The sequence below is a fragment of the Leptospira yasudae genome, from assembly GCF_003545925.1.
Classification (GTDB): domain Bacteria; phylum Spirochaetota; class Leptospiria; order Leptospirales; family Leptospiraceae; genus Leptospira; species Leptospira yasudae.
Window position 1 is genome coordinate 772028 of the sequence record NZ_QHCU01000001.1, and the last position, 57671, is coordinate 829698.

Here is a 57671-nt window from a genome sequence, read left to right on the forward strand (position 1 = left end):
ATTGTATTTTTCGATCAGATACAAAGCGAAGTCGGTCGCCATCGTTTCCGCTTCCGCCGGTCTTCTGTCTTCGTGGAATTTTTCGTCCTGATGTTTTTCGAGAATCTCCGGATCTTCGCAGTGAAAGCTGATATTCTGTCCCGCATAATTTCGGATCGTGTCTTCCAGAGTTTGATTGTTATGAAAGAACAATTCTCCGATGCTCGGTCCCATAAAAACTTTATATGGAACGGACTCGGAAAGGGGTTTCGTGTTCGGTCCGATCCCCGCATACAACGTGATGTGAATCGGAGAACGATCGGCTAACTTGCGTTTTTTTGAATATGAATCTTTATCCACCGGAGGAATCGGATTGTTCGGCATATCGGCGACGTGAACCACTCCCCCGTTGACCGCAGCCGCGCTCGCGGAAAGAAAATCCTCTTTATAAGTGTGTTTGCCGCTTTCGTCTTCTCTTGCGTGAATATGAATGTCGCCGAACCCCGGAAAGATCACGGTTTGGTTCGGATCAAACCAGACTTCTTCCTTCGTTTGTTCTTCGGTGACGTCGAATTCCAATCCTTCGCGAACGGACGAAATCCATCCCGTCGAAGGATCCCATTCCACCGTTCCGTCGAACTCGCGTTCGTGTGTTACGATTCTGCCAGAGATTTTACGGATCATGAAAGGCGCTGTTTCACTTAACGCAGATCACGTTGTATTTCATCGTTCCGAGGCTGCTCGTTTCCATCCCGTCCTTTAAGTTGACCGAAAAGTAATATCCGGTTTCACCGTCTTGACTGGAAGACCAAAACACTCCCGCGTTTTTCAGTTTCTGATCGGCGCGTTTGCTGAAGGTTTTGAGCTGATCTTTACCGGGAAGACGTTTCGCCTTTTCGTCGCAGATCTCTTTCGCTTCGGCCCAAGTCGCGGATCGATGGAACGTATCGTCCCAGCCGCGTTTGCCGTAAACAGGAGTTTTTGTGTGATAGTTTTCGCAGATGAAATAACTGAAAATTCCCAAGAGCAAAATACATCCCGTAAGGATGATGCGGATTACGAGTTTGCCTCCTTCGCGGGGAGGTCTGACTTTAGGCTCAGCGCTTTTTTCCATTGCAAGTTCTTGACTCTTGCGATGGAACTCTTGATTTCTTTGAAAATTCTTTCCGTGTTGTTGGCGTTGTTGGTGAGAATGTCTTCGATTTCCTTCTCTCTGTTCGTTGCCGCCGCGGTTGGATTCGGCGTTTTCCCGATTCCTCTCGTTTCCTCCCGAACCTTTTTGATTTGAATTATGTTTCTTTCGGGGAGGCCTTCTTTTGTTTGCCATTTGGACCTGTGTTGTTGAATTTAACGACTTATCTTTGATTCGTACCAGAGAAATCAAAAGTTGTAAATTAAAATTTCGATCCGTTAAGGAACAACGCTTTTCCTTTGAAAATGAAGTGAATCTTCCCCGCAAATTTCGAAGATGGTAAACCATGGAACGCATTCGCATTGGATTGATCGGAGCAGGAACCGTCGGATCGGGGGTTTTAGAAATTCTTAAACAGGAAAGCGCCTCGTATCGGGAGAAGTTCGGATTAGATTTGATCCTCTCTTCGATCTGCACTCGTTCACCGGAAAAAATCAAAAAGGAACTTCAAAATTTTCCGAATTGTAAATTAGAATCCGATTATCAAAAAATGATCACCGATCCGGAAATCGATGTGATTCTGGAACTCGTAGGCGGCACCGACATCGCATATTCCATCGTGAAAGAAGCGTTAAAGAACGGTAAAACGGTGATCACCGCAAACAAGGCACTTCTCTCTCAAAGAGGGGATGAGTTGTTCTCTTTGGCTTACGAACAAGGTTTGGAAATCGGAATGGAAGCATCGGTCGCGGGAGCGATTCCGGTGATCCGTTCCATCAAATCCGGACTCGGAAGCGATTCCTTTCTTTCCTTATACGGCATATTAAACGGAACTACGAATTTCATTCTTTCCAAGATGGAATTGGAACATCTGGATTATTCGGAAGCGTTGCGTATCGCGCAAGACTTGGGCTTTGCGGAAAAAGACCCCACCTTCGACGTGGAAGGAATCGATACGGCCCACAAAATCAGCATCTTAGGAAGTTTGGCATTCTCCGAAAAAATTCCTTTACAGAGCGTACAAATCGAAGGTATAACAAAGATTAGCGGATTGGACATTCAATTTGCGAGTGAACTCGGTTACAGAATTAAACTTCTGGGACTGGTGCGGAAGTTGTCGAATAAGATCGAAGCCCGAGTTCAACCTGTGATGATTCCCGTAAAACATCCGTTCGCGAACATCATGAACGAGATGAATGCGGTTTATTATCAGACCGCTTACGCAGGACCGGGAATGTTCGTGGGGAAAGGAGCGGGTTCGTTGCCGACGGCTTCTTCCGTTGTTTCCGATATTCTGTATTACGGAGCGAGAAGAAACAAGGGAATCGCGCCGGAAAAGAATCTTTTTCCGCAAGCGACGATCTCGGAAGCCAACGGTTCCCTGGTTCGTTACTATCTCCGATTTACCACCGTGGATTTGCCCGGAGTTCTTTCCGAAATTTCCAAGGTACTGGGAGATCATGGAGTTTCGATTTCTTCCGTGAGACAAAACGAAGTTGAAAAAGAACCTGTTGAAGTTGTTGTTATTACGCATCCGGCAACGGAGGAGAATATCAAGAAATCGTTGAAGATCATCGACGGACTTTCCTTGATTCGACACTCTTCGGTTGCGATCCGATTGGAAGATAAACTCTGAGAATTCCGTCCTGTGGAATGGAAAGAATTCACTTTGTCTTTGCATTCGGAGGAGAATGGGGAGCATCTGGACTTATTCCTGGATCCGGGCCAAGAGGAGAATCTTCTGACCTTCGGGACTTCCGATGTAAATCTGGACGATTTTCTGAAAGGGCGCGTAGTGGAATTTGAAAAAAAACGTTCTCATAGAAGGAACTACCTGGAATATGAAGGTGCGATTCCGGGAAAAGGAAGGATTCAAGTTGTTTTAAAAGGTCGGTACGATGCCGATACTTTCCAAGAAGGCGAGAAAGTCCGACTGAAATACAAAGACGGGAAACTTTACCCGGAACGATAAAAGGAATTTTCATGGCGAGAGTAGAATTCGATTCATTGTATATTGAGACTACAAAAACGAGTCTCCCCAATAAGGAGGTCCAACTCGTCGTGTTCAACGGCAAGGTGACGAACTCCAATTCGTTCGAGATTTCCCGTAAAATTCATTTTATTTTCGAGGAAGAAGTTTACAACATCATCCTCGATCTTTCGGCGCTCGAATACATCAACAGCGTCGGCGTGGCTACGATTCTTACCTTGATCAAAACCGTGGATCAGCATTCCGGCAAGATCGTGATCGGGGGATTGAATCACTTTTTGGAAAACGTGATTCGTTTGATGGAACTGCCTAAGAAGGTGGAGATCTATCACTCCGTGGACGAAGCTAAAAAAGCCTTCGCGTAGATTCTTTCTTCCAAAAGATCCAATAAAGTCTTTAAACCCCATCCCCTATATGCGGATACGAGAACCGTATCCGAGTACAGATCGATTCCCAGATCCTCTTTTAAATCGGCGATCGCTTCCAAGCCCGGTCCGTGATTGATCGAAGGACGGGAGGATTTTTTGTATCCGTTCGAATCTTCGTTTGCCCCGGCCCAAGTCTTGAACTTTTCGAGGTTATCGATCTTGTTGAAAACCTGAATCATCGGTATATGAGAAAGTTCTAATTCTTCCAGAATCTTTTCCACGGCTTCCATCTGAAGTTTGTAATCCGGATTGGAAACGTCGACGACGTGAATCAAAAGATCGGAATCGCCCAATTCCTCCAAGGTCGCTTTGAACGCGTTGGAAAGTTCGGGAGGAAGATCGTGGATGAATCCCACCGTGTCGGAAATGATGATTTCTCTTTCTTCCGGAAAACGGATTCTTCTCGTAGTCGGATCGAGAGTCGCGAACAACTTGTTTTCGGAAAGGACTTCGCTGTTGGTCAACGCGTTTAACAAAGTGGATTTTCCCGCGTTCGTATATCCCACGATGCCAACGACCGGAAGTTCGTTTTTCTTTCTTTGTCTCCGATTGATCTCCCTTCTTTTTTTAAGGGATTTGAGTTCCACTTCGAGTCTTGTGATCCGTTCCTCGACTCTCCGTTTTCCGATCTCGAGTTTCGTTTCCCCCGGCCCTCGTCCTCCGATTCCCCCGGTCAAGCGCGACATGTTGTCGTCCAACTCCGTTAGACGTCCTTTGAGATATTTCAACTGAGCCAATTCGACCTGCAGTTTACCGTCTCGGCTCTTCGCGTTTCTCGCAAAGATATCGAGAATCAACTGAGTGCGATCGATGACCTTGATGTCTGCGATGTCCGAAATCTTCTTCGCTTGGGAAGGAGTAAGTTCCAGATCGAACACGAGAAGTTCCACGTGTTTCTGAATCGCCTTCAGGATGATCTCTTCGAGTTTTCCCTTTCCGAGAACCGTGGAAGGATCGAGACGATTCTTTCTCTGCATAAACGTATCCACAACGTGAACCTCCGCGGTTCTACAGAGTTCCTTTAATTCTTCCATGGATAAGGACGGATGTCGGCCGGTCGTTCTTTCGGGATATACGCCGACCAAGAAGGCCCGGTTCTCTTTTTGCGCGTCCTTCAGATTTCTTCTCGAACGAGACAGCATGGACTCGATGTCCAGGATTTCTTCGATGATTCCTTCCTTGAGCTGACCCGGATATTGTTTGGGGAGAACGGTCCAAAGTTCGTCTTCCGATTCCGGATTTACGTGCGCCGAGTAATACCCGTTCGGATTTCCGGAAGAATCCATTACGATCGCGGTGATATAGTCCAAACGTAGCAAGGCCAAGTCGGTCAAATCTTCCTGGTTCAAAGATTCTCCCTTTAAATGCGTGTGAACGAGCCTTAGGCCGCGCAGCCTGGCTTCCGACGTACGAAGGCGGTCCAAAAACGGGATCTCGATGGAATTGTCGGATCCGACTAACACATGAGTAACGTAACCCGATCGATCGATTAGGATTCCGATTTGTTTGCTGATTTCTAAGGATAATTCGCAGAGAGTGCGTGAAATTTCTTGACTAACGATTACATCTTCCCGGATTCTTTTTTCGGAAATTTTTTTCAGTCTTTGGATTTGATTGGATTTGAGACCGTTGAGGTTGCCGCTGAGCTTGCTAATAAAGAATATTCTCCTTTTAGCTAAAACGTAGCAGGTTTGAAGGTTTCCGTCAAGCATTCATGTTCTCGGAAATCATGCTTGTCACGGAAAAAAGCGTGAAAAAGCTGAAAAATCGACCGAACTTATGAATAGACCCTTAAGAAAAATTTTTACCGTTTAAAGGCTGCCCATGTCCTCATTTTTTAAAATTCGAAACGTATCGTTTTACGTTGTCCTTCTTTCTTCATTGAGTCTTTCCGGTCTGAAAGCGGAATCGATTTCAATTTCGAAACAAAACGGCGGGCTTGCGAAACAAGTCGACGCTCCTGACGACTCCGCGGAAACTCCTGGTTCGGGAGAATCTTCGACGGACGGAAATTCTTCCGGCGGTTTGAACGTGGACGATCCGCGAAATCTTACGGAGGAATCGGACGGAATTTCTTCGTATGAAAAAAGAAAACGAAAGGATCTCACTCCGAAAGAAAGACAAGAGATCGATTACGATCTTTCCCTCAAAAAAGGAATTCTGACCGTCTTCCGCGCGGAAGCGGAAAAACGTTATAAGGTTTTGGATCGGATCGCGCTCACTCATTCGATTCCGAGAGTGCGCGCCGCCGCCGTTTTAGCCATCGGTAGAATGGGAAAAGGCGGAGTAAGGACACTGCATCACGTCATCGAACGGGACGGAGAAGCGGTGAGACAGGCCGCCTACAAGGCGTTAGCCGATATCGGTTCCCCCTCTTCCTTGGATTATTTTTTCAGAGGAATCAAGTCGAACGATCCGGATATTCAGTTTTCCTCCTGGAGAGGAATGGGTAAAACCAAGGATCCTTCCGCTCGAGATATTTTGATCCGTCAGGGAATCCGTTCTTCCAGAACCGAAATCGTCAAGGCCTCCATCTTGGGTTTGGCCGCGTTTCAGGTAAACGACGACCTCAAACTATTCAAAACCTATTTGGAATCGGAAGATCCCGAACTTCAAAAGACCGCGATCGAAGCGTTGGGAATTCATAGAACCCGCGCTTCGCTTAGAATTTTGGAACAAACCCTCGAAACAAAACCGGAACTCGTGCGAAACATCATCGAGGCGATCGGCCAGAACACGAGTCTTTACGGAACCTATTCGTTTATTAGAATATTAGAAAGTTCCACTTCGGACGAATTGACTCAAAGGGTTTTGGCGCAGCTTTATCTGAGAAAGGCGTTTTATCAATTCGGAACGATTCAAGTCGAAGGAGGTTCTTCCCAAGAGAATCCTTATCCTACTTCGCGCAAGATGCGGAACCTAACCGTGGGAGAAGTCGGTAAGATTTTGAAGAAGAGCGATCGTCGTTTTATCCAAAAGGTCGGCGATAAATACGTGGAAGATCATTATTACCTTCTTCTTTTGGAATCCAAAAATCCGGAAAGTTATTATGAAACCTTTCAATCCTGGGTGTTCGGTCCGTATTTGAAAATCAGAACGATCATTGCTCCTCCGAAAGAGAAAAAGAAAGGCAAAGGCAAATATCGGAGAAAGGAGAACAAGTTCACTCCCGCTTCGGAGATGGAAGAGACCGACCCTGCCGCCAATCCGTCCGAAACGGAAAATCAACCTTCCAACGAAGGCGGACAAACTCCGGAGAATTGAGTTTAGAACGTTTTCTTAAAGAACGGATTCGAAGTTCGTTTTTCTTTTTAACGCGGTAGGAAGGAACACGACCGTTCCTTCCTTGAGCGGAACCTTAGGAACCATCCAACCGATTCCAGCAAACCAAGGAAGAATCGAAGCCGAAAAAAACATCACGCCGGGAAAATCGAAACCGGTGGTCGCGATGATTTTGTTTCCCTGATATCCGTCCTTGTGAATCCTGCGGATCATCCAAAGACCGGAAGTTTGCGTTTCCATCGTGATGTCCGTCACGATCGTATGAAATCGGTTCTTATCCTTGGAATAAATCTCCCAACCTTGGGCCGCGTCGATCGCGCGCACGGTTTCAAATCCTTTTTTTTCAAACCATACCTTGAGGTTGTTCGCGTAGCGGTCGTTGTCGTCCACGATCAAGACGCTTTTTTTCATGGTAATACTCCGTTATTAGCCGCAAATTGATTGTCCGAAAGTTTTCGGTAGATTCCGTTTTGCTCATATAAGGAATTGTGATTTCCCTCTTCCACGATCTTGCCGTTGTCCATGACGATGATCCGGGGAATGTCCTTGATCGTGGAAAGTCTATGAGCGATTACGAATGTAGTTCTGTTGGCGTACAATCTTCGGAGAGCGTCGCTGACGAGTCTTTCCGATTCCACGTCGAGAGCGGAAGTCGCTTCGTCCAAGATCATGATTTCCGGGTCGCGCAACAAAGCGCGCGCGATCACGAGACGTTGTCTTTGTCCGCCGGAAAGATTCAAACCCCGAACTCCGAGAATACTGTCGTATCCTTTGTCCATCTGTTTGATAAAGTCGTGCGCGTGCGCAAGCCTGGCCGCGCGGATCACGTCCTTGCGGGTCGCCCCCGGTTTTCCATAGGCGATATTATCCGCAACCGTTCCGTGAAAGAGAAAAATATCCTGAGTTACGATTCCTATCTTTTTGCGAAGATCGCCGAGGCTGATGTCGCGCACATCGACTCCGTCAAACTCGATCGAACCGGAGGTCGGATCGAAAAACCGCGGAAGCAAGTCCATGAGCGTGGACTTGCCGCAACCGCTGGCGCCGATCAACGCAATCGTTTCACCCTTTTTCACTTTCAGATTGATGTCTTTTAAAACGGCCGCATTGGTTCCCGGATACGAGAAAAATAAATTCTTAAATTCGATGCTCTGCGACAAGGGAGAAGCCGCGACTTTGCTTTCTTCGCTGTGATCTTCCGTTTCCAAATCGATGATTTCGAAAATTCTTTTCCCGGAAGCGATGGACTGCGTGATCTTTCCGACCATCTGGGAAAGCTGCGTAAGAGGTCTGAGCAGAAAGAGAAGCGTCAACAAGAAGGCCATGAATTCCCCTTGCGTGAATCTTCCGTTGTAGATCAAACTCGCGCCCGCGGCAAAAAAACCGAGAACCACGATCGAAGAAGTCAACTCGACGAGAGAAGGAGCGATCTGAAGATAAAACTGCCCTTTGAAGTTTCTTCGGTAGACGTTGTGATTGATCTTACCGAACTTTTCCTGTTCGTACGTTTCCGAGTTAAAAACGCGGATCACCTTGATTCCGGAAATCATCTCTTGGATGTTCGCGTTGAGATCGGCCATCTTCTCCTGGGATCTCGCGGTGGACTTGGTGATCTTTCTCGTAAACAACGTCACGGGAAGAATGATGACCGGAACCGTGAGGCATGCGATCAACAGAAGTTCCGTATTCAAATATAATAATACCATCAAGTGCGTAACGACGTAAAAGAAGTTGATCGTAGCGTCCCGAAAGTTGCTGGAAATCACCGCTGCCACGACTTCGACGTCGTTGATGATTCTACTCATCATCAAACCGGTCTTCTCCTTAAAGAAATACGTCAAAGGAAGAAGCTGATTCTTTTCGAAAAGTTCCTGCCGAATGTCGCGCACTGCTTTGTAACCTGCGGTCGCGATGCAGAAAACGGATAATAAATACGTAATCAATTTGAGAAGATACAAAGGCATCACGATGATGCAGATCGCCCAAACGACTTCTTTCGGTTCGAGACCTTTGGTTCTTCCGTTGACCCATTCCTTCGCGTCGATCAAAAGAAGTTTGGTTCGTTCGAGACCGTCCAAGGATTCTTCCCCGAATACTTTTTGTTTCAGGAGAATTCTCTGTTCGGGCAGGGTCATCTGCAGTTGAAAGCGTGTTTGTTTGTCGTTGCCGAGAGAATCGAATAAGGGGATCAGAGCCGTTAAGGAAACCGCGTTTAAGATCGCGGTTAACAACGCGAAGACGATTCCGAGCGAGAATCGATACTTATAACGTACGGAATACGATAGAAGTCTGAAAAAAAACTTCATAGCTCCTGGACGATTGAGGAAAAGTTTCTGACCAGATCCAGTCCGGCGCTGGTCATGATGGATTCCGGATGAAATTGAACTCCGTAAAGATGCTTTTTGGTTTTGTGACGAACGCCCATGATCACGCCGTCGTGCGTTTTGGAAGCGACTTCCAATTCCTTCGGCATACTTTCGGGTTGAATCACGAGAGAATGATAACGCGTTGCGACGAACGGAGAAGGGACTCCTCTGTAGATGTCCTTACCGTCGTGTTCGATCAAAGAAACCTTACCGTGCATGATCGAAGGTGCGGAAACGATTTTACCGCCGTGAACGAGACCGATCGCCTGATGTCCGAGACAAACCCCGAAGATAGGAAGTTTGCCGCCGAGTTCGCGGATCACGTCCAGACAAACCTTGGAATCTTCGGGACGACCCGGTCCCGGAGAAAGAATGATTCCTTTCGGTTTGAGTTCGTTGATTTCGTTTAACGTGATTTTATCGTTTCGATAAACTTCGACGTCGTTTCCGATCTGACAGAAATACTGATAAAGATTGTATGTGAAAGAATCGTAATTGTCGATGAGGAGAAGCATTACTTCCATTCTCCTTTGAGTCCGTTTCTCGCGAACTCCACCGCTTTCAAAAGTGCGGCCATTTTATTTTTTGTTTCTTCCAGTTCCGACTCGGCGACGGAATCGTACACGACTCCTCCGCCCGCTTGTAAGAATGCGGTGTCTCCGTAGAACACGATCGTGCGGATGATGATCGCGAGATCGCTTTCTCCGGAAAAAGAGATATAACCGAGCGCTCCCGAATAGATCGCGCGGCGTGTGGTCTCCAATTCGTCGATGATTTCCATCGCGCGGATTTTCGGAGCGCCCGAAACAGTTCCGGCCGGAAGAGTCGCGCGGATCAGATCGTAAACGGTTTTTTCCTCGTCGAGTTCGCCCGAACATTGACTCACGATATGCATCACGTGAGAATATTTTTCGATGACTTTGAAGTCGTTCACGCGGACGCTTCCCGGCATACAAACTCTTCCGAGATCGTTGCGTCCTAGATCGACGAGCATGATATGTTCCGCGATTTCCTTCGGATCCGCGAGAAGATTCTCTTCGAGATATTGATCCTCGCTCGCGTTCTTGCCTCGGGGACGGGTTCCGGCGATCGGACGCAAATACGTCTGATTGCCCGCGTATTTCACCATGATTTCGGGAGAACTTCCCACGATCGTGATTTCCCCAAGTTTCAGATAATACATGTAAGGACTCGGATTGACCGTTCTCAAGCCGCGATAGATTTGAAACGGAGAAACCTCCGGTTTAAATTGGAGCTTTCTGGAAGGAACGACTTGAAAGATATCGCCCGCCTTGATGTATTCCTTGGCGCGCTCCACATTCTTCTTATATTCCTCATCCGGAATATTCGGATTTAGTTGTAAAGTTCCGTGGACGGCTTTCGGATTTTTGATTTCATCGGGGATGACTCCGTTTCGGATTTCCTCTTCGATAAAATCGATTTTTTTGAGAGCGGCGTCGTAACATTCTCTGAGAGAATCGAATTCTCCGATCCTTGCGTTGACCACGATTCTTAAAACGTGATCGATATGATCGACCACGAGAAGTTCGTCGCAAATCGCGAAGTAACAATCGGGGGCGTTTTCATCCTCGGGCTTCGTATCGGGAATGTTTTCATAATAACGAACCGCGGAGAAGGACAAAAATCCTACCGCGCCGCCCGCAAACGGAGGCAAACGATAATCCTGAACGTAAACGTCGTCTCCGAGAAGATTTTCCAGAAGCACCAAAGGATCGTATGTGATGATTTCGGTCGCAGGTTCGTCGCCTACGGTGATATAAAAAAGGCCGTTCTTCCCTTGCAGAATCCGGGAAGGCGTTTTTCCCAGAAAGGAATTTCTTCCCAGCTTTTCACCGCCTTCGACGGATTCGAGCAGGAAAGAATTTTTTGACGATTCACATCCCCATTTTGCAAACAGCGAGACCGGGGTCTCCATGTCCAAAAAGACCTGTTTGAAAACGGGGATTAAATTTCCGCGCTCGGCTTGCGCGGAGAATTCCTCGAATGTGAGAGAATAGTCTTTCAGAGGTTCGGTCCCTCGATTCCCTTTCCGTCGGCGAGGAAACGAGAAACGATCATTCTTTGAATTTGCGAAGTTCCTTCGTAGATTTGGAAGATCTTAGCGTCTCTCATTAATTTTTCAACCGGATATTCGGTGTTGAATCCGTATCCGCCAAGAACTTGAACCGCGTCCGTACAAACTCTCATAGCCATATCCGCGCAGAACATCTTCGCGATGGAGGCTTGATACGTGTTTCTGAATCCGTTGTCGATCATCCAAGCGGCTTGATAACAAAGAAGTCTTCCGGCTTCGATATCGCGCGCCATTTCCGCGATCATAAAGGAAATTCCCTGGTTGTCCATGATCGGACGACCGAAGGTATTGCGCGTGTTCGCATAATTGATGGAATGTTCCATCGCGGCTCTTGCGACGCCGACGGCTCCGATCGCAACTCCGGGACGTGTGTGGTCGAAAGCTCCCATCGCGATTTTAAAACCTTCTCCTTCGCGTCCTACCATTTGCCACGCGGGAACTTTCACGTCTTCGAATGTGATTCCGCGTGTGTCGGAACATTTCTGTCCCATGTTGATTTCTTTCTTTCCCATGATGATGCCGGGTGATTTGGCATCTACGATAAAGCCCGTGATTCCTTTGTGGCCCGCGGACGGATCGGTTTTGGTAAGAACGAAAAACCAATCCGCGTAACCCGCGTTGGTGATCCACATTTTGGATCCATTGATGATGTATTCGTCTCCGACTTTTTTTGCGGAGGTGCGGATCGCCGCAACGTCCGAACCCGCGCCCGGTTCGGTTACCGCATAAGCGGCGAGTTTGAATTCTTCCGTCATAGGTTGAACGAATTCTTTTTTGATTCGATCGCTCGCTCCTAAGAGAACCGGGGCTAACGCGAGATTGTTTGCAAGGATTGCGGTCGCCATCGCGGAACAACCCCAGAATAATTCTTCACCGATGATAACATCGTCGAGTTCCGCCATTCCCGAACCGTTGAACTGAGGTTCGATGTGAATGTTCATCAGCCCGATTTCCCAGGCTTTCTTTAAGACTTCAATGGGATATTCTCCCGTATGATCGTGATGTTCCGCGCGAGGACGCATTTCCTCTTTCGCGAATTTTCGGGCGAGTTCGCGTAATTCTTTCTGTTCGCTGGAAAGGGCAAATTCCATTTTAATAGCACACCTTGGTCGAAATTGAACTCGTCCGATGGTTCCGGGCATCCCGCCTGGATCGCCGATAGCCGGTGTCTCATTTCCGGTACAGCCTCGAATTCGGTATTGGAACCTGGATTGAAGAGCTCTGTATGCAGGATTCGAAGGGAATCCTTTACCGTCAAGAAGGTACGAAAGCCAAATGCCTCGTAGAACTTGAAAGAAGGCTTCTATTCGCTGTAGGAACTCCTCGGAATTCCATTCGAGATTGTAGGAACTACTACCTGCGGCCGGATGAATTCGAATTCTTTCCTTCTTCGATTCTAACCTGAAGTTATCCCCTTTTCGGGGGAAATCCAATCGTTTTCAACACCGAAGTTGAAAATGTAGGAACTCCAACTTTTACGAGCCAAACCAGACGACCTCGTCGTTCACCGAAATTTGTAGGAACTCCAACGTTTCCTGCTGAAGGCCGGTCAATTCATCGAAAGTTTTAATGATTTGCGATTCTTAAAATAGAATGGCAAATACAAGAAAAAGAAGAACGCGGTTCCGATCATCTGCATCTGAATCAAATAGTAGGGCCAATCGCCGAGAAGATCAAGAGCGGAGCCTCCATTCGGTTTTGCCATCATATACCCGTAGTTTCCATCAAGCAGATAATCTATGAAGAACGCGGAGACGAAGAAAACCTGGGAATACAAAAACGCCCGTAAAATCGCCCAAGGGCGGGGCTCCAATTTCAAACCGAATACGATATACAAGGAAGCAATAACCAGTCCCGAATGCGCGATAAAAAAGATAAAGAAATAGATATGGGGAAAAGTAACCTGCAGATCGGGCGTTACAACTCCGTTGATCGATCCGCTCATCACCCAAAAATACGAAAGTTCGGCGAACGTTCGATTGTGTGTGAACAACGCAATGGAAGTTACGATCATCGACCAGTTGCAGAATTCCATCGGAAGGTCGTAGCGGATTTCCCAATGACCGGAATCGATCCGATAAATTACGTAGACGATATAATTTACAATCAGAATCGAAGCGATCACGAAACCGATTCTTTTGGAAAGAATTCCGGTTTTGTCCTTCTTCGCGATCCAAATCAAAACGAAGACCAAGAGCGCTGTTAGAAAGAGCAATCCGTAATGAAGATCGGATCCTATTTGAAATCGTTGTTCCATGATTGCAAAGACTTGAAATTCAATTCTTTTTTTGTTTTGGAGAGATCTGTCAATGTAAACAACAAGCGTTTCCTAAAACTAAGCTTCATCCAGTAAAAAAGCCCGGGGAACCCGGGCTTTTCGGCATAAACGGTAAGGAAGAATTCTTCCCACCGTAACGTTCGATTCTCTTATGCTTCCGGATTTTCCAGAACGAGAGCGATCCCCTGACCGCCTCCGATACAAAGAGAAGCCACTCCGTATTTCGCCTTTCTTCTCTTGAGTTCGTATGCGAGAGTGATGGTAACTCTTGCACCCGAAGCTCCAAGCGGATGTCCGATCGCAACCGCACCGCCGTTCACGTTGGTGATCGCAGGATCCAAACCGAGTTCTTTTTGAACCGCGAGATACTGAGCCGCAAACGCTTCGTTGACTTCCACTAAACTCATATCGGAAAGTTTCAATCCCGCTTTTTTCAGAGCGGCAGGAATCGCAAGTGCAGGTCCGATTCCCATCTTCGCAGGATCACAACCCGCATGACCGTAACCGCGAATGATCGCGAGCGGTTTTTTACCGAGTTTCTTGGCGTACGAAGCGGATGCAACGATCGTCGCAGCGGCTCCGTCGTTCAACCCGGAAGCGTTTCCAGCGGTGACCGTTCCACCGTCGCGGAAAACCGCTTTTAAGGTTCCGAGTTTTTCCGCACCCGCAGCGCCTTTGATAAATTCATCTTTTTCTAATGTAACCGGTTTTTTACCGCCGATCGTAACGGGAAGAATCTCCTCTTTCAAACGGCCTTCGTTCGTAGCCTTTTCAGCACGAGTTTGAGAAGTCGCCGCCCACTCGTCTTGTTCTTGTCTGGAAATTTTATATTGGTCCGCAAGATTCTCCGCGGTTTGACCCATGATTAAACCGACAAACTGATCGGTAAGACCTTGTTCGAGAGTGTCTTCGAATTCGGCGGAACCGTAGCGAACTCCCCAACGGGCGTTTCTTACAACGTAAGGCGCGTTGCTCATCGACTCGACGCCGCCCGCGAGAACCGCGTCCGCATCGCCGAGATAAATCTTCTTAGCGGCTTGCACGATCGCTTCCATGCCGGAGCCGCAAAGACGGTTCAACGTCAACGCGGGAACCGCGAGGGGAAGACCGGTTTTCAAACCGATATGACGCGCGAGGTAAATCGCTTCCTTACCGGTCGGAATTACGTTTCCGAAAATCGATTCGCCGATCGCATCCGGAGAAACTCCGGTTTTTTCTAAGATTGCCTTCGAAGCCAAAACTCCCAAATCCACCGCACTGAGGTCCTTGAGAGTTCCTCCAAAATTACCGAACGGGGTTCTAATACCGTCCAGGATGACCGCTTCTTCCATGATTACTCCTAATAACTCTAATATTCTAAATATTGAATGCGCTTACTTCGAGTCGATTCCGTTCGGTTTCGACTCCTGCGTTCGTTTCGGGTCGCGAGCCGTTTCACTGTTTCATTTTCCGCTAATCCGACGTTTTTTACTTTTGATCGAGGCCGTTTCAATCGATACGATATTTCATTTCCTATTTCAGTCCACCTTGCCCGCAACGGGAAACACGAGCTCGAATGGGTTCGCGTGAATTCCCGTTTTGAACATACCGCCTTTGATCGCGTCCGGGAACACGGCTTCGTCGCTCCAAATTTCTTGGATGGTCGCAATTCTTCCCTTGCCCTTCCCGACAAACCGAGTTTGTAGATATCCTTCGGGTGATTTTTGCAATAAGGTGTACGGGAGAATTTTTGTCGAAACCGGAAAGGAAAAACCTTTTGTCGCGATCGTAACACGGAAGAATTCTTTTCCGTTTCGATAAGCGGAAATTTTCGTAAGATTTCCTTCCTTCATCCAAACGAAGTCCGCTCTTTCTTTAGGAATCGCCCAATTGAGAATTCCCTCTTCGACCGATTTTTGACTGGAAACGAAAATTCTCGTGATTCGTTTGTAGGACTCGTCCTTGTATTCGAAGTTTCCGGGGATATAAAGAAGTTCGTAATATGGCCCGACATCGCTCGTCTCGTAGTTCACGAGCATCAGAGAACCGAGGCCGCCTTTATATTGTTTGGAATCTTCGTCGGAAAAGAATCCCATTTCACGGTTGTAATCTTTTTTGGCCCAAAGTGGGAAAAGAAATCCTTCTCCCTTTAAATCCCAAGGCGCGGGAAAATGTTGTCCCTTGTTCGCTTTGGAAGAACCGATTTGTGATTTTTGAGAAAGGATGGCGTTGTTGCTTTTACCGTTCGTTTTGGAAGGAGGGCCGGATTTTGCGGAGGCCTTCGCGGATGCGCCGGAGTTCCGACTTTTGGATTGGGTTTTTCCGGACTTCGAGGCCGAACCGCGTTTCAAAGCGGATTTGGAAGTGGGAGTTCCCACAGATTTCTTTTTTACAGCCTTTTTTGCTACCACCGATGCCACCTAAAAATAGAAAGAAACCTTCGAAATAAGGCGATTCTACCCGTTTTGTCTTTTCTTCCAAATCCTCAAAAAAAGCCAATTTTGGAAAGTAGGAATTCTTTTCCTTTTTCTCTTTACTTAATTAACAATGTTCGTTTATTTTGGTCATAATGAACATTGTTCACTGAAGAGAAAAAACAAAAGGAGGCCCCTTATGGTCCCCATTTTAATTTTATTTTTTGCCCACTGGTTCGGTTCGGTTTTCGCCCAAACCTTCTTTTTACACAGATACGCCGCTCACGCGATGTTTTCGATGAATCGTAAATGGGAGCGGTTCTTCCATTTCTTAACGATGGTTCTGCAAGGACCTTCTTATTTGAATCCATACGGATACGCGGTTCTGCATCGAATGCACCATTCTTACAGCGACACGGAAGATGATCCGCATTCTCCCCATTTTTCCAAGAATGCGTTCGATATGATGATCAAAACGAAAAAAATCTACGACGACTTCGCGTATGACAGAGTTCCGGCAAACCCCGAGTTTACACGGGATTTTATTCCTCGCTGGAAATCGATCGATCTACTCGGTCAAAATTGGTGGTTTCGGATCGGATTCGGCTCTTTATACGCCTTCTATTACATTGCCTTCGTTCCGGAAGGACAATGGGCTTGGTATTTGCTGCTCCCGATTCATTGGCTGATGGGACCGATTCACGGGGCGATCGTGAACTGGGGAGGACATAAATACGGCTATCGGAATCATTTTAAGACAAAAGACGAGTCTAAGAATATGTTACCGATCGATGTTTTAACCATGGGAGAATTGTATCAGAACAATCACCACGGTCACCCGACTTCCCCGAACTTCGCATATAAATGGTGGGAAGTGGATTTTTGCTTTCAGATCATGAAGGGGTTGCATAAAGTTGGGATCATAAACATAAAACGAGACGTTTGGACGACTCAGGGAAGGGTTCCGGTTTCCAAAGCGGCTTGATCCGAGTTTAGAATCAAAGATGACAACTGCAGTTCGACACAAAAGAAGATCCAGAAACAGCCTAAACCGGGAAAACATCGTACAAGTTGCGATGGAGATCCTACAGGAAGAAGGAATCGAAGGTCTTTCGATGAGAAAGATCGCCGAAAAATTGGACTGCAGCGTCGCAAGTCCCTATTCTCACTTTAAGAGCCAAGAGGAAATCATCCAGGTTCTCATCGCAAAGGGAGAAACCGAACTCACGCAACTTCTCCGAAACGCGCAGAGGAACGGGAACAACGCGTTCGAAAAATTGGCCGGAATCGCGAGAGCGTATTGGGACTTTTCTCTGAACAACAAGGAACTGCACAAGGTGATGTTCAACACCGTTCACGGTCACATGCACCGCAAAGCGTTTCCGAGTTTGCCGACAAGCTATCGCGTGTTTTTGGAAACGATCCGCAACGGATGCGCTAGCCACGAATTCAAACTTCCGAAAGCGGAATATCCTGCCATCGCGAGAATGATGTGGGGTTGGATGTACGGTTTGATGGTATTAGATTTAACGAATATGCTCAAACGTCGCCGCGGCGGAAAAGACGATCCGTTGGACGAAGGCTTTTTATACTTCCGCAGAATTCTTCTCGGCGAATAAACGAAAATCTCCGTAAAACGATCGACCTCATTTTATTAGATCGGATTCGATCTTGAAATCCTTTTTCGGGCGGCTTCCTGCGGCCCGATCCGTTAAACGGAAACCTCGGAGAAAACGCAAGAACCGCGCTTTCAAAAAGACTAATATTTAGCGAGTGAAGGGTCCACTTCGTCCGAATACAGAAGAATGCCGCCTTCCACGTTATGCACCTTTGCAAAACCGGATTGTTTTAAAATTCCGCAGGCCATTCCCGAACGTCCGCCGGAACGGCAATAGACGATCACTTCCTTACCGGATTCTTTCCAAGGATTGATTTCGCCGACGCGGTTCGGGAGCTCGCCGACAGGGATTAAAAGATCGGTTCCTTCGATCGTACTGATTTCCACTTCGTTCGGATTTCTTACGTCGAGTAAAAAGAATGAATCCTGTCCCGCTTTTCTCAGATCCAATCTCGTTTTTAATTCTTTCGGTGTCATAAGACGGTGTTCCTCAGTTTAAAGATAAAATATAAGTTTCGACAAACGGATCGAATTTCCGCCCCATCCGCAGATTAGACTGTCCCTGAAAGTTCTTCCAATTCCAATTGAAGCGATTCCCATTCCGAAGTCAAACGAGCAATTTCGTTTTTTGCCTCGTTGAAATTATCCAGTTCCAATTGATAACTGCGATTCTTAAAAAAACCGGGATCGGCCAAAACTTCTTCCAGATTCTTTTTGGACTTTTCCAAAAGTTCGATCTTAGCTTCGATCTGTTCCAGATCTTTTTGTATTTTTTTAATACGATTTTTATCGGCGTTCTTTTTGGAACGGGTTTGTTGACCGTCCTCTTTTTTCGCGGAACCGTTTCCGTTCTGCATTTTAGAAGGAACCGTTTCTTCGAGATTGTATTTCAGATAATCCGCAAAACTGCAGTTAAAATCCCGAATCTGTCCTTGATCCACGGAAATCGTGCGGTTGCAAAGATCCTTTAAAAATTCGGGGTCGTGCGAAATGATCAAAAGAGAACCTTCGTAGGCCATAAGCGCTCTTCGTAAATTGTCGCGAACGACCAAATCCAAGTGGTTGGTAGGTTCGTCCAAAAAGATCGAGTTGGTAGGAAAGCGAACAAGAAGGGCCAAACGAAGACGGCTTTGTTCTCCCCCGGAAAGAAGACCGGTTTGTTTGTAAACAGAGTCGTCCGAAAACGAAAAATAACCGAGAAGACTTCGCGCCTGTTGTTCGGTCAGATCAGGATACGCACCCATCACCGTCTGAAGAAGATTTTTGGAAGGATCCAGTTCCTCGTGATGGTTTTGGGAAAAGTAACCGATCTTCGTTTTCGGTCCGTAATAAATCTTACCCGAAGTTAATTTATGAATTTCTAATAAACATCGTAGGAAGGTGGACTTACCGGCGCCGTTCGGACCTACGACCGCGATCTTATCTCCCGCTGAAATTTCGAGATTCGCTCCGCTGAAAACATACGGAGGTTTTCCCGAATAGGAAAAAGCGCCGTCTTCGATCCTTGCGGTGATTTTACCGGAAGAGATAAAGTTGAATTGATAATCCGACTTCGAGTTCCAGAAGGATTCTTCCGGAGCTTCCACCTTATCCCTTTTTTCGAGTTTCTTGATCGCGGATTGAACTTGTCTCGCCTTGGTCGCTTTCGCGCGAAACCGTTCGATCCATTCCATTCTCTTTTTGAGATAGGATTCTTCCTTATCGTATTGAGCCTGAAGTTTTTCCTGAAGTTCGTTCTTGTGTTCGAAGTATTCTTCGAGAGTTCCGCGGAATTCGATCACGCCGGAAGGAGAAAGTTCGGCGATCGTATCGCAGGTTGCGTTTAGGAATTCGGGATCGTGCGTCACGAGAACGAAGGATTGTCCCGTGGAATTCAGATAATCCGCGAGCCATTGTTTGGACGCGTTGTCCAAGTGGTTGGTAGGTTCGTCTAACAACAATAAGTTGCCCGGATTCAAAAGAGTGATCGCAAGGCCGAGACGGTGTTGATAACCGGGAGAAAATTCCCGAACCTTCATCTCCATTTGAGCGTTTGAAAATCCCAATCCGCCCAAAACCTTACGCGCTTTGGATTCGAGTTCGTGAACCCCGTAAGTGAACGCGTATTCTTCCAAAGAACTCTGTTCGTCCAAAAGTTCGGTGAATTCTTTCGAGTCGTGCGAGATCGAATCGAACTTACCGTTGATTTCGTTCAATCGCTCGGAATATTCTTTATAATGTTTATGTTTTGCTAATGCAGTATCGATGACCTTCGCTTCTGGATCGAAGTCCGGAATCTGTTGGAATATGGAGATTTCGGTGTTCTTGGACTTGGCGACGCTTCCGCTATCGGGAACGAATTTTCCTTCCGCAATCCGAAACAAGGTGGATTTGCCCGAACCGTTCGGTCCGACCAAACAAACGCGGGACCCGGGTTTGATATGCCAGGAAAATCCGTCGAACAGAACTGCCGACGCATACTGGTGTTTTATGTCGATGAATTGAAGCAAGGATTGGGGAATTTAGAAAGATCGAAGAAGCAAGGGCCGGGTTCCGTCGAAAACCGACGGACCGGAAAAAGGAATGAAATTATTTCTTACCCTTAGCTGCGAGTTCTTCCAATCTAGCATTCAAATGCAGGATGTATTTGCTGGAACTGCCGTTCATCTTTTCTTTAGAAGTTTGAAGAGCCGCGTTGATCTCAGCAACGGTCATTTTATTGATCTTTTTGTTTTTCTTTTCTTGTGTTTCTTCGGACATAGGTTTCCCGCCAAATAATCTAATGCCAGATTTTTAGAATTGGGGCGTTTCGACAACGATTTTAAGGGAGAATCCTCCGGATTTCCGCAGAGCTTTACACAAACGAATCGGTTCAATGAAGAATGCCCACCCATTAAGAACTCGACGTGTCGGCTATCTATAGGTCCGCACGATGCAAATGATGATAATTCCTAATTACGAGATTCAAGGATTGTTTATAAATGGGACATAATATTTAGGAGTTCCCACACTTCCGTTTCCGAAACAAGAAGTCCTCGCTTTTTTCTTTCGGGAAACTTCGGCAAAATATACAACGGACATTCTTCGGAGTCGAACATGATCCACCGCTTTTTTTTTACACGAGAATCTCTTGCACCGCTTTTTCTGCGGATCGGTCTTGCAATTTGCATTTTCCCGCACGGCGCTCAAAAACTTATGGGATGGTTCGGCGGCGTCGGTTACGAAGCTTCGATGGATTTTTTAGTGAACACGGCGGAATTTCCGGCCGCACTCGCTTTCTTAGCGATCGTTTCCGAGTTCTTCGGATCCATCGCGCTCGTATTAGGACTCGGCACACGATTGGCCGCATTCGGAATCACATGCACATTGGCGGTGGCCGGATGGACTCACAGAGAAATCGGTTTCTTTATGAACTGGTTCGGCAATCAAGGCGGAGAAGGATTCGAATATCACATTCTCGCGGTCAGCATGGGCCTCTCTCTCTTGCTATTCGGAGGGGGAGCCTGGTCTGCGGATTCTTGGGTTTATGATCGCATTGACGATTGATCAAAAATTTAGAATATTCTAATCTTCTCAAATCCCAACACGTAAATTTCGGCACGCGAGTCGGACACTCCTGACTTTCGACGCGTTTTGTTTTCGATCGGTCGCCGTAAAAAGAATCTCCGTACAATAAAAAAGCCGCTTGAAGAAACTTCAAACGGCTTCGATCGACAAGCGATTTAAACTTAGATCAATACTTGATCTTATCCACCGCATCTTCATCCAGGATGTAAGAACCTTTCAGAGTTTGAACGACCAGTTTCCCTTTTTTCTGGGAAACGACCACCCCTCTCAGTTCTCTTCCGTCTTTCATGATGATATGTTCGATGCTGAGATCGTAGATCTTGCTCAATTCTTCTTCCGTTTTAGCGGTTTTCAGATTTTGCACGTCGTTCAGAAGTTCGCTATCGAGAGTTCCGAGATTCTTCTTCATATCCTTATATTCAGGAAGTGTAGAATTCACTTTGGAAAGATCGATCGATTCCACTTCTCCGTCTTTATTTACGGTTACGAGTTTAGAAGCTTCTAAGATATACACTTTCTTGGATGCGTTCAGAGAAGTAACTTCAACGGCGCCGTCCGCTACGAAGACTACGGATTCGCTTTCGGATGCGTTTACTTCAAACGAAGTCCCGCGAACCGCTGCGACCGCAGACGGTGTCTCCACGTAGAAGTTGCTTCCTTTTTTCTCTTTCTCGACTACGTTCAACAATCTACCGGCTGCGAGATTCATTCTAATTTGAGAACCGTTGTTTTCTCTCAGTTCTTTCAGGATCAATCTACTGTTTTCTTTAACGCGAATTACGCTGGAATCCGTTAAGCCGATGTCAACCGCTCCGCCCGCTTCGGTAAGAATGATATCGGATTCATTCAAAAGATCGCCTTGGTGTAACTTGATTTCCACATCTCTCATTACGGAAGCCTTACCTTTTACAAAGACGACCGCCGCTTTCAGAGGAGTTCCTTGAACAATTTCCGGTTCAACTTTCGGATTTCTTAGGCTAAACCAAGCTCCTCCAATCGTAAGTAATAATACGGCCGCTGCCGCCAGCCATGCAGTTTTTGGAAAATGCAGAATTTTAGTATCAGTCGGAACACTCATTATTTTGTCCTCCACGATGAAGCGGGGCTTCATTCCGACCCAGTTCGGATCGAATGCCGGGAGTTGAGATACAGAGTCCTTTTCTCTAAGGAGCCGCGCGTATCCTTCAAATTCGGGAGTATTTATTTTGTTTTCCATATTCATGCTTCCCGGGTCTGCAATTCAAGCCGTCCCGCTTCCTGTTTGTTAAACAAACTATAGGAGTCAATTTGACCTTTTTTTTTCCATTTCTGAAATTTTTTTATCACCAGTAGTCCGAATTGATTCTTTTTCAAAATATAAGACGGTAGGAAATAATACCTTATATATAGTTTCCCGGTTGAAAACCTATTTTTTTGCCTTCTTGGGCAAGCGCCTTCTCTGCTCTTTCGATCAACCTCGAAACACCGGAGATACTCATTCCGAGAATTTTAGAAATTTCATCCAGTTTCAGGTCCTGCTGATACCGTAGCAACAGGGCCTCTTTGTATTCCGGGGAAATGGCTTCCAAAAGGGAATCCATAGTACTTTTAACATCCGATTGGTCGAATTTTTCCATTACGGACGATTCCGGACTTGGGGATTTGGACGCAAAATTATTACCGGTATCTTCGCCGACTAAGGAGACATTTCTTTGATAATAGGATTTTGCGTGGTTAATAATTAAATTCCGCGCGATTCTAAAGAGAATCATCCTACAAGAAGTAGGATCGGGAAGATCCTTATTTTCATAATATCGAAAAAAGTTTAGAAACGAATCGTGCAGGATGTCTTGTGCAGAATTTTCGTCGTAGAACGATTTTTTTATATAATGAAATAAATCATCTTTGTTGTGGTTGTAGAGCTTTTCTAACTCGGGTGTGTGTGCCACAGTAATGAGGATCGCCGATTCCTACTTGTTTTTTCAAGCAAAAAGATAATTTCTTGTAGAAAAGATGAATCATAAAATTTCATGATTAGGAATCGGAATTATAATTATATGTCTCGAATATCTAAAATCGTAGCCTCTTCGGGAGTTTTATTTCTTGTTTTTACGATTTCACTCCCTCTGGCAGCCAGTACAATCACTCTGAAAAACGGTAAAACCCTTCAGGGTAAGATCGTAAATCAATCGAGAACCGAAGTTCAGATCGAAGTGAACGGAAAAGTGCAAACGATTCCTAAAACGGAAATTTCCGAAATCAATCTGAAAGATCCTAAAAAAGAAGAAACGAAGAAAGTTATAACTAAGCAAGAAACAAAAACGGAAGAAACGCCGACACCTTCCACTTGGAAAGAAACGAAGTGGACCATTACGGCGAGATCCGCCGTTCTCCCAGGCTGGGGACAATGGAAAGTCGGTCAAAAGAAATGGGCCGCGATCAGCTTAGTGCTGTTTGCCGGAGCCGCTCTTTATGCCAATAATGCAAGAGAAAAGGCCGCTACGGAAGAAAACGTATATAAAACGAATTCCATTGCAATCACGGCGCTTACGTTCTCGGATCCGAACTTAAATCCGGTAACTTCGGACGAAACCGTTCGAACGACTGCACTGGTTACGAGAGTCTTAACCACTGCGGCGGCAACGAATCCTTATTTCAGCAATTACGACCGCGCAACTTCCCAATATAACCAAGCACAATGGCTATTAGGTGCAATTTATGGCTTACAGCTGATTCACACGTTCCTGTTTGCAAGGGATTACGAAAAAATGCAGGCCGCGCTTTCCGATCCGAATCCCGAAGGCTGGAAATTTACCGCTTCGGTCATAAAGAGCCCGGTCAACGGTTTGACGGAAATCACACCGTCAGCCGTTTATACCGTAAAATTCTAAGATTCTTTTAAAACTTCTTTGCAATAGGGGCGGAATTTCGTTTTCAGAAAATCCGCATCGTTGCAATCGTTTAACCTATGTTACTCGAAAAGCGGCGCTTCTCAAACCGCCGCGTATTTATCCAGATTCGCGATGTGTGCTTTCCGCCTTCGATCAAGCCGTATTTTCGATTCATTCTTTCCGGTTCTCTTTGCAAGAAAAAATCCTTTCCATCGTTCGAATCGTGCCCTCCCCCGTTTCCTCGAAGATGACCTTGTTCCCTTCGAGGATCGTTTCTGCTTCATAGGAAGAACTTTCGCTTCTTGTAATACGTTTAAGTGCCGTGATATCGCGGGCGGATTCATCTTGAAGTTCTGGCTGATCGCGGTCGAAGTAAGTTCTCCGTTCTTGGCGATTCATTTCACGATTACCCTTCTTGTATCCTCCGCAAGAGGGGCAAATGCGTTCATACATGCGCCTTAAACCGTATTCTTATTGAGTAAATACTTAATTAAGAATAACGAAAATTCCCTTACATTTTTCGGCGGGCATTTCCGTTTTGCTTCGTTAAGGAAATATTGAATCGGACATCATAAACAGACCGAGTTCAGAATCGGTTGAAAGGAATGGAATCGCAGAATCCATTCTACGTTCGATAGAGGTTACTGAGGGTCAGAAATCACGATTCGCATGAAAGTCAATAAATCTTGCGACCGACTAGAACGCTGGCAGATTTTACTGACGGATACAGATCAAGCGCGCGGGCGTAGAGCAACTGAAATAATAACTTGCGATCGCTGACGAACTCGTTGAGTTCGTTACCCCGTTGTAACCGAAACCGGTAGCACCGTCCGTATACGTCGTACAAGTATAAGAACCGCCCACCGGATCGAAAGAAGCACTCCCGATTCCTGTCCAAAAACTCAACGCGGAAGCATCGCTGCTATGATTGATGCTCGAGTTCAATGGAAACGTAAAGATCGCGCTTCCCGTTCCGATTCCGTTGCTGGTCCCGGTCGCAATGTAATCACCTTCCGGTGCGGAAGCGCTGTACGAAAAATAACGAACTCCGACCTTTAACGGCCAATCGGTTTCCAATACACCGCCGGACTTAGTCGGGTTTCGAACCGTATCGATAGCCAACAAAGCTTTGTATTCCGAGGCAGCTCCCGGTAAAGCGGAAGGTTTCTCCGCCTGGCACTTTGCGTCGGCTCCTGCAACACCGCCTAAGTTCCCGGTAAATCCCGGTCCGGTTACGCCCGGTGTGGAAGAATTGCTGGCAAGAAAAATGCAGCGATCTCGATCCGTCACGTTGAACTTCAACGCATACACTTTCGAATCGGAAACACGGGTTGCATTAAGCGTCATCGTATCGTCCAAACAATCATTATCAATTGCGGTGATCGTAACGTTCGCGGTATTCGAACCGGAATACGTAAAAGTCGCGGGAGAAATCGTGGGGCCGCCGGCTGTGTCCGCCCAGGCGAAATTAAACTGCTCTATCGAAGCCGCCCTCGTTTTTAACGTAAGCGTAACCGACGTGGACTGTCCTTCGCTCAGTGTTGGAAATTTGGTGGAGTCGAATGGGCTGTCGTCTACGGGAAGAATTGCGGGAAGAATATTTGCGATCAATCCCACCCCGCCTTTGGAGAGGTCCATTTCGATTTTCTCCGCTTGGCTGCAGGAAAAAAGGATGAAAACTAAAAAACCAAAATATTTAATCCGAACGAACGACATGTCTTTGCAACCTTTCTATTTGAGAGAATTCTTCCGAAATTCTCCCGTCCTCTTTACAGAGTGTAGAATCAATCTATCTTAGAAAGTTTGAATTGAAAACAGAATTTTCGCCCGACTAACAAAATTTAAATCAAAGTCGTATTAAAATCTGCCATATTAAACGGAAATTTTTTCTTTCCCTTTGACCTTCGAAATTTCTTTTCGAAAATTTTCATACGGATCTTCGTTTGCACTTTCGGAAGAGGCGCCTTTACCGGCCTTGCCGGACGTCGCTCCCGGATCCGGTTTGGAAGCGAACCAAGAATCCAAATACTTCAAAGCTCTGGAAATTTTTTCGTTTTGAAATTCCTCGTCTTTGTTTCTGAGTTTGAATTCTAAGTTCTTCTTTTTTTCGGACAAGACTTTATGGATTTCTTTCGCACGAGCGCGAAACGCTTCGTCATCCGGATACATCACGATCGAATCGTTCTTATCTCCGGCCGGATCGGAAAGCAGTACGAACTTTTCTCGATCGACGATTTGATGAACCACATCGGAAGAAGTTCCGGGAACTTCAAAGAGAACGTCCTTTAACAAAGGGGGAATCATCTTTTGAAAATAATATTGATTCAACGCATCGGATACTTTCGATTTTTGTTCGAGCGCTTTGATTCTTTCTTCTTCTTTTAATTTTTCCTGAATCTTACTTTGTTCCGACTTCAAAACGGCTTCGCGGTTTTTGGATCGCAAAAAGGATTGTTCGGATCGGATCTTTTCCTTTGCCGATTGAAAGAACATATCCTGTAGCAGTTTTCCGATTCCAAAAAAATCCAGAATCGCGAAATACCACGGAAAGTATTCCACGTATCCTTTCCGAAGAACCTTTCCGTAACTTTTAACGAATTCTCCGTCTTTGAATACGGCCCGCAGCGCGTCTTCGTTGAGTTCGATCAAGTTTCGAATGCTTAGCACTTTCCATGCTTCGACCGAAGCGACGGTTGCCAATGACTTGATGACGGACTTAACCGTTTCGACGTCGATCCTCATAAAAGAATGCATCGTCACGCCTTTCGTTTCCCATGCGGAATACGCAAGATGCATGTCTTCGGTAAAAAGTTTTTTCAACTCTGCGGGAAAGGTTCTGAATTCTTCATCGGGAATGAATAATACGAGTTTATCCCATCGTCCTGTTTGTTTAGCGAGATGATCGCTCATTTCGTGAAACCGATTTCGAATCTGTTCGTGATACGAAAGTCCGAGAGAATTTTCGATTTCATCCCCGAGACTTCGAATCAATTCCACTCCCATCAACTTGCGTTTTTGTTTTCTCTCGGGATCGGAATCGACGACCTTTTCGATCGCTTCGGCCCTCTTTCTTCCGAAAGAAGTCGTAGGCGTCGCCGACGGATCGTTTGCATGAAGCCGTTCCTCGTGCGAAATCGTATTGAACGCGTCCGATAAAGCCCACTTGTATTTCGGAAATATCTTCTTAAAATGAAACTCATCCACGAGTTCGAATAAGCTCTGAAGTTCTTTGGACTTTACCGTAAGATATCCGAACTCCGGTATTTCCCGGATTCTTCCCTTCTTGATCAATCCGTCCGTGATTTCGAACAACATGTCTTTTACGTAATCCGAATTTAACGGAATGCTAATATACGGAGGTTTGAAAAAATTTTCCGGATTGAAGAAGAGTTTTAACTTCGATGGATTCTCCCCTTTAAAATCCGCCTCTAAATCCTCCCATAAAACTTCCTTTCCGAGAACGGGTCTGCTTTCCAAATAGGAAAGAATCGAGTTGATCGAAAGATCGATGAGAGAAAGATAAATGCGCGTGAGATCTCCGAGTTCCGCGTCGGGATACGCAACGTAACAAGGTTTGAGTTTTAATTCGGAAGTTGCGGGATCGATATAGAAATACGCGAACTGAAGAGCGACTCCGTCTTCCAGAAGACGTTTGATATGAAAGACGACTTCGGCGGTGGTAAGTTCCGCGGCTTCGGGAACTCTGGACTCCACTTGGAATAAGTTTTGAGACTTCGCGTTTTTGTGATTCGTCTGCGAAACTACCGCCTTATAAACGGAGTGCGTAAGCCTATCGTTCAGATAGTAACTTACTACTTCGTTGATCTTTTTAACTTTTAAAAAGTTTGGCTGCGTTTGGTTTCCACCCAACGCTGGATTTAAGGCCGGCTTACTCATCGCCTCTCCACTGTTAGACTATCTAGATAATTTTCAGATTTTTCGGAAGGCTTTTCGTTTAATGGTAACTTCAGTTTTTTCATCGGATCTGCGAAAGGAAAGCAAATTTCCAAGTTTTTTTCAGATTTGATTCTCTTGACTTCTCGCATAGGCGACTGGTTCCATGAATCTAACATGAAGCTCACCAAGAAATATACCTTTCGGTCTAGAAAGGCATTGCTCGTTATATTAGACGGTGTCGGATATTCACCGAAAGGCCCCGAATTCGGAAACGCAATCGCAGGCGCAAAACTTCCTTTTTTAAATCAGGTCTGGAATCAATCCCCCACTCTTCACATTCAAGCACACGGAAAAGCGGTCGGCATGCCATCCGACGAAGATATGGGAAATTCCGAAGTCGGTCACAACGTTTTAGGCTCCGGAAGAATCTTCGACCAAGGCGCTAAATTAGTTTCGAACTCGATCGCAAGTCAAGAAATCTTTCAAGGACAAGCTTGGAAAGAAGTGATTGAAAACGCGAAAAAGAAAAATTCCACCTTACATCTGTTAGGTCTTTTTTCGGACGGAAACGTTCACGCTCACATCGATCACACGAAAGCACTGATTTCCAGAGCGATCGAAGAAAAAGTTCCCAAGATCCGTCTTCATATCCTTTTGGATGGAAGAGACGTTCCCGAAAAATCCGCATTAGATTATTTGAATCCTTTCGAAACTTGGCTCGATTCCATGCGAAAAAACGGAGCGGATATTCGCATCGCTTCCGGCGGCGGAAGAATGACCATCACGATGGATCGTTACGAAGCGGATTGGTCCATGGTCGAAAGAGGCTGGAAAATCCACGTTAAAGGAGAAGGCAGAAAATTCTCCTCCGCAAAAGAAGCGATCGAAACGTTTCGGGAAGAAGATCCGAAAGTGATCGATCAATATCTTCCTTCTTTCGTAATCGCGGAGAACGGAAATCCGGTCGGACCGATCGTCGACGGGGACTCCGTTGTCTTTACGAACTTCCGCGGAGACAGAGCGATCGAAATTTCTTTGGCGTTTACCGAAAAGAATTTCAACAAGTTCGATCGGGGTTCTCTTCCGGATATCGTCTATGCAGGCATTATGCAGTACGACGGGGACTTGAAACTTCCGGAACGATTTTTGGTCGCTCCTCCCGCGATCGATCGAACCCTCGGAGAATACATGGCCAACAGCGGAGTCGCTCAGTACGCGTTATCCGAAACGCAAAAATACGGCCACGTTACTTATTTCTGGAACGGAAACAAAAGCGGCTACTTCGATCAAACTTCGGAAGAATACAAAGAGATTCAATCCGACGTGATTCCTTTCGATCAAAGCCCGGAGATGAAGGCGCTTCTGATCACGGAGGCTCTCGAAAAAGCCCTTACCGAAAACAAACAGGATTTCTATCGGGTGAATTATGCAAACGGTGATATGGTCGGCCACACGGGGAATTTTCCCGCCACGATTCAAGCGATGGAATTTCTGGACGGCTGCGTGGAGCGACTTTGGAAAGTATGCGAAAAACAGAATATTGTTCTATTGATCACCGCCGATCACGGTAACGCGGACGAGATGTATCAGCTGGATAAGAAAGGAAACGTGGAAAAGGATACGAAGGGAAATCCGGTTCCGAAAACGAGTCATACTCTGAATTCCGTTCCGTTCTCCATTTTGGATCCGGAAAAGAAAATCCGTTTGAATGCGGGTGTTTCCAATCCCGGTTTAGCGAACGTCGCGGCCACCATTTTGGACGTGATGGGTTACGAAACTCCGGAAGGTTACCATTCTTCCCTGATTCAAAATTAATCCGAAGCAGTTTGTTTCTGCGCGGCTCCTTAAGAAAATCTTTCTTAGGGAAGATCGCGCAGTTTGGAAAACGAAATCGAACAGAAGATCGCGGAAATCAAAATAAAAATCCCCGAAAATCCTAAAGACCAAGATTGTCCGTAAAGATCGGCGAGTCTCCCGGTCAACAAACCGGCGAGCGCCGGAGTCGTCTGAAAGATCAAACTGTAAAAACTCATCACCCGTCCGCGAACACCGTCCGGAGTGATCAACTGAAGCGTAGAAGGAATCAACGCACTGAGAAGTCCTCCCAAAATTCCCGTAGTCAATAGAAGCGCCGCGGATAGAAACGCGTTTGGAGAATTAGCGATCGCTAATGCGATGATTCCCGTAAGAAAAGTCGCGCCTAACATCACATAGCCGCGATGAAAACGGTCGTGCAGAAGTCTCGCTCCGATTCCGCCGATAAACAAACCGAGTCCCAGGGTTCCCATATACAACCCTCTTTCCTGTTCGTTTAACAATAATATGTTTTTTGCGAATTGGGGAAGAACCACCTGAAGCGGTCCCACCATAAAGATCGCGAACGCAGTCAGAATCAAAAGTTCCACGGAGACTTTTTCTGATTTTAAAAAGAGAAGTCCGGTCTTCAGTCCTTCCCAGATCGTTTCTTTTTCGACGGAAACCGTTTCCCGAATTTTTACCAGGATTAAAAACAAATATCCGAACAGATACAAAGCGGCAATCGTATAAAACAGAATATCCCAATCCTGCTTTTGTTTGATCAGCCCTACGATCATCGGAGCCAATCCGAATCCTACGATGATCAGAATGTTCAACATCATCGTGGCCTTTCCCGTGTCTTTCGCATCGACTAAGTTTCCGAGTAACGTCAATCGACCAGGAATCATAAACGTCAGCGCAAGTCCGTTGTATGCGGCAAGAAGAATTAAAATCCAACGAAGATCATAGTTCATTCTTCCCGTTGCGATCAAAATTCCTATAATCAATGCGGAGAGAATGTAATTCGTCTGAAAGAGATAAAGAATCTTCAAACGCGAATATCGATCAAGGATCGCTCCCACAAAAAAACTGAACAAGATCGTGGGCAGTACGTTCGCAAAAAAGATCGAACCCGCAAACGTCTGCGATCCGGTGATGTCCAACGAGTATATGATCAAAGAATAATTGAGCATATTCCCCGCGAGCAAGGTTACTCCGGTATTCGCATAAAAGAATAGAAGACTCTTTTTGGAAAACGTTCCGTTTTCTTTTTGTATTTGCGTAGATTCGGATTTGTTCATATTCGATTCCGATCGATCACGGATCGATTTAGGATTTTCGTCCTTCGACCCATTCTTCGTCGTAATCCTGTTTTTCGAAAGTGGTTCTCGCCTTCAAGTTACGCGTACCCTTGTATCTTCTTTCTTCTGAATGGGAAGACCACCACTGATCCGCTTTTTCGGAAAACTTCTCCCTTCTTAAATCCATGTGAGGATGCGATTGAAAGTATTCGCTGATGAGTTTCGCTTTTTTGTTTCCCGACTCGGGAGAATATTTTTCCAATCTAAGAAATGCAAGTCCAACTCCGTTCGGATCATACATCGTATTTAAGATCAAATCGAACGCGTATTCGTCCGCTTCGTCTTCCTGCGTTTTGTTGTATGCGTGTCTCGTCATCAATTGAAACGCGAAGTCCGCAAGCTTCCCCAATGTTTCCGTTCCGATCTTTGCGGCCAGCAGTTCGAAACGAACTCCGTCCATACAATGCGATTTTTCGATATGCCCTACTTCGTGAGCGAGAACGGCAACCAATTCGTGTTCGGATTTGAGAGTCGTCATCAAACCTCTCGTAACGAAGATCACTCCTCCGGGCAGCGCGAACGCGTTCGGAGATTCCTCTTCCATCACGTAAACCGTGTAATCGAACGGCTTCTGTTTATACACAGTAAGAGTTCCGATCAACTGATTTAGATAAACGTAATCTTTGTCGTTCGGATTCTGCATTTCCGAAAATCGTTCCCGGATCGCGTCGCCGTATTCCTTTTCGTCGATAGAATCGACGGACAGAACTTTCGTTAGCGCCCGATTCATCGTTCGAATCGGCTTGCCGAGAATCTGGTAAAAGGGAGCTAACGTGGAGTTTCGTTCGGTCTGAATCTGCTCTTTGTATAATAAGAACATAAGAACGCTTCCAAAACCCAATATTCCTATAAAAAAAATCAGTCGTTTCATTTAAAACCGATCCCGGTATTTGTTGTAAATCGTATTCATTAAAAGCAATATACTTCCCACTCCCAAGAACACGACCGCTTTGAGAATCGTGCCGGAAGAAGAAAGGTCGTGAAAGATCAATCTTCCCACGCAGAACAACAAAAGCCCCAAGGAAAGATAACGGAACCAAGATTCTTTCAAGAACAATCCGAGCAGGAAGATCAAGAACGCGAGAGTGGACCAAAGCAAAGTCAGGACCGCACTTGAAAAGGACCAATAGAGGAAGAGAAAAATCCCTATAAAAAAAGGATAATATACCACGCCGTTGAGATAGGTTCCGGTCTTGTCCGCGATTCCTTTTAAAAAACCGAGACCGAGAGGAAATTCTATATTCTCCTTTCCGTATCCTCGATAGGCGCGAAACACGAATAAGAATAAAAGAAGAATGGTGAGAACTCCCGGAATCCATTTCGCCTGCATCCAATGTGCGACCGGATTGTCTTCGGTCGACACGATAAAGGTCAGATAAAAGCAGGCAAACAGATGGAATAGAATTCCATACCATCGAAATCTCGAAAGACTTTCCTGTTTTCGAATTCCGATTTCCAAAACTCCGAGCGCCGCGATCGCAAACGCGACGCTGATCCACGATTCGTTTACGATGGAATAGGAGATCAAACCCAGAAAGAAAAGACAACCTTCGCTTAACAACGGATATACGATTTTCCAAAAACGGACGCTTTCGGTTTCTCTAATATCGGAAGTCGCCCAATAAATCCAAACGGAAATCCCGAGAATTGCGGTCCAATTGGAAGCCGACAAGAATCCCAGATACATATAGGAGGACTGTAAATCGACATATACGTAATGAACGGCGAACGCGATCAAGCCCAGCCAGGAAGCTCGTTTGAGAAAGTCGGAAAGGATCGCAATCGAAAGAGAATCCTTCTTTCTTCCGAAAAATTGCCCGAGTTCCAAAAACGAAATCGACAACAAAGCCCAAGCCGGTCCGACGATGAGATTGGAGATCGGATTCAAAACATCCTTCGTATAAATATATACGCTCAGAACGATTCCGAAAACTCCGAGATAGCCGGGCAACGCGTTGTAATACTTTTGAAAGAATCGCAGCGGCGCTTTCCAAATTCCGGTCCAACCGATAAACGAAGTTTCCAATCCTTCCAAACTGATTCTCGGAAAAATGAAAAACACGGAACTCAGTTGAACGAAAACGGACGCGATCTGAAACCCTCTTTCCTTCCAGGGAAACTCGTTTTGATTCGCGAAGACGGTGGATTCTCCGCCTAAGAAAATTTCCAAGTTCGTCCAGATGAAAAAGAAATAAACGTACAGCGCGAATCGTTCGGTCTTGAGCGTTTTCCGTTTCGATAAAAAGAAAATGACCCAAGTCAGAACCGCCATCGCGAACGAAAGAATTCTTCCGGGTGTTTCGGTATAAATTCCGATGACAACGATAGAAATCAAAAGTTCCCAAAACAAAGGCTGCGCGGACCGCAGCCAACCGAGGGAAGAGAATTCTTCCTCTGGAAAAAGAATCCAATATAAGAACAAAGAGGCCGCGAGCATCTCGATCCAAAAACGCGCGGGAATCCCGAAAAGAACGGAGGCGGATTGAAACTCCACGACAAAATGTCGCAATAAAAAGATTCCCGTTAATACGAAGGACAAAACGTAAAAAGAAGAGAAAAGTTTTCCTCCTTCGGCGGAATCCGCGTTCTCCCGTTTCCGAATCCATCTGCCCAGTTCCAAATAAAGAAGCGAAAGAAGAATCGCAAACGGTCCGAATAAAAGCGAACCTTTCAGATTCAGATAATAATAAAACGTGAATACGAGGTGCGCCGTAAAACCGAAAGTTCCCGGCCAATAAAGCGGTTTTTGTCCGCTTAAAACATTAGAATTCTTTAAATAAACCAAAAACGGCAGCAGCCACGGAAGCGACAAGGTAAGAATCCGTTCGTGGTTTTCAAACGTTCCAAAAGCGATCGATTTCCACAAACTCAAGCTAACGAGAGGCGCAAGCAGAAAGATCGTAAAAGAAAGTCTCGTTGAGGACAATTTTTGTCTTAAAACCAGGATTGCGCTTAACAAAATCGAAGGAATCCAAATTCCGTAGGTCTCGTTCGAAAAGAACAAATAGAATGAAAACAAACCCGATCCGGCAAGAACGCTCATAAACGTGATGAGCAAAGAGGTCAGAGATAATTCTTCCTTTAGGATCGGGAATCGTTTTTCCAAAATGCCGATAAAGCCGACTAACGCTAGTATTAGAACACCGTAACCTATCTGAGAAACCAGCGCGGACGAAACCGCAACACCCGGAGTTTCCGATTGAAAAAATTGACGATAGGAAAAGACGATCAGAGTTCCGAATACGATCGTCGTAAGGGAAAGCGAAACCCTTTCCAAAAAGCGGCTTTCTTCCCGAAAACAAATCCAGGAAAAGATCAAAATCTCGAGAGATAAGATCGCGAGAATCGCAAGCGGGTCCAAACTCCAAAGCCGCAGCGAAAAAATTCCAAATATAATCAGGGATTGAGAAACCAGTCGATCCGTAAGAAACAACCAGGAAATTTCTTTTCGTTTTGCGGCCTTGGATAAGAACCAAACGATTCCTGCGGCGACAAACAGTATGAACGTGCTGATCTTCGTTTTTTGCGAATAATGAATCAGGCTGATTCCCAGATACGACCAATTGAGAAGATGACTTGCGAGAGGAAAGAGTTCGAATTCTTTTTTGCCGTACAGAGTTTCCCGGTAATGAACGAGAAGCGCGCCGCAAAATACAGGAAGGATGCAAAGAATCGGAAAAACGACTTCGACACCGACCGGTTTTGCCTGCGAAAAAATCTGATAATGCCAATGAAGATGGGCCGCAAAAAATCCGGTGCTTACCACCAAAAGATGAATTTGTCTTCGTTCCCTGTAATTCCAGATCACGCCCGGCAAACAGATCAACGCAATTACGCCTAACGTAAAACCGGAAGACTGCGGGATCGACACCGCCACCAAACCCAAAATCGTATGCAAAGAAGCGAATGTTTCGTTTTTAGACCGATAACCCGCGTAAAGATTTACGATCAATCCTGCGCTCAAAACCGCGAGAGCCGCGTATGAATTTTCCAGCCATTTCAACGCATCGATGGAACCGCTTCCCAAAGAAACGAAAAGCAATACGGCCGCCGCGCTGCTTCGAAGCGCAAGCGATACGTTTTTGAATTCCGGTTTTCTTCCGAGCCAAAACGCAAGGACCGCAAGAACAAAAGAAAATCCGAATATAAGAAGACAACGATAGATTGCGGAAAGAATAAAGAGCGCATAAATTCCGAGGAATCCGATTCCCGCAACGAGAATAACCGCTCCCAAAATTCCGGTCCAGTTTTCCGAAAGAGGTTTTTCGACCTTCTTCCATAGCTGAACCAAAAATCCGGGTTCCTTAGGAACCTGCGGTTCGATCTTTTCCGGCGTCGGAGCCGGCGTAACCGGCATTCGTTTTTCTTTGGATTCGCCGGATGTCGTTTTAGCAAGAACCGGAGTTTTGGCTTCGGTCCGCACTTCGATTTTGTCCGTTTTCTTTTCTTGTTTGGAAACGGAAGGAGCGGAGGAAGGCAGAGGCGCATCCGTAATCGGTACGACCGGCTTTTCATCCGCAAGAGGACGTTTTACTTCCTTAGGTTTATCCTTGGAAAGCATCGATTCCAAAGAACGAATCCGCTCTTTGAGTTCTTCGATTTCCGTTTTTAATCCTTTGGATTGAAAGAAAGTGTATAAGCTAAATAAGAATAAAACGAAGATTAAGAATACTTCCAAATGATCGACTCCCCGATCGATACTTCGGATAAATCCTTTTTAGTCAAATCAATCCGAGATCAAAAATTTATTTCGAAAGAATCCGATTTCTAAAAAGGAAGAAGCGCCTTCATAGGAATGGTTGCGTTCGGCAGCCACATCAGAATTCCGATTCCGAAAATCAACAACAGCAGAACCAGTTTTTTCCTGGAAACGGGGGTTCCGCTCGACTTTTCGGTTCGAACATACCAGAAGATACAACCGAGACTGAATAATAATTCGATCAAAATCGCGACGTGCGGAAAATAATAATACGAATTCAACGAAACGACGAGAGAATCCGGACTCAACAGCTGATGTTCGAAACCCACGATCAAATCGCATAACACGTGCAATACGGTCAAGAAGCCGCACCAGGCCGAAAACGAAACGTCCTTATAGATCGCGTAGATCACCGCCGTAACGACTCCTCCCTGAATAAAGGCGGGAATCAAATTGTGACTATAGGTCATATGAACCTGGAGATTCTGAAACGTCGCTTCGAATAAAGAGGACGGGAAAGCGGGTTCGACTCCGATGAACGCGAGAAAAAGCCAAAAGAACTCCGGAACGTTGGCGCATAAAAGAAGAATCCAGAACGGATATCGTTTGAACTTGGAATAAGGAATCAGTGCGGATGCGTAATGACCTAAAATCATAATTCTTTTTTTGTTACCACGTAATGAATGAGATACATTCCTAAAAGATAGAAAAACACGAGCGTGATCAATAAGGATGACATAACTTAGCCTTGGTATTGGTTTCGAATTCGGGGGATTGTCAACAAATAATTACGATCGATTCTTTCTAAATCTTAATCAGGAAGTCGTAGCCGATTTCGATTTCCTCTTTCGCTTTGATGAACAAAAGAGAAGGCTTTTCGAGTTTAAAATCCGAAAAAGTTACGTTTACCTTACCGAAAACGCGAATCTGTCCCGGTTCCTTTTGTTCCACTTTACCGCTAGATTCAAAGTCGCGCGTCAATCCGTGGATCGTCAATTTTCCGCGAATCGAATATGAATCTCCGGAAGGCGTCACGGATTCGATCAGTGCGACGATCTCGGGAGTATCAGGATATCCTAATATTTCCATGATATGAGAATCCCTGCTTTCGTCTCCAGAATGAATTTTTAAAATAGGGATCCTAATCGCAAAGGGAGAATTGAGTTTGTATCCCGTCCCCGAACTTTGAATGTTCGGTGAATCCGAATTCACTTCCTTGCAGATCCCATGCACTTCTTTCATAGGATGAATCGCCAGAAAGGTGATTTCCTTTTTGAGAATTTCGGAAGCGAACGTTTGAGAAACGAATAGAAGCGAAACTAAGAAAACGATTTGCCGAATTTTTTTCATCTGTTTTTGAATCCTTAAAACGTGATTACGAGTAAAGACAACGAGAAGGCTCCGAACCCTGCCCATCCTACTTGCTGCATATCTCTTGCGGCTTCGGGTCCTTGTTTTTCGATTTTTTCTCCCAAGGAAGGGAGAATCAACATAGCGGCCAAGTGAAACGGAATCAACGCCTTATGCGCGAAGATCGGACTATAGATATTCACGTCCGAATCATCGGAATCGACGACCCGTTTGGGGGCGAAAAACGCAAGACCTGCGGTCAACAGATACATTCCAAAAGTGGAATATGCTAATTGTTTGTGGAAGTCCCCGGAATTTTTCGCGTACCATTCTTCCTGGGATTTTAATGCGAAGTAGAGCGGAAAGTTATTGGCGGGATCTTTTAACAGGAAATACGTTGCGGCGATGCTGTTTTGATTCAACCCTTGCGCCAAGGCGACCGCGTAAACAGGATCATTGTTTGCGTATTCGGGATGCCCAAGAAGCAATACTTTCGCATATTGATCCGAGGTTCGATACAAACTGTCCTTCGCCTTTTCTCCTTCCAAGTTAGTCGCCAACCAAAGACCCAGCGTGATAAATCCGGAAAGTTGGTGATATTCCAGCATTCTTCTGCGCGTGGAAAGATCGTTCCTGCTTATTTGCGGTTCCGTGTTTTGCAGAGCTTTCACTGCGGGCGCTACCGGCTGCGCGCTCAACTCGCTTATTAAAACGCTTCCGATAAAAACGTTCGATATTAGGAGAACACAAATCCATTTTCGAATCATGATACGATCCTCTTTCACATTCGCGATTCGGGAAAGTATAAGCGAAACATTCACATTTACAACAAGAATCCGATTATTTCATACGCTTCATTGCGATCATCGCGATGTCGTCCGAAAGTTCGGAAAAGCCCGCGCTTCCGATGCTTTTACCGGTGTAGCCGTCCAAATCATTTACGATGGATTGGATTACTTGAGTAGGCGATTGATGCGCGTTTACTACGAGCAGCTGAAACAATCTTTCTTTACCGTACATTTTGTTTTGAGGATTGCGCGCTTCGTCCAAGCCGTCCGTGTACTGAAAGAAAAGATCGCCCGGATCCATCTGAAACGATTTCGGTTCGATCGTGGTTTCAAAAAAAGAATTCTCATCCATTCCGATCGGCAATCCCCCGCCCGGAAGTTCCCTGAGTTTTTTTTCGGACGCATCGTATAACAGAGGTTTGACGTGCCCCGCGGATGCATATCTCATCTTCGCGGTGGTCCGATCGTAGATCGCGATAAAGAAAGTAACGAAGATATGATCGGGCGTATCGGAATACAGATATTCGTTCAGCTCGAGAAGAATTTTTCGGAGGTCCCGTTCCCCTTTACGAAGAATCGAACGCACCTGCGCGCGGAACAAGGACATTACGATCGCGGGTCCGACTCCGTGATTGGAAACGTCTCCCACACAAAGAGCGACTTCGTTTTTACTCAATTCGATAAAATCGTAGTAATCGCCGCCGACTCCGGCCATCGCTTTGTAGAACGCACCGAATTCCGCCGCGTCTCCTAAATTGCTCGGAAGTTTTTCGGGTAAAAGACGTTTTTGAATTTCTTCGGCGGCGAGAAGTTCTCCTTTCATCTCCTCTCGTTCCTTTAAACCGTGCGTCATCCGATTGAGCGATTCGCTCAAAATTCCGATCTCGTCATAACCCGCGGGAGGAAATTCCACATCCAGATTTCCCTTACCGACTTCTTCGGTTTGATGAATGATTTTTTTGATTCTTCTTGCGACCATCCAAGCGAGCAGATACGCGAGAATTACCGCAAAGGCGCCGATCAATGCCGTATAACGTAGAAGTTCCTCTCGGTTTTGACGGATCTTTCTCAAACCTTCCGTACGGTCCAAAAGAACCACGTTGTATCCAAGATGGTTTTTACGGAGAAGTTCGTAACCGAGACCTTTCGGATCCTCGCCGAGTTCGCTTAACAACGGAGTGGAATCGAGAACCCACATCCATTCTTCCGCTTCGCTTCTACTTCGGATTAAAATTCCCGAATCTAAAATCGGAAGTTTCGACTTAGGAAGTTCTGTTTCGGAAGTTCCCGCAAAGATCCATTCCCGCAGAAGATCCCATTTTTTACGCGCAAGTTTCCGTTCTTCTTCGTCTTTCCAATATCTTCTCATTAAATTGGAATCGGAACGATACGGGAGAAACGCGAATTCATCCAAGGCCGCGTCGCGCAAACCGCCGAAAGATTCGGGGGCCTGAAAAAGATTCAGATGAGTCCAGTCTTCTTTGTTTAAATCCATTCTTTCCAAAGATTCGCGGACCTCTTCGATCTTCGATTCGAGCGAACGGATCGTCTCTTGGATTTCTTCCGGTGAGATTTTTTGTTCGTCCGATTTTACGGGCATTACCGATTTCTTCTGCCAAAGGAGAAGTTCCTCGTGCAAGGATTTGGATCGAGCTGCAAGAGAATTCTTTTCTGACTTCCAATCCTCTTCCCATTTTTTACGATCCTTCTTATAAGGATTCAATTCTTCTAATTTAGAATCCCTTGCCTTCAGAACCTTACGGTATTGAATATAAAGGTTTTTGAACTCGGCGTCCGAAGCGGGTTTAGCGGTGCCGGTTTTTCTGAGTTCGGCGATTCTTCCCTTTAACTTTTGGGAAAGTTCACCCAAACTTGCGGAGAATTTCTTGTCCTCTTCGAGATATTCTTTCCAGGAATCGAGATGTTCCGAAATTTCGGAGGCGATGATTTTGGATCGTTCCGCCGTTCCGGGATTTCTGAAAACGGTTCGATACGAAACCTCGTATTGTCTTCCTCCGACTTCGTAGTTCTCGGATTCTGAATATTCGGAATTCGTTTTTAATACGTCCGAACTTTTGAACAAACCGGAGCGTCTTTCCTCGAATTCTTTCAACGCGAGAAGTTTTTTTCCCGTTCCCGAGGATTGAGGAAACAACAAACCGGTATCGAGGGTTTGTTTTCCGGAAGTATCGTATTCCAAAATCCGAACCTTATCCGGCAACAATCCGAGCGACGCGATCTTATCTTTGTAAGCTCCTTTAAAAAAGTTCTGCAGAGTTTTCGTAAGAGCTGTTTCGCCTAACTCCGATTTGGTTTCAAAATTCGGAATATCTTTGGTAAGGGCCTTGTTTTCCTGAACGCGCTTTTCCTTTTCCGTTGTTAGGGAATTTTTCTTTTTAAGATCGTCCGGTGCGGAGGCGATCTCTTCTTCAATCGCTTTAATTTCTTCGCCGATCTGTTCGATTCTTGCATTTGCCGATTCGGCGGAGATTCTGGCCGACGCGGTTTGTTTGGCGAGGTTTACGATCTTTTCATACAATTTGGGATCGATGGAAGCTCCGTTTTCCTTTCTCAATTCTCCCTTTACCTTGGTTTCGAAATCCCGGATTTCCTTTTCGGAAAGATAACGCGTAAAGTATGTGTCCACGGATTTGTGATAATAGTTGTATTTCACTTTCAATCCGATCGAAGCTCCGATGGATTTCAACGCGCCGAAAAGTCCTCCTTCTTTCTGAAGAACCTTTCTTTTGAATTTGCTGAGTTGTTGTTTTTTCTCCTTCACTCGAATTTTGAATTCTTCGATGAGGATCAGACTTCGGCTTAAATTTTCGAGATCGAGAACCGCGGAGTTCACGTATTCCAAAGGTGCTTTCAGCTCGGAATTCATCTTTTCTTCGAGAGCGGCTTGTTGTTGTCCGTAATAAATCGCGGACGTCAGAGCGAGAATCGACACGACCAATACCGCCGTGAAAAAGGAAAGTTTGGCTCGAATGCCGGGAAGGAACTTACGAAGAAGTCTGCTTCGGATCATTTTCTATCCTTGTATGAATGAGCGTGAGTCTGTTTCTTTCGGGACGTTTGAGACGTTTATAACGGACGGTCATGATTTTTTTCAACGATCTTAAACCGAATCCGCCGTCCGCTCCGGTTTCGAAAAGTTCCTTCCAAGTGTCGCTTTTTTTCAAAGTGGGATCGAAAGGAATTCCGTCGTCGGTGATGGTAAATCTCCAAGTGTCCCTGTTGCGTCTCATTTTGAGTTCCACGTTAGACGCCTTTTGATCGGGGAATCCGTGTTCGATCACGTTCGTAATCGCCTCGTCCACCGCAAACACGAGTCGACCTCGGATCAGATCTCCGCATTCATGCCCTAAAAAATTACGGACTACTTCCCGAATTTTGGAAAGCTCCGAAAGATCGTTCGGAAACGTATGCGTTACTTCCTTTTTCAGATTCATCTTACGCTGGGTTGGCGATTAAAACGCCGCCAATGCGTCCTTGACCGATTCGAAGATGCGAATCTTTTTCGTAAAATACATAAGGTCCATCGTATCTCGAACCTCTTTTTTGATGTTGGAGAATACGAGTTCTCCCGATTTTTCCTTTAAGAATTTCAGAATGGAGTTGAGAACCCCGATGCCCGCCGAAGCGATGTAAGAAACTCCGGAGAAGTCGCATACGATCTTTGTCGCGCCGTTTCCGATGGAGGATTCCAATTTCAGTTTCAAATCCGGCGCGGTTTTCGCGTCGATCTCCCCTTGAATTTGAAGAACCAAAAGATTTCCTTCCTTTTTTTCCTGAATCGTAAGTGTCGCCATTTATATTCCCTTCTTGATGTCTTTCATCATGTCTTTTTCCCGTATGATCGCGTAGAGTTTCCGTTCCAATCCGTCGATTTCGTAATAATATTTCGCGTTCGGATCGCCTTCGAAGATATGCGCGTATTTTCGAATTCCCTGAATCGCCTTTCTCGGATTTCCTTCGAGAATTCCCTTGGTAATGAGATAATAGAGTTCGATCGCGAGAGAATCCCGGAGATTCTCCTTAAACGAAACGTCCCGTTTCCCGAGAGCGCCGATCAGATTCTCCACCTCCTGAAGATTGTAATCCTCTGAATCGCTGAATTTTATAATATAAGAAGATAATAATTTTTTACACTTCGGAAGATCGTTCGACTTGGTCGCAACCAGAATCATGTTGTAAAGCCGATGAACCTCTGCGTCCAGATAAACCTTCTGACGATGCGTGTCGAGTTTCACCGGTTCCAAAACGTGTTTCAATTCTTCCGGAGAAAAATTCTTGATAGAGTCCTCGAACAGTTTTTCGCTTTTTGTACGATTGAGTTCCCGGAAATCCGCCAAAGGTTTTTCGATCACAGAAAAGAATTCGATCGCTTCTTTGCTTTCGGCGACCGCTTCCTGCTCCTGAATTTTTTCCAAAAAGAAAATACAACTGTCTCCTACCGCGGACAAATTCTCCCCAAGAGCGTGCGACACGAGGCGTTTGCAATTCAGACCGATCGTGTGAACATAGGCGGGATCAAGTGAATCGGCCTGAATCTTATCGATGATTTTTGCGGAGGTTTGCGCGGAATGCGACTTTTCCTTTTCCCAACCCGCGTATGTCAGCGGATCGATCAAATAGTTGCGAAAATTCTTTTTTCCGGATAAGGCGAGAAGCCGGATCGTTTTGATGAATTCTTGAGCGAGCGGCTGCGGGATGTTATTTCTCGGATTCGGCATTGCGGCTGTTTCGAAAGCGGAACGGGATTTTCCTTGATTCTCGCGCTGCCGTTAAGCGATAGAAGACGCGAAAGATGCCGACTGATTTAAGGCAGTTCCGCAAATTGTAAAGTAAAAAGAACGGAAAATTGTGAAATTCAAACGCCGAAGAAAGCAGACATATTTCCGATTCTCGATCGCGGATCGAAAATACGTCCTCTTCGCTTAACAGATCAGCTCGACCAAATATCAGATAGGTTCTTTGTATTTCAGACTGAACATGTCATTCTTCCTTTTTTTCTCTCGCGTCCAGTCTCCGGCGAACTCTGTGTCTCCAACGTCTTCCTCTTCCGCCGTATCCTCCTCTATGCCAACCGAATCCGGGTTTGATGAGAAGATGCGATAACACGAGAAGTCCGCAAGCCTGCCAGTAATCGATCGTCGTTAATCCGAAGATCGCGGGCATAAGCCAGTTCCAAAGCTGCCAAACCAAGGCTCCGATTCCGAAGACGATGATCGGTATAAATAGAAGTTTGCCCACGAAGTGGCCCCTTCTATGACAATGATGTTTTCGTTCCAGGTGCATGTTGAATTCTTCCTTTAAAAGTTTTCGAGGAATAATGTTTTCAGATCTTTGAGTCTTCGGTTTAAAAATTCTTTCGCGTACGTTTTGCGGGCGGACAACGTTCCTTCGGGAATTCCGGTCTCCGCGGAAAGTTCCTGAAACTTTTTTCCACGGAAAGAATTTTCCACGAACGCGAATTTTTGATCTGCGGGAAGTTCTTCGATCGCGAGTGCAAGCTCTTCCAGAAGAATCGATCGATAGAATTCCTTTTCGGGATTGGGTGCGGAATCGGGCAAAAAAGAATCCAATTCGAATTCTTCGCCTAACGCGGATTGACGATACTGAGCCGTCTTTCGTTTCCGATACCAATCTTTGATCTTGTTTCTCAAAACCGAATACGTATAAGCGATCACGTTTTCGATCTCCCCGGCCGCATTCATTTCGCCGAGAGCAAATACGAAAGATTCCTGAAGGATATCCTCCGCTTCGTCCGGATCGGCGACGCGATATCGGATCCATGCAAGAATCTTTCTTCTTTCCCTGCGGTAAAATTGTTCGAGTGAAGCCAAAGTTCTTTTTTATTCCTCGAAAATGAAGTCGTTTGAGCGGAAAAATCCCTGGATTTTTTTCAGAGACCTCCGCTTTTTTTCTTCGGATTAAAAATAAGACCAAAAACGCGACCCATAGGAAGCGTTTTATTGAGTTAACGCAACCTATCAGAGAACGTTCTACTTTTAAGAAAAGACGAGATCCGATTCTAAACGCGACCTATCGAAAAACCCATAGAACGCGCAGTTATCGAAAAAAGAGAAAAGATACCGATTCAAAGAATCGGCATCTCGGCGAGACCTTGACGAACACTGAGCAGCGGAGAATAACCTAAATCCTTTTTCGCGTTGTCGATTTTGATCGTACAATCACGGGACATGATGCTCGCACTGAATCGAGTCAAAGGGGGTTCGTTTTTGATTCCGAAAAGTTTCCAAACCGCTTCGATGATTCTCGCTAAAAACCGCGCGAGCCAACCCGGAACGGAACGATTCGGAGCTACGACTTTCTGCGTAAGCAGAAGCGATCCGAGAAAATTACGAAAATTGAATACTTCGTCGTCTGTGACGAAATACGCTTTGCCGCCTTGTCCTTTCGTCAGAGCGAGTTCGATCGCGTGAACCAAGTTGTAAATATGAGTCGTGTTGGTAAGGGCCTTTCCCCCGTCGATCCAAGAAAAATTTCCTTCGGCGATCATCTTTAAAAGAACGGGAAGAACGGTTTTATCACCCGGTCCCCAAATCAAACGCGGACGGATCGAAAGCGTCTGCATTTCGGAGGAATTTCCGGCTAACACGCGTTTTTCGGCCTCCGCCTTTGTGCGTGAATACGGAAACGGAGAATTCTTCGGATACGGATAACTTTCGTCGATGTCGATCATCGGTTGTCCGTAGAACAGAGCGGCTTCGGTTCCGATAAAGATGAATCGTTTTACGCCTGCCTTTCGCGCCGCCTCGAGAAGTTGCGTCGTCCCATCGACGTTGACTTTCCAAAAATCCTGAAACGGCCCCCATTGTTCCACATAGGCAGCGCTATGAATGACGACATCGATTCCTTTGAGTTGATTCGGGTCTACGGAATTCAATTCGGAACGAACCGGTTCTCCTCCCGCTTTCGTGATCACGGAATCTGTTTTTTCCGAGCGAGACATCGCTTTGACTTTGTGTTTTTTGGAAAGAATTCGGGTTGCAGCTTCTCCTACAAAGCCGGACGCACCCGTGATAAAAAGATTCATTTTCGCCTCCAAATGGGGTTGAGATTTAATTTTGCACTAGATAGATCGTTCTACCAAAATTATTGCTTACGGTGATTTCGGTCAAGAAATTCTCTTATACCGGAATCAATACGCTTAAAATCCCTTCTAACTGCTTTTCTACGGCTTTCAGGGGTTGAACGCTTCTATGGGCTCGGCAAAGGATCAGCGCGCCCTCAACGGCGGACAGGAGGAGAATGGCGACAGATTCTATACGCTCTTCTTCCATTCCGGACCGATGTAAAAGGGCTTGGATTAGATTTTGCCAATTCTGGTAGGTGGTAGAACAGACTTTCTGGATCCGATCGTTGTCGGCCGCAACTTCGAGAACAACCGTTGCGATCGGACATCCTTTTTGAAAACCGGAGTTGATCAGCTCTTCGGCAAGATGATTCGTAAATTCTTGGAGCGCTCCGTAAAGGTCGGGATGATTTTCAACCGCGGTCTCGATTTGTTTTTCAAGACGTTCTCCGGCGCTTTGAATCGCCTCTGCGGTCAATTCTTCCTTTCCGTTCGGGAAGTGGTGATACAAGGAACCGCTCGGGGTTTCGCTTAATTTGAGAATGTCCTTTAACCCGGTTCCATGGTAACCCCTTTCCTGGAGAAGTTTACCGGTCGTTTGTATCAGTCGTTCTCTGGAGCTGGGTTGTTCCATATCTTCCACGATGAGAGTCTGTCGTTTTTTCTGTCAAGGGGAGTTCGGGGGTTGTAAATCCGTTTTTCGTAGAAAGGGAGTTTTGCGTATTTTTCTCATTCTGCTTTTTCTAAAAGAAAATTAGATTTTTCGAATGTGTTCGATAAAAACAATTTTGATTCGCGTTGTTAGGCTGTCGTAATGAGGAGTAAGTTGAGATTTCGTTTTTTAAGCGTTCGTTACCGCTATGAATGGCCAATACGGAGTTCGGGTTGTTTGGATGCGCTTGGGTATGTCTTGTTATGCTTCGAATTTTGGTTTCAAAGCGGTTGAAAGTCGTTTGTTTCGGATCTTGTTTTTGGGCAGGTGTTCGCCCGTTTGACTAAACGTCGAACCAGTCTCGCGGGTCTAAAACGTAAAATGTGTGGGCGGGGTCGCAGGCAAGGGTCCGAGTTATGCTGTTATTTAAAAGATCGAGGTGGAGGATGTATCTGTAATTCCTGTGAAATGTTGGACCTCCTTCATTCATAGTTCTCACGATAGAATCCCCGACCCCGACCTCATCCAATAACAAAAGATAACGAAATAAAAAGCAGCGAGATACCCCATGAGCCTGCGCTAACGTTCCGAGCAACGCCCAACTCCCGGTGCTCAAGCGCACATTCATCCGAACCATATTTCCCCGACCGGGGCTCGACTGATATAAAGTCTTCCCGGCTCCGTTCCCTAAGCGTTGGATCGCCGTTAAATATTTTCCGTATGTTTTTAAGAGAATCGGAATTCGTTTTGCAAGAACCTTTCGCTCTTTTTCCGAATAACGAAGCAAGATCTCTTTCGAAACCAAAAGAGTGACGACTTCCGTATAATTTTCTTGAAGGCGAGAGCGAAGAATAGAATCCGAATTGAACGATAGAATTCCCATGCTTTCATCGGTTCTCGCAACATTCTTCCACAGCGAACCGATGGATCGAAAACCGGAAAAAAATCAAACGAAAACAAAAAATTATTTCTCTCAAAAAAGTCGACAGATCAAAAAACTTCAACCGGATCATCTGATCCTACAAATCTAAGATCGAATCGGACCGTTCGGTATTTTGCATATTAACAAGAATTCTCGGGACAAATCAACAATTCGAATCATCCAACCGATCGACCAATCGGAATTCCAGATTCATCAGCACAGGTTCAAAACCGATTGTAAACTTTCAATGTTAGCAAAAGAATCTCAAAATAAGATCTAAAAATGCTATAAGAAATGCGAGCGGCGCGGCATTCATTGTCCCGAAATGTTAAGCGAAGTCGGAAACCGAAAGCAAAAACGAACCTTACGAATACCGCTACACTCTACATTATTCCGACTTCTTCCGATCCAAATTCTCGCGCATCCATTTCGCGATTGTCCGCGAATTATCGTCCGTCATCGCTTCCAATTGCGAAGCAACCCTCGATTGAATTTCGACCGACTTATTCTGACTGAGCTTGAACTTCCCTTCCAGCTTCGTGACTTCGATTTGAAACGCCGCAATCCCATTTTGAACGAGATTTCGGAAGTAAGAATCATCGAAGTCCAATTTCCAATCGGAAGAAACATTCGTCTCATACGAGGCCACGAGCTGCCCAATCCGTTTCTGAGAATCCGCTTCATCCAAAAGCGAAAGATTTCCCGTGACGTGAACGGCCGCATAATTCCATGTGGGAACGGTATGCGGTTCTCCCGACCAAGTCGGAGATACGTAACAGTGCGCACCCGAAAAAACGACCAAAACCCGATCACGAATCTTCTTCCAGTGATCGTTGACTTTTGCAAAATGTCCGTAGAGAAACAGCCTACCGGATTCGTCCTTTTCCGGATGGAACACGAGATGAGACGCATCCAAGGAAGAATCATCGGCGGAAAACAGAATTCCGAACGGATTCTCCCGTATAAACGCGATCAACTTACTCTCATCGGTTTCTTCAAAAGCTTTCGGGATATACATACATTTTTCCTTTCATTCCGAACTTCGATGATCCTCAAATTTCTGTAAAGAAAATTCGATCCATATATTCTATATTTATAATATACGAGAGCGCATAAAATCCGCGATCGTTCGAATAGAATTTTCACGCTCCGCCGCACCAGGTTCACTACCGCAATTCTCGCCATTCTTCCCGCCCGATTCCTCCTTCCAAAAAGCAAAAAAGAACGGAAACGGAACAAAGCCAAAGGAAAATAAAACCGCGGCAATCGGCCGAAACGAATTGAAAAAATTCCTTGTACCATTTCCTATTTTTTGGAAAAAAGGAAGGATAGAAAGTTCTAAATCCGGACTTTCAGGGTCTAATCAGCAATCTCTGAAAACCCAGACTTTATGGAATCCTACTCTTACGGTATTGAATGGAATTTGAATTCGGCACTCTTGTTTTATCCGGCCTGATTATTCTCAGCATCGGGCTTCTGCGCGTTTCCTCCAAATTCGGGGTTCCCTCTCTTCTCCTTTTTCTTCTGATCGGAATGGCCGCCGGCTCCGATGGACCCGGCGGAATCGACTTCGACAATCCTCTTCTGGCAAGACAAGTCGGTTCGATCGCGTTGGCATACATTCTTTTCTCCGGCGGTTTGGAAACGGAATGGCAGAAGATCAAACCCGTTCTCTGGAAAGGAATCGTCTTAGGAAACCTGGGCGTTTTGATCACATGGGCGACGATGGGACTCTTTTCCGTTTACGTTCTCGGATTTTCTCCGATCATCGGATTCTTATTGGGTGCGGTCGTTTCGTCGACGGACGCCGCCGCGGTCTTCAACGTTCTCAGAACCAGAAACACGGGGATGAAAAAAGGACTTACGTCCTTACTCGAACTCGAATCGGGAAGCAACGATCCGTTAGCCGTTCTTTTAACCGTAAGTATTCTCAGTTTGTTAGGACCTCAACCTCCGCGAGCGGGAGAATTGGCTCTTCACATCCTTATGCAATTCTCCATAGGATCGGCGGCGGGCGTAGTGTTCGGTTACGTGATCTACAAAGGACTCAATCGAATCAAACTCGAATACGAAGGGTTGTATCCGGTTTTAATTTCGGCTTCCGTTTTGTTCGTGTATTCGGCGACCGAATTGATCGGAGGAAACCCGTTCTTAGCGGTATATATCGCGGGGCTCGTTTTAGGAAATCAGTCCTTCGTTCACAAACGAAGTAATCTCCGCTTCTTAGACGGAATCGCTTGGTTGATGCAGATCATCATGTTCTTAACGTTGGGTCTGCTCGTTTATCCGAGCAGAATTCCTCCGTTGTTCGGAACGGGAATTTTGTTCTCCCTCTTTCTCGTTTTCTTTGCGAGGCCGATCGCGGTATTCATCACTCTCTTTCGGTCCGGTTATAATTTTCGGGAGAAGTTGTTGGTCTCTTGGATCGGACTCCGCGGAGCGGCGCCGATTATTCTTGCGACGTTTCCGTTCGCGCAAGGCGTGGAAGGCTCCGATAAGATCTTCCATCTCGTATTCTTTACCGTATTAATTTCCTTGTTGTTTCAAGGAACGAGCGTTCCTCAAGTCGTTCGTTGGCTCGGATTGGACGCGCCTTTGGAGCAAAGGGCTTCGTATCCGTTCGAATTCGAAAATCGGGAACAGAGCGATTCCAATCTTTTGGAATTCATCGTTCCTTACGGTTCGAATTCGGTCGGAAAGTTCGTGTATTCGTTGAACTTCCCGGAAAACTCTCTGATCACCTTGATCTACCGCGGTGACGGACATATCGTTCCAACAGGAAAAACTAAATTAGAAGAAGGTGATGTTCTTTTGATTCTCACTCCGAAAGGAAGCGAGGACAAGATCCGCGAAATCCTTTCCAAGATGGACGCGCCCGCAACGTAAAGGGGATCGGGCGGTTCCTGCGAACGGATTCGTAATTCGAACCTGGAAAGTAAACGCAGGACCGGGCTTGCTCCGCGCTTCGGCTTTCGCCTTCGGTCGTCTCTAACGAGACGACTGCTTCGCACGCTCCGCATCCCTACCGCAGGATTCTTACCTTTCCAAAAACTCTTTCAAAATTTTGAGCGAATGATCCCAGCCCGTGTCGGAATGTTCGTACGACGTCTGCGTGGGAAAATTTTCCTGCGTCAAAGTAAGAATCGTAGACGTTCCTTCGGACTTCAACTCGAACGTAATGATCGAATAGTTTTCCGGAACATCCGGAATCCCGGAAAAGTTGCTCCAATAATTATATTGAAAGATTTTTTCCTTTTCGAATTTCAAAATCGTTCCGTGGTCCTTGTATTCCTTTTCCTCCCAAACTCCGGTGAATACGATCGGACTTCCGACCTTCCAATCCGATATCGTTTTCGTTCCGTAAAGATACAACTTGATAATTTCCGGATCGATCAACCCGTTCCAAACCTTTGCGATCGGCGCTTGAATCGAAATCTGTTTTTTTAAAATTAACTTTTGGCTCATAAGAATTATTTATAACACAAAACGCGATTCTTGAATTGTAAAAACGCGACGAAGTTTAGGATTTTACGACCAACGTCGCACTTTCCGAAGAAACTCCGATCGTAGCGATCGAACCGGAATTAAACCGAAGATAATCGCTTTCGATTCCGTCGCTGAAAATAACTCCGCCAGCGGGCATCAACGACTCGATCGTCAACGGAAATTTCTCGGTAAGAACGCCCGCGGTGATTCCGATTTGAGTCCGGACGCTTTGAAACGGTTCGCGCACTGCGAACAAAAGTTGATCTTCCTGCAGTGCGGGACGTTTGAGCGTTAATTCCTTTTCGAAAAGTCCCGTAACTCCATAAGCCATATTGAATATAGAACTCAGCCAACCCGTGCTGCCGGCCGGAGTGGAAACGATGATCCCGCTCGAAGATTGTTCTTCCAGATTCCGATTGTACGAAATCTTATATCGCGCGGAAGTATGGGAAGAAGGACCTATAAACAAATCGTTGAACGCGAGCAGCCGTTGACCGTCGTTGAGTTTTGCTTCGGCGAAACGAACCGTCTTGGAAGTGAAATTTCCTCCCATCACATTTTCGACCGCGTGCATAAAGTTATCCTTATCAAACGGAAGAAGCACGCCGTCGTATCGTTCCTTATCCGGATTGACCGCGACGATCGGAACCCCCTTCGAATATTTCGCAGTGTTAGCGACCAAGCCGTCCTGACCGATCGTAACGATCACGTTCTTTTGCGAAAAAAGAAACGAAGGAACATACATCCGCTCCACGATTTTGGATTTGATCTTTTTGGAGATCCGCTTCTGGACAAGATCCAAGGATTCGTGAAAAACCTCGTGTTCCGCTTCGTAATCTTCGAACCTTCCACCGAGTCTTTCGATATAAAAACGCGCCTGCTGTTTCGTGTTGAAACGTTCGATCAAAGCTTCCAGGCGCGTTTTATTCTTAACGATGATCGCATATTCGACCTTCATTTTTTGGAATCTTTCTTTTCCTGAAGAAGATTTTCCAGCAGATCGGGACTGATGTTCAAGTTTCCGATCTTCTCCGCGTTCTCGGCGAGTTGTCTAAAGGCGAGCGAGATGTTGAATTTCGGATCGGGATTGTTGTTCAAAGCGACTAACGTTCTCCAGTCGATATCTCGGAACGGTTTCAGAGTCGTTTCCGTAACGAAGCCCTGCGCTTCCGCTTCCTTTTTCTGGTTGGCCGTTTTCATCTCGATGAATTTTTTTCTTTGTTCTTCGACGGCGATGTCGGCCTGAACCTGCATCTCTCTGAGTTTTCGTTTGTTGTCCGCTTCGAGAATCTTCGCCTCCATCTGCTTTTCGGAAATTTGTTTTTTCTTTTCCTCGACGGCGATCTCGGTGTTCAATTCGCTTTCTTTGATCTTGCGTTCCTGTTCCACCGCGAAGTTTCTTCTTTCATAAATCGCTTGATCCGCTTCCTGCTGAAGACGTTCTCTCGTTTCCGTTTCCAAAGCCCGTTCCATTTCGGGATTCGGACGGATCGCGAGAATGTTCACGTTCAGAATTTCGATTCCCAAAGTGGAAATCGCGCTGGAAGTCTGCAAGCCTTGAAGAATCTGCGTTTCGATCGTCTTTGCGGAACGGATCGAATCCTTCAGGCCGATCCCGTGAATAAAGGAAGAGGTCGAAGTCTGCGCGTAGTTGATGATCCTTTGATTCAACTTTTCGATCTCGTTTTTCTTATACGTTCCGTTGGAATCCACCGTGAAATCCAAAAGTTCGGACAAGGATTTCGGATTGGAAATTTTATACGTGATCTGCCCCTGGATCGAAACGGTTTGATAATCGTTCGTGGATTCGTTGAAGATAAACGGAAGATCGTTACTTCCCAACGGAATCGCCGCGATCGAACTCGTGGGAGCGAAATAGAAAAATGAAAGGCCTCGTCCTTCTTTGGAAACTTTTCCGTTTTTATAAACAATTACATGAGTCATCGAATCGAATTGTATATAATTCCATCCAAACATGATGTTAGATTCTCCCGCGTTTCGTTTTCCGGTTTCGGAGAATCGAATCTTTCAGACTTCCTTTTTTCGATCAAATCATTTTACAGCTTATTCAAAACTAACTTTATCGAATCGGAAAAATTAAGCCGCAAGAAGCCGCCCCGATTTTGGAACAGCTTCTTATAAAGGAAGCGATTCTTTCCATAGACTTCGTTCGATTTCGTTTTAGTTTTAACTTCTAAGAAATAATTTCTGTATAACCGTTTTGTTTTTCCCAATTATGAATTGACTTTTTTGAAAATACGTGCAGATTTCTTCCACTCTTTAAGGAGAATACGCAAATGTTTCGAATCATCTCAAGATTTTTCCTCGTTCTTCTGGTGTTCGGTTTTATCTCAACCGCAATCGCTCAGATCGGCCAAATAAACGCTTCCTCCATCAGCGGGAAGTATCGGGTCGCCGGAACCAATCCGGACGGCTCTTCGTACGGCGGTAGCGTGACGATCACCCAATCGAACGGAGAATATCTTTTTACTTGGACCGTTGCCGGACAAACCTTTACGGGAACCGGAACTCTGGATGGAACTACGTTGACCGTGGATTGGGGACAAAACGATCCCGTGATCTACGAAGTGAAAAACGGGGGCAGACTTTTGGAAGGAACCTGGGCGGGCGGAAGCGCGACGGAGACCTTAAGAAAATAAGAATATTCGAATATTCTTTTGAAGCTTCGCCGAGCTGTTCTTTCTCGGCGAAGTCCTCGATTCGTTAAGCGGGAACCGCTTGTTTGGAAGCTCTTTCCAGCTTGATCAGATTCGCGCTGGAAGCCGCAATGCTGTCCAAATTATAAGCCTGTGAAATCGCTTTCCGTTTTTCTAATTCTTTTCCGCTCAAAACCTTGAGCGATCTTTCCAAGAGAAGCCCGCAGAGAAACCGCGCCGCGATCTCCACCACTTCGAACGCTAAAGAATCCTTTACGCTTCCGTCGTGGATCGATTTGAAAAAAGCTACGGCGACATCGAGATCGTTCCAGACTTTTTTCAGGTCTTCCGAAGCGGAGAATTTGGAAAGTTCTCCTTCCGCATATTGTCTGAGTTGTCCGGTCGGGGACATTCCCGAAACCACTCCTCCGATCGCAGCGACGACTTGAAGCTGAGTCGTTCCTTCGTAGATCGTGGTGATTCGGCTGTCTCTGTAGATCCGCGCGACGTCGTAGTCTTCGGTGTAACCGCTTCCTCCGTGGATTTGAAGCGCATCCGACGCGATGGAAACGCATCCTTCCGAAGCGTAGTATTTGCTGAGAGGAGTAAAAAGATCGGCGAGTTTTTCCCAACGGCGAATACTTTCGTCCTGGCTCACGTCTCGTTCGGATTTACCTTCCACTTTGATGAGATGTTCTTTCGGCCAATGATATAAATCGATCGCCTTTCCCGTTTCGGCGATGAGAACTCGGGTTGCGAGAATCTCCCGTTCCATACGATCGAGAATTTTTCTGACCGCGGGAATTTGTTCGATCGGTTTTCCGAATTGAATTCTTTCCGATGCGTATTTCTTACCTTCGTAATACGCGGCGGTTGCGATTCCCAAAGACTGGGTTGCGATCGTAAGTCGCGCCGCGTTCATCATTCCCATCGAATATTTTACGAGACCGTATCCGGTTTTACCGATCAATTCTCCCGGAGCGTTGTCGAACACGACTTCGCAAGTGGGGGAACAATGGAGTCCCATCTTGTGTTCCACGCCCGCGATATGAACGTCGCTTCCTTTTACGAGAAAGAAGGACAAACCTCTCGCGCCGCTTTCGGGCGATCCGGTTCTCGCTAACGTAAGAATGACGGAAGGCGCGTTGACGTAACCGCATGCGTGCGTGATAAAACGTTTCGCTCCGTTGATTCTCCATACGCCGTTTGCGTCTTGCGTCGCTCTCGTCTGAACGTTCGGAAGATCCGATCCGTAGTTCGGTTCGGTCAACGCCATCGCCGCGCTGTATTTACCCGCGGAAATATCGGGAAGCCATTTTTCGCACATTTCCGGTGACGCATAACGTTCCATAATCTCCACGATGTTGATGTTTCCGTACGCAAGACAGAAGGCCGCATCGGCTCTCGCCGCGATCTCGCACATAAAGGATTGAACCGTGGCGGGCAAACCCATTCCGCCGTATTTTCTGCTGATCGAAATCGGCATCAAACCAGCGTCACGGAGCGTATTGTAACATTCTTCCTGCGCTTTCGGAAAGGTCACCTTTCCGTTTTCATACTTGAGTCCGATCTTATCCATTTCCTTGCTGCGGGGAGCGACGAATTCTCCCATAATCTCGCCCAAGGATTCCAATACGGACTTATAGTATTCTTTGGCTTCTTCCACGCTCGAAGGAGCGTATGCCAATCTGTCGTTTCCGGATTTCTTATATTCTTCCGCGTCTTCGAATTTATGCTCGTAAGCGTGGACAATCTCATCCCAATCGATCAACTCGTCGAACACGAGTTTGATATCATCATTGTCCTGAAAGTAATTACTGATAATCATGGGGACTTTTACCTCTCAACTATGCCCAATAGTTAAAACCATCGAGAAGAGATGTCAAGCGTACAAAGAAAACTAACCCCCGGTCTTATCCTCTTCTTTCGATTTTTTTAGTTTCGGCAGCTCGCCGATCGCAACGGAATACCAAATCGTATTTAAGGAATGTTGATAATACGCTTTTCGATACGCGATTTCCGAATCCAAAAAGGAGGTTTCCGAAACCAGAAGTTCCAAACGGGAGGCGGTTTTAAAACTGAATCCTCTTCTTTGACTGCTGAGATTGGATTCGGCGGAGTTGCGCGCTTTTGAATATAAGGACAACAAACGGGCCGAATTCAAAGAACTTTCATAGGCTTTGCGGATCTCGTCGCTCGCAACTCGTTTGGCCTGCGACAACTGCAGTTCCGCTTGTCGAACCGCGGATTGCGCCTGTTTGACTCCGGCGGTGATCGTACCCGCGGATAATATAGGCACGTTGATCGACAACTGCATCGTAATGTCTTTGTTCGGAGTCGTGTTGTGTTCGGGAATCGTATAATAATTGTTCAGCGTTACCGAAGGCAGATGCCCGCCCCAAGCTTTTTTCAAATTGAGTTCGGCCATCTTGAGATTCTCTTTTGCGGCGATGACGTCGTATCGTTTGGCGATTCTTTCCTCGGGCGTCAGGTTGTGAGGAATCACGATCGCCTCTTTGGGAATCGAAAGCCTCAATCCTCCTTCTCCCGCTCCGACGAGACTTTCGAGAGCCATTTCGGCTTGTTTCAATTGATACCGAAAGTCTTCGAGAGAAGCTTCGGAACGGGAAACATCGGCTTCGGCCCCGCTCAAATCCGCCCTCGTGATTCTCCCTAAGGAAAAAAGTCTTCTGCGTTCTTGGATGGTTTTACGGACCAAGTCCGTCTTTTTTTCCTCCAGAAGAATGACCTCTTTCAACTGAAGAACATTATAATATGCTTGTGCGATTTCCAGATAGAGCCGTCCGGACTCGTAACGAGCCTCGTTCATTCTCACGTTGGTCAACGCACCCGCTGCCTTGTATGTAGTATATTGACTGACTCCGTTCAGGATCGGAATCGACAACAAGAGTCTGGTTCCGGGGCCGACCGTCGGAGGCAAGCTGCTGCTCGAAGAAGATCCTCCGGTATACGGGTTCGGCTCCGTATAATACGGGTTAAAGTGAGAATTCGGTCCGGGAATCCGATAAAATTTGTTATATACCAAGGATAAGGACGGGAAGAAGGACGCGAAGGCCGCCGCCTTTTGCGAATCCGCCTGTTGAATCGCCTCTTCTTTGAGCGCGATCCGTTCCGTTCGTTCCACCGCATAAGCATAAAGTTCGTCGATGCTCAACTCTTGTTCGGGAGAAATGTTCCGGATTTTTTCGGTCGTAACTCCCGTGACTTCTTCTAAGCGAGGTTCTACGACTCCGTCGTTGGTTCGGATCGCGGAGTCGTCCGTACAACCCGCGATCAAGACCAAAAACAGAATCGCAAACAATGCGAAACTCTTTTTCCGGAAAAACGATTCCCCTTGAAATTTGAGACGAATCGGATTCAAAGCCGGCCGCTGCGAATTGAATCGACTCGTCGTATGCGAATGATTGTATTCTTTTTTTATAATATTTATCGAAATCATTTTTTTGTTTTTTTATTTTTAGGAACGGAAGGCGAAGGTTCGGGAAATACGAACGAAGCCTTTGTAGTGCCTTCTTCTTTTTCCTTTTCGCCGAGATAATACGCCGCGGGAACCACCAACAAAGTGATGAGAGTCGAAAGAGTCATCCCGCCCAGGATCGTAACGGCCATCGGAATTCTCGTTTCGGCTCCGGGTCCGAGCGCCAACGCGGGAGGAATCGCCGCCGCGATCGAACTGAAGGACGTCATCAGAACCGGACGCAAACGAATCGGACAACCTTCCCGAATGGATTCCTGAATACTTTTACCCGTGGTTCGAACGTGATTGACGAACTCCACAAGAAGAATCGAATTCTTTTTCACCAAACCCAAAAGAAGAATCAATCCGATAAAACTATACATATTGAACGATTGACCGAACAGATAAAGGGCGACTAACGCACCCGTAAAACTGAAAGGCATCGCCAAAAGAATGTAAAGCGGCTGTTTCAAACTGTTGAACTGGCTCGCAAGAATCATATACGAAAGAAGAATCCCGAAGAACAACGCAAGAGTCAGACTTTCTCCCGATTCTTTCGCGGTTTTCGCCGAACCGGTCACCGACACAGAATATCCTTCCGGCAAAATCGATCGCGCGATCTCCAGAGCTTTTTCCGTGGAAGCGGTTTGACCTAGGCCCGGAGTCGGATTTCCGAAAACCCGGATCGCCCGTTCGCGGTTGATTCGAGTGATCGTCTTCAACGCTTCCTTTTCCTGGATGCTCACGACTTCTTTCAATTTTACGAATTCTCCGAAGGTGTTGCGAACGCTGATCTCGGGGATCACCGCAATCGTTTCCCCCTTGTCCTTTTGGATCTTAACGCGCACATCGTAGCTCCGACCATTCTCCGTAAAACGGCTTACGTTCTTACCGCCCATCAGAGTCCCCACGGTGTTTCCGACATTCGCCATGCTCACGCCTCGGAGCGCGGCGGCTTCCCGATTGGTCACGAGCCTGAGTTCTTTTTGTCCCGCGACGTAATCCGTATCCACGTCCAAAACGGCCTTACTTTCCTTGAGTTTATCGAGAATCTGCACCGAAAGAGCGGATAACGTCTGCCAATCGGGACCGGTTAACACGAGTTCGACGGGATATCCTCGTCCCGCTGAAAATCCTCTCTGCGAAAGATCCTGCACCGAGAACGTAGCCTCCGGAACGAGTTCCTTCAAATCCTTTCGTAAAATTCCGAAAAGCGCGGCCTGCGTGATTTCCCTTCCGGTCTTAGGATTTTTCGGCCTTTGTCCCATTTCCTTCATCGTGATAAAAAACATTCCCGCGTTCGCTTCGGTTCCTCCGAATCCGCCCACGTTGGAAATATATTTATCGATTTCCTTTCTTTGGATGAGATATTGCTCCACCTTCTTCATCACCTCGTCCGTTCTCTGCAAAGAAGAACCCAAAGGCAAACGCGCGCGCACGATAAAACGCCCCATGTCCTGCGGAGGAATGAATTCCTTCTTTAAAAGAAAGAAAAAACCGAG

General features: G+C 46.0%; 50 protein-coding genes and 2 pseudogenes (2 of these 52 running past the window's edge). 11 read left to right on the forward strand and 41 right to left on the reverse strand.

What is annotated here, in order from left to right; translation table 11 throughout:
• Together DLM76_RS03795 and DLM76_RS03800 are read right to left on the reverse strand one after the other, a co-directional pair.
• A protein-coding gene (locus DLM76_RS03795; RefSeq protein ID WP_118964388.1) for an amidohydrolase family protein crosses the window boundary here: on the reverse strand, window positions 1-663 show its 5' portion. The gene continues 606 nt to the left of window position 1, outside the view; only the first 663 of its 1269 coding nucleotides appear in the window; the start codon lies at window positions 661-663; its stop codon lies off the left edge, out of view.
• A gap of 13 nt (window positions 664-676) precedes the next feature.
• A complete protein-coding gene (locus DLM76_RS03800; RefSeq protein WP_118964389.1) occupies window positions 677-1306 on the reverse strand; it encodes an LIC_10572 family protein in 630 nt (209 codons plus the stop codon).
• Window positions 1307-1457: 151 nt separating this feature from the next.
• Between DLM76_RS03800 and DLM76_RS03805 the strand changes: the two genes are divergently transcribed.
• The 3 genes from DLM76_RS03805 to DLM76_RS03815 are packed head-to-tail and all read left to right on the forward strand — an operon-like array spanning window position 1458 to window position 3466.
• Window positions 1458-2747, forward strand: a complete 1290-nt coding sequence (locus DLM76_RS03805) for a homoserine dehydrogenase (RefSeq protein WP_118954880.1) — start codon at window positions 1458-1460, stop codon at window positions 2745-2747.
• A 12-nt stretch (window positions 2748-2759) separates the two neighbouring features.
• On the forward strand, window positions 2760-3083 hold the full coding sequence (locus DLM76_RS03810; RefSeq protein WP_118954879.1) for a hypothetical protein: 324 nt from the start codon (window positions 2760-2762) through the stop codon (window positions 3081-3083).
• Window positions 3084-3094: 11 nt separating this feature from the next.
• Window positions 3095-3466, forward strand: a complete 372-nt coding sequence (locus DLM76_RS03815; RefSeq protein WP_100760641.1) for an STAS domain-containing protein — start codon at window positions 3095-3097, stop codon at window positions 3464-3466.
• Here DLM76_RS03815 and hflX read toward each other — a convergent pair.
• Window positions 3430-5297 (reverse strand): annotated as a pseudogene (gene hflX, locus DLM76_RS03820) (GTPase HflX). The gene DLM76_RS03815 and the pseudogene hflX overlap by 37 nt on opposite strands.
• A gap of 56 nt (window positions 5298-5353) precedes the next feature.
• Between hflX and DLM76_RS03825 the strand changes: the two are divergent.
• The gene (locus DLM76_RS03825; protein WP_118964391.1) at window positions 5354-6793 is read left to right on the forward strand and encodes a HEAT repeat domain-containing protein; all 1440 of its coding nucleotides are present in this window, start codon (window positions 5354-5356) and stop codon (window positions 6791-6793) included.
• 15 nt (window positions 6794-6808) lie between these two features.
• Here the strand turns inward: DLM76_RS03825 and DLM76_RS03830 are convergent, their stop codons facing one another.
• The 8 genes from DLM76_RS03830 to DLM76_RS03865 form a co-directional block, all read right to left on the reverse strand.
• Window positions 6809-7222, reverse strand: a complete 414-nt coding sequence (locus DLM76_RS03830) for a response regulator (RefSeq protein ID WP_118954876.1) — start codon at window positions 7220-7222, stop codon at window positions 6809-6811.
• The gene (locus tag DLM76_RS03835; RefSeq protein WP_167450714.1) at window positions 7219-9117 is read right to left on the reverse strand and encodes an ABC transporter ATP-binding protein; all 1899 of its coding nucleotides are present in this window, start codon (window positions 9115-9117) and stop codon (window positions 7219-7221) included. The genes DLM76_RS03830 and DLM76_RS03835 overlap by 4 nt, the downstream gene beginning before the upstream one ends.
• Window positions 9114-9692, reverse strand: a complete 579-nt coding sequence (locus DLM76_RS03840; RefSeq protein ID WP_118954875.1) for an anthranilate synthase component II — start codon at window positions 9690-9692, stop codon at window positions 9114-9116. The genes DLM76_RS03835 and DLM76_RS03840 overlap by 4 nt, the downstream gene beginning before the upstream one ends.
• A complete protein-coding gene (gene trpE / locus DLM76_RS03845) occupies window positions 9692-11113 on the reverse strand; it encodes an anthranilate synthase component I (protein WP_118964392.1) in 1422 nt (473 codons plus the stop codon). The genes DLM76_RS03840 and trpE overlap by 1 nt, the downstream gene beginning before the upstream one ends.
• Window positions 11114-11199: 86 nt before the next feature.
• Complete coding sequence (locus DLM76_RS03850; RefSeq protein WP_118954873.1) at window positions 11200-12363, reverse strand: acyl-CoA dehydrogenase family protein; 1164 nt, start codon at window positions 12361-12363, stop codon at window positions 11200-11202.
• 458 nt (window positions 12364-12821) lie between these two features.
• Complete coding sequence (locus DLM76_RS03855) at window positions 12822-13529, reverse strand: YwaF family protein (RefSeq protein ID WP_118964393.1); 708 nt, start codon at window positions 13527-13529, stop codon at window positions 12822-12824.
• Window positions 13530-13699: 170 nt separating this feature from the next.
• Window positions 13700-14881 carry an acetyl-CoA C-acetyltransferase gene (locus DLM76_RS03860; RefSeq protein ID WP_118954871.1) on the reverse strand — a complete coding sequence of 394 codons (1182 nt, stop codon included), beginning with the start codon at window positions 14879-14881 and terminating at the stop codon, window positions 13700-13702.
• A gap of 186 nt (window positions 14882-15067) precedes the next feature.
• A complete protein-coding gene (locus DLM76_RS03865; RefSeq protein WP_241548189.1) occupies window positions 15068-15754 on the reverse strand; it encodes an acetoacetate decarboxylase family protein in 687 nt (228 codons plus the stop codon).
• Between the two features lie 388 nt (window positions 15755-16142).
• On the opposite strand from DLM76_RS03865, the gene DLM76_RS03870 reads away from it, so the two are divergent.
• Together DLM76_RS03870 and DLM76_RS03875 are read left to right on the forward strand one after the other, a co-directional pair.
• A complete protein-coding gene (locus DLM76_RS03870; protein WP_118954869.1) occupies window positions 16143-16928 on the forward strand; it encodes an acyl-CoA desaturase in 786 nt (261 codons plus the stop codon).
• A 19-nt stretch (window positions 16929-16947) separates the two neighbouring features.
• A complete protein-coding gene (locus tag DLM76_RS03875; RefSeq protein ID WP_118954868.1) occupies window positions 16948-17562 on the forward strand; it encodes a TetR/AcrR family transcriptional regulator in 615 nt (204 codons plus the stop codon).
• Between the two features lie 140 nt (window positions 17563-17702).
• On the opposite strand, the gene DLM76_RS03880 is transcribed toward DLM76_RS03875, so the two are convergent.
• The 3 genes from DLM76_RS03880 to DLM76_RS03890 all read right to left on the reverse strand — a co-directional run bounded on the left by DLM76_RS03880 (window position 17703) and on the right by DLM76_RS03890 (window position 20300).
• Entirely contained in the window at window positions 17703-18038 is a 336-nt protein-coding gene (locus DLM76_RS03880) for a rhodanese-like domain-containing protein (RefSeq protein WP_118954867.1), read from the reverse strand.
• A gap of 74 nt (window positions 18039-18112) precedes the next feature.
• On the reverse strand, window positions 18113-20050 hold the full coding sequence (locus DLM76_RS03885) for an ABC-F family ATP-binding cassette domain-containing protein (RefSeq protein WP_118954866.1): 1938 nt from the start codon (window positions 20048-20050) through the stop codon (window positions 18113-18115).
• Window positions 20051-20129: 79 nt separating this feature from the next.
• Window positions 20130-20300 (reverse strand): hypothetical protein, encoded by a 171-nt coding sequence (locus tag DLM76_RS03890; protein ID WP_118954865.1) that lies wholly within the window; start codon window positions 20298-20300, stop codon window positions 20130-20132.
• Between the two features lie 336 nt (window positions 20301-20636).
• Between DLM76_RS03890 and DLM76_RS03895 the strand changes: the two genes are divergently transcribed.
• The gene (locus tag DLM76_RS03895) at window positions 20637-21086 is read left to right on the forward strand and encodes a DoxX family protein (RefSeq protein ID WP_118964394.1); all 450 of its coding nucleotides are present in this window, start codon (window positions 20637-20639) and stop codon (window positions 21084-21086) included.
• Window positions 21087-21273: 187 nt separating this feature from the next.
• Here DLM76_RS03895 and DLM76_RS03900 read toward each other — a convergent pair whose 3' ends face one another.
• Together DLM76_RS03900 and DLM76_RS03905 are read right to left on the reverse strand one after the other, a co-directional pair.
• The gene (locus tag DLM76_RS03900; protein ID WP_118954863.1) at window positions 21274-22323 is read right to left on the reverse strand and encodes a FecR family protein; all 1050 of its coding nucleotides are present in this window, start codon (window positions 22321-22323) and stop codon (window positions 21274-21276) included.
• A gap of 163 nt (window positions 22324-22486) precedes the next feature.
• Window positions 22487-23035, reverse strand: coding sequence for an RNA polymerase sigma factor (locus DLM76_RS03905; RefSeq protein WP_118964395.1), 549 nt, complete (start codon window positions 23033-23035; stop codon window positions 22487-22489).
• 108 nt (window positions 23036-23143) lie between these two features.
• On the opposite strand from DLM76_RS03905, the gene DLM76_RS03910 reads away from it, so the two are divergent.
• Window positions 23144-23977: an LA_0442/LA_0875 N-terminal domain-containing protein gene (locus DLM76_RS03910; RefSeq protein WP_118964396.1), complete on the forward strand. Its 834-nt coding sequence runs from the start codon at window positions 23144-23146 to the stop codon at window positions 23975-23977.
• Window positions 23978-24249: 272 nt separating this feature from the next.
• Here DLM76_RS03910 and DLM76_RS21860 read toward each other — a convergent pair.
• The 3 genes and pseudogenes from DLM76_RS21860 to DLM76_RS03925 form a co-directional block, all read right to left on the reverse strand.
• Window positions 24250-24372: pseudogene (locus DLM76_RS21860) on the reverse strand (helix-turn-helix domain-containing protein); the annotation flags it as partial.
• A gap of 319 nt (window positions 24373-24691) precedes the next feature.
• Window positions 24692-25615 (reverse strand): DUF1554 domain-containing protein, encoded by a 924-nt coding sequence (locus DLM76_RS03920; RefSeq protein WP_158586026.1) that lies wholly within the window; start codon window positions 25613-25615, stop codon window positions 24692-24694.
• A 234-nt stretch (window positions 25616-25849) separates the two neighbouring features.
• Window positions 25850-27874: a hypothetical protein gene (locus DLM76_RS03925; protein ID WP_118954859.1), complete on the reverse strand. Its 2025-nt coding sequence runs from the start codon at window positions 27872-27874 to the stop codon at window positions 25850-25852.
• Between the two features lie 174 nt (window positions 27875-28048).
• Here DLM76_RS03925 and gpmI point away from each other — a divergent pair, with 174 nt between their 5' ends.
• Window positions 28049-29689, forward strand: a complete 1641-nt coding sequence (gene gpmI, locus DLM76_RS03935) for a 2,3-bisphosphoglycerate-independent phosphoglycerate mutase (RefSeq protein ID WP_118964397.1) — start codon at window positions 28049-28051, stop codon at window positions 29687-29689.
• A gap of 44 nt (window positions 29690-29733) precedes the next feature.
• Here the strand turns inward: gpmI and DLM76_RS03940 are convergent, their stop codons facing one another.
• The 16 genes from DLM76_RS03940 to DLM76_RS04015 form a co-directional block, all read right to left on the reverse strand.
• The gene (locus tag DLM76_RS03940; protein WP_118964398.1) at window positions 29734-30972 is read right to left on the reverse strand and encodes an MFS transporter; all 1239 of its coding nucleotides are present in this window, start codon (window positions 30970-30972) and stop codon (window positions 29734-29736) included.
• A gap of 28 nt (window positions 30973-31000) precedes the next feature.
• Window positions 31001-31903, reverse strand: coding sequence for a M48 family metallopeptidase (locus tag DLM76_RS03945; RefSeq protein WP_118954855.1), 903 nt, complete (start codon window positions 31901-31903; stop codon window positions 31001-31003).
• Window positions 31904-35710: a DUF2339 domain-containing protein gene (locus tag DLM76_RS03950; RefSeq protein WP_118964399.1), complete on the reverse strand. Its 3807-nt coding sequence runs from the start codon at window positions 35708-35710 to the stop codon at window positions 31904-31906.
• A gap of 89 nt (window positions 35711-35799) precedes the next feature.
• Window positions 35800-36387, reverse strand: a complete 588-nt coding sequence (locus tag DLM76_RS03955; RefSeq protein ID WP_118964400.1) for a hypothetical protein — start codon at window positions 36385-36387, stop codon at window positions 35800-35802.
• A gap of 148 nt (window positions 36388-36535) precedes the next feature.
• A complete protein-coding gene (locus DLM76_RS03960; RefSeq protein ID WP_118964401.1) occupies window positions 36536-37081 on the reverse strand; it encodes a YceI family protein in 546 nt (181 codons plus the stop codon).
• 14 nt (window positions 37082-37095) lie between these two features.
• Window positions 37096-37848: a hypothetical protein gene (locus DLM76_RS03965; RefSeq protein ID WP_118964560.1), complete on the reverse strand. Its 753-nt coding sequence runs from the start codon at window positions 37846-37848 to the stop codon at window positions 37096-37098.
• A gap of 73 nt (window positions 37849-37921) precedes the next feature.
• Window positions 37922-40900 (reverse strand): PP2C family protein-serine/threonine phosphatase, encoded by a 2979-nt coding sequence (locus tag DLM76_RS03970; protein WP_118964402.1) that lies wholly within the window; start codon window positions 40898-40900, stop codon window positions 37922-37924.
• A complete protein-coding gene (locus DLM76_RS03975; RefSeq protein WP_118964403.1) occupies window positions 40875-41324 on the reverse strand; it encodes an ATP-binding protein in 450 nt (149 codons plus the stop codon). The genes DLM76_RS03970 and DLM76_RS03975 overlap by 26 nt, the downstream gene beginning before the upstream one ends.
• 18 nt (window positions 41325-41342) lie before the next feature.
• Window positions 41343-41684 carry an STAS domain-containing protein gene (locus DLM76_RS03980; RefSeq protein ID WP_118954849.1) on the reverse strand — a complete coding sequence of 114 codons (342 nt, stop codon included), beginning with the start codon at window positions 41682-41684 and terminating at the stop codon, window positions 41343-41345.
• Complete coding sequence (locus tag DLM76_RS03985) at window positions 41685-42608, reverse strand: hypothetical protein (protein WP_118964404.1); 924 nt, start codon at window positions 42606-42608, stop codon at window positions 41685-41687. It abuts the gene before it with no gap.
• A 262-nt stretch (window positions 42609-42870) separates the two neighbouring features.
• Window positions 42871-43173 (reverse strand): hypothetical protein, encoded by a 303-nt coding sequence (locus tag DLM76_RS03990; protein ID WP_118954847.1) that lies wholly within the window; start codon window positions 43171-43173, stop codon window positions 42871-42873.
• Between the two features lie 14 nt (window positions 43174-43187).
• Window positions 43188-43721, reverse strand: coding sequence for an RNA polymerase sigma factor (locus tag DLM76_RS03995; protein ID WP_118964405.1), 534 nt, complete (start codon window positions 43719-43721; stop codon window positions 43188-43190).
• Between the two features lie 254 nt (window positions 43722-43975).
• Window positions 43976-44935, reverse strand: a complete 960-nt coding sequence (locus DLM76_RS04000) for an NAD-dependent epimerase/dehydratase family protein (protein ID WP_118964406.1) — start codon at window positions 44933-44935, stop codon at window positions 43976-43978.
• A gap of 94 nt (window positions 44936-45029) precedes the next feature.
• Window positions 45030-45608 (reverse strand): TetR/AcrR family transcriptional regulator, encoded by a 579-nt coding sequence (locus DLM76_RS04005; RefSeq protein WP_118964407.1) that lies wholly within the window; start codon window positions 45606-45608, stop codon window positions 45030-45032.
• A gap of 361 nt (window positions 45609-45969) precedes the next feature.
• Window positions 45970-46509: a DUF1564 domain-containing protein gene (locus DLM76_RS04010; protein WP_118954843.1), complete on the reverse strand. Its 540-nt coding sequence runs from the start codon at window positions 46507-46509 to the stop codon at window positions 45970-45972.
• 427 nt (window positions 46510-46936) lie between these two features.
• Entirely contained in the window at window positions 46937-47566 is a 630-nt protein-coding gene (locus tag DLM76_RS04015; RefSeq protein WP_118964408.1) for an FMN-binding negative transcriptional regulator, read from the reverse strand.
• A 398-nt stretch (window positions 47567-47964) separates the two neighbouring features.
• On the opposite strand from DLM76_RS04015, the gene DLM76_RS04020 reads away from it, so the two are divergent.
• A complete protein-coding gene (locus DLM76_RS04020; protein ID WP_118954841.1) occupies window positions 47965-49434 on the forward strand; it encodes a potassium/proton antiporter in 1470 nt (489 codons plus the stop codon).
• Window positions 49435-49584: 150 nt separating this feature from the next.
• Here DLM76_RS04020 and DLM76_RS04025 read toward each other — a convergent pair whose 3' ends face one another.
• From DLM76_RS04025 to DLM76_RS04035, 3 genes are read right to left on the reverse strand one after another with little or no spacing between them, the layout of a single operon-like run.
• Window positions 49585-50013 carry an SRPBCC family protein gene (locus DLM76_RS04025; protein WP_118954840.1) on the reverse strand — a complete coding sequence of 143 codons (429 nt, stop codon included), beginning with the start codon at window positions 50011-50013 and terminating at the stop codon, window positions 49585-49587.
• A gap of 55 nt (window positions 50014-50068) precedes the next feature.
• A complete protein-coding gene (locus tag DLM76_RS04030; RefSeq protein ID WP_118954839.1) occupies window positions 50069-50992 on the reverse strand; it encodes an NAD(+)/NADH kinase in 924 nt (307 codons plus the stop codon).
• Window positions 50989-52011, reverse strand: coding sequence for an SPFH domain-containing protein (locus DLM76_RS04035; protein ID WP_118954838.1), 1023 nt, complete (start codon window positions 52009-52011; stop codon window positions 50989-50991). Before DLM76_RS04035 ends, DLM76_RS04030 begins: the two co-directional genes overlap by 4 nt.
• Before the next feature lie 320 nt (window positions 52012-52331).
• Here DLM76_RS04035 and lfb1 point away from each other — a divergent pair, with 320 nt between their 5' ends.
• Window positions 52332-52694 carry an LIC10280 family protein gene (lfb1, locus tag DLM76_RS04040; protein ID WP_118964409.1) on the forward strand — a complete coding sequence of 121 codons (363 nt, stop codon included), beginning with the start codon at window positions 52332-52334 and terminating at the stop codon, window positions 52692-52694.
• Window positions 52695-52758: 64 nt separating this feature from the next.
• Here the strand turns inward: lfb1 and DLM76_RS04045 are convergent, their stop codons facing one another.
• From DLM76_RS04045 to DLM76_RS04055, 3 genes are all read right to left on the reverse strand, one after another.
• The gene (locus DLM76_RS04045) at window positions 52759-54519 is read right to left on the reverse strand and encodes an acyl-CoA dehydrogenase family protein (protein ID WP_118964410.1); all 1761 of its coding nucleotides are present in this window, start codon (window positions 54517-54519) and stop codon (window positions 52759-52761) included.
• A gap of 72 nt (window positions 54520-54591) precedes the next feature.
• On the reverse strand, window positions 54592-56013 hold the full coding sequence (locus DLM76_RS04050) for a TolC family protein (RefSeq protein ID WP_429946401.1): 1422 nt from the start codon (window positions 56011-56013) through the stop codon (window positions 54592-54594).
• A gap of 134 nt (window positions 56014-56147) precedes the next feature.
• On the reverse strand, window positions 56148-57671 hold the final stretch of the coding sequence (locus DLM76_RS04055) for an efflux RND transporter permease subunit (protein ID WP_241548171.1). The gene runs 1707 nt beyond the window's last position; 1524 of the gene's 3231 nt are visible here — the last part of the coding sequence; the start codon falls outside the window, past its right edge; its stop codon occupies window positions 56148-56150.

Coding starts and splice junctions, on each gene's coding strand:
- DLM76_RS03800 (WP_118964389.1), bottom strand. CDS start 1,306: ATGGCAAACAAAAGAAGGCCTCCCCGAAAGAAACATAATTCAAATCAA.
- DLM76_RS03805 (WP_118954880.1), top strand. CDS start 1,458: ATGGAACGCATTCGCATTGGATTGATCGGAGCAGGAACCGTCGGATCG.
- DLM76_RS03815 (WP_100760641.1), top strand. CDS start 3,095: ATGGCGAGAGTAGAATTCGATTCATTGTATATTGAGACTACAAAAACG.
- DLM76_RS03825 (WP_118964391.1), top strand. CDS start 5,354: ATGTCCTCATTTTTTAAAATTCGAAACGTATCGTTTTACGTTGTCCTT.
- DLM76_RS03830 (WP_118954876.1), bottom strand. CDS start 7,222: ATGAAAAAAAGCGTCTTGATCGTGGACGACAACGACCGCTACGCGAAC.
- DLM76_RS03835 (WP_167450714.1), bottom strand. CDS start 9,117: ATGAAGTTTTTTTTCAGACTTCTATCGTATTCCGTACGTTATAAGTAT.
- DLM76_RS03840 (WP_118954875.1), bottom strand. CDS start 9,692: ATGCTTCTCCTCATCGACAATTACGATTCTTTCACATACAATCTTTAT.
- trpE (WP_118964392.1), bottom strand. CDS start 11,113: ATGGAGACCCCGGTCTCGCTGTTTGCAAAATGGGGATGTGAATCGTCA.
- DLM76_RS03850 (WP_118954873.1), bottom strand. CDS start 12,363: ATGGAATTTGCCCTTTCCAGCGAACAGAAAGAATTACGCGAACTCGCC.
- DLM76_RS03855 (WP_118964393.1), bottom strand. CDS start 13,529: ATGGAACAACGATTTCAAATAGGATCCGATCTTCATTACGGATTGCTC.
- DLM76_RS03860 (WP_118954871.1), bottom strand. CDS start 14,881: ATGGAAGAAGCGGTCATCCTGGACGGTATTAGAACCCCGTTCGGTAAT.
- DLM76_RS03870 (WP_118954869.1), top strand. CDS start 16,143: ATGGTCCCCATTTTAATTTTATTTTTTGCCCACTGGTTCGGTTCGGTT.
- DLM76_RS03875 (WP_118954868.1), top strand. CDS start 16,948: ATGACAACTGCAGTTCGACACAAAAGAAGATCCAGAAACAGCCTAAAC.
- DLM76_RS03880 (WP_118954867.1), bottom strand. CDS start 18,038: ATGACACCGAAAGAATTAAAAACGAGATTGGATCTGAGAAAAGCGGGA.
- DLM76_RS03890 (WP_118954865.1), bottom strand. CDS start 20,300: ATGTCCGAAGAAACACAAGAAAAGAAAAACAAAAAGATCAATAAAATG.
- DLM76_RS03895 (WP_118964394.1), top strand. CDS start 20,637: ATGATCCACCGCTTTTTTTTTACACGAGAATCTCTTGCACCGCTTTTT.
- DLM76_RS03900 (WP_118954863.1), bottom strand. CDS start 22,323: ATGGAAAACAAAATAAATACTCCCGAATTTGAAGGATACGCGCGGCTC.
- DLM76_RS03910 (WP_118964396.1), top strand. CDS start 23,144: ATGTCTCGAATATCTAAAATCGTAGCCTCTTCGGGAGTTTTATTTCTT.
- DLM76_RS03920 (WP_158586026.1), bottom strand. CDS start 25,615: ATGGACCTCTCCAAAGGCGGGGTGGGATTGATCGCAAATATTCTTCCC.
- DLM76_RS03925 (WP_118954859.1), bottom strand. CDS start 27,874: ATGAGTAAGCCGGCCTTAAATCCAGCGTTGGGTGGAAACCAAACGCAG.
- gpmI (WP_118964397.1), top strand. CDS start 28,049: ATGAAGCTCACCAAGAAATATACCTTTCGGTCTAGAAAGGCATTGCTC.
- DLM76_RS03940 (WP_118964398.1), bottom strand. CDS start 30,972: ATGAACAAATCCGAATCTACGCAAATACAAAAAGAAAACGGAACGTTT.
- DLM76_RS03945 (WP_118954855.1), bottom strand. CDS start 31,903: ATGAAACGACTGATTTTTTTTATAGGAATATTGGGTTTTGGAAGCGTT.
- DLM76_RS03955 (WP_118964400.1), bottom strand. CDS start 36,387: ATGATTTTAGGTCATTACGCATCCGCACTGATTCCTTATTCCAAGTTC.
- DLM76_RS03960 (WP_118964401.1), bottom strand. CDS start 37,081: ATGAAAAAAATTCGGCAAATCGTTTTCTTAGTTTCGCTTCTATTCGTT.
- DLM76_RS03965 (WP_118964560.1), bottom strand. CDS start 37,848: ATGATTCGAAAATGGATTTGTGTTCTCCTAATATCGAACGTTTTTATC.
- DLM76_RS03970 (WP_118964402.1), bottom strand. CDS start 40,900: ATGATCCGAAGCAGACTTCTTCGTAAGTTCCTTCCCGGCATTCGAGCC.
- DLM76_RS03975 (WP_118964403.1), bottom strand. CDS start 41,324: ATGAATCTGAAAAAGGAAGTAACGCATACGTTTCCGAACGATCTTTCG.
- DLM76_RS03980 (WP_118954849.1), bottom strand. CDS start 41,684: ATGGCGACACTTACGATTCAGGAAAAAAAGGAAGGAAATCTTTTGGTT.
- DLM76_RS03985 (WP_118964404.1), bottom strand. CDS start 42,608: ATGCCGAATCCGAGAAATAACATCCCGCAGCCGCTCGCTCAAGAATTC.
- DLM76_RS03990 (WP_118954847.1), bottom strand. CDS start 43,173: ATGCACCTGGAACGAAAACATCATTGTCATAGAAGGGGCCACTTCGTG.
- DLM76_RS04000 (WP_118964406.1), bottom strand. CDS start 44,935: ATGAATCTTTTTATCACGGGTGCGTCCGGCTTTGTAGGAGAAGCTGCA.
- DLM76_RS04005 (WP_118964407.1), bottom strand. CDS start 45,608: ATGGAACAACCCAGCTCCAGAGAACGACTGATACAAACGACCGGTAAA.
- DLM76_RS04010 (WP_118954843.1), bottom strand. CDS start 46,509: ATGGGAATTCTATCGTTCAATTCGGATTCTATTCTTCGCTCTCGCCTT.
- DLM76_RS04015 (WP_118964408.1), bottom strand. CDS start 47,566: ATGTATATCCCGAAAGCTTTTGAAGAAACCGATGAGAGTAAGTTGATC.
- DLM76_RS04020 (WP_118954841.1), top strand. CDS start 47,965: ATGGAATTTGAATTCGGCACTCTTGTTTTATCCGGCCTGATTATTCTC.
- DLM76_RS04025 (WP_118954840.1), bottom strand. CDS start 50,013: ATGAGCCAAAAGTTAATTTTAAAAAAACAGATTTCGATTCAAGCGCCG.
- DLM76_RS04030 (WP_118954839.1), bottom strand. CDS start 50,992: ATGAAGGTCGAATATGCGATCATCGTTAAGAATAAAACGCGCCTGGAA.
- DLM76_RS04035 (WP_118954838.1), bottom strand. CDS start 52,011: ATGTTTGGATGGAATTATATACAATTCGATTCGATGACTCATGTAATT.
- lfb1 (WP_118964409.1), top strand. CDS start 52,332: ATGTTTCGAATCATCTCAAGATTTTTCCTCGTTCTTCTGGTGTTCGGT.
- DLM76_RS04045 (WP_118964410.1), bottom strand. CDS start 54,519: ATGATTATCAGTAATTACTTTCAGGACAATGATGATATCAAACTCGTG.